This is a genomic window from Actinomadura sp. NPDC049382 (genome assembly GCF_040677125.1).
Taxonomy (GTDB): Bacteria; Actinomycetota; Actinomycetes; order Streptosporangiales; family Streptosporangiaceae; genus Spirillospora; species Spirillospora geliboluensis.
The window spans coordinates 1-46,592 of the sequence record NZ_JBFARO010000060.1 but is presented as its reverse complement, the minus strand read 5'-3'; the positions used below and the strand labels follow the sequence as shown (position 1 = coordinate 46,592).

Below are 46,592 nucleotides of genomic sequence, written 5' to 3'. Positions count from 1 at the left end.
GGCGGGCCCGCCGTCGGCGCCCGGGGCGGCCGCCGCGCCGCCGATGACGCTGCACGGCTCCGCCAACGACGTCACCGTGGCGGTGGAGGGCCGCGTCACGATCGACGACGCCGTGCTGGCGAAGATCGCCGAGCTGGCGGCGCAGGAGGTGGCCGGGGTCGCCGGCCTCGCCCCGGCGGGCGCGCGCGTCGCCGTGGGCGACGAGGAGGCCACCGTCGACGTCGCCATCGCGGTCGAGTACGGCACGGTGATCAAGGACGTCGCCGCGATGGTGCAGGGCAACGTGGCGCGGATCGCGGGCCTGATGCTCGGCTCACGGGTGGCGGCGGTCAACGTGTCCGTGACGGACGTCCGGATGCCGGCCGCGCCGTCACGGGGCCGCGGCGCGGCGGGTCAGACGCCCCGCGCGTAGCAGCTCTGCATGCCGCCGCCGACCGACACGGTCGTGACCTTCACGCGTTCGACGAGGCCCCCCGAGACGCCGGCGAAGTAGAAGGTGTGCGGCCGGCCCGCGCTCGCGGTCGCCTGCTGCGACTTCGGCGCCCGCCCCCGCAGCACGAGCTCGGCCCGGATCAGCCCGCTGGCGGAGACGGTGACGAGCACGTTCACCCCGGCGGACGTGACGCGGTAGAGGCCCGTCCCGTCGGGGCACCAGTCGAGGGTGTCGCCGGTGTTCTGCTCGGGGATCGTGGGGCCGCCGCCCTGCCCGCCGGTCCCGGCGGTCGGGTACGGCCGGCCGCCGCCGTTCTGCTGCGGCACCGGGTTGGTCGGCGTCGCCGACGCCCCCGGGGCGCCCGGGACACCGGCCTGCCCCGGGACGGCCGACGCGGACGGGCTCACCGGGCCCTGCGCGCCCGCGGCGCCCTTCTTCCCGTCGTCCATCAGCGGCTGGAGCAGCACGGCTACGGCGGCGGCGACGAGCGCCAGCGTGCCGCCGTAGCCCGCGATCCGGCCCCAGAGCCGGGGCGGCCGGCCCCGCCGCGCCGGTCTCCTGGACTTCATCTCCGCCGTCTCCCCGTCGTGGCAATTGATCGAAGAGGCTACCAACTCCGGACGGCCCGCACCCCGCCGTCACCGGAGCCGGAGCCGCCCGCCGCCGGAGCCGCCGCCACCGCACCGGGCCCGCGCCCGCGGCCCCGGTGCGGTGACGCCCGCGCTCAGATCTGGACGCGGGCCTCGACGGCCTTGACGATCTCGTCGACCGCCTCGTCGATCGGGACGCCGTTCTTCTGCTCGCCGCTGCGGTACCGGAACGACACGGCGTCCTTGGCCACGTCGTCGTCGCCCGCGAGCAGCATGTAGGGGATCTTCTGCTTCTGCGCGTTGCGAATCTTCTTCTGCATCCGGTCGGAGGAGGTGTCGACCTCGACGCGGACGCCCCGCTCGCGCAGCTTCGCCGCGACCCGCTCCAGGTGCGGGACGTGCGCGTCGCCGATCGGGATGCCGACGGCCTGCACCGGCGACAGCCACGGCGGCATCGCGCCCGCGTAGTGCTCGACGAGTACGCCGAGGAAGCGCTCCACCGACCCGAACAGCGCACGGTGGATCATCGCCGGGGTCTGCCGGGTGCCGTCCGCCGCCTGGTACTCCAGGCCGAACCGCTTCGGCTGGTTGAAGTCGAGCTGGATGGTGGACAGCTGCCAGGTCCGGCCGATGGCGTCCTTGGCCTGCACGGAGATCTTCGGGCCGTAGAACGCGGCGCCGCCCGGGTCGTCCACGAGCTCCAGCCCGGACTCCTCGGCCGCCTGGCGCAGCGCCGCGGTGGCCTCCGCCCAGTCGGCCTCCTCGCCGATGAACTTGTCGGAGTCGTCGCGGGTGGACAGCTCCAGGTAGAACTCGGAGAGGCCGAAGTCGCGCAGGACGCTGAGCACGAAGGTCAGCAGCGACTTGATCTCGTCGCCCATCTGCTCCTTGGTGGTGTAGATGTGCGAGTCGTCCTGGGTCATGCCGCGCACGCGGGTGAGCCCGTGCACCACGCCCGACTTCTCGTACCGGTACACCGACCCGAACTCGCAGAGCCGCAGCGGCAGCTCGCGGTAGGAGCGGCCCCGCGCCCGGAAGATCAGGTTGTGCATCGGGCAGTTCATCGGCTTGACGCGGTACTCGACGTCGTCGACCTCGAAGGGCGGGAACATGTCCTCGCCGTAGTACGGCAGGTGGCCGGAGGTCTCGAACAGCGACGACTTGGTGATGTGCGGGGTGTTGACGAACTCGTAGCCGGCCTCCTGCTGCCGGCGGCGCATGTAGTCCTCCATCTCCTTGCGGATGATGCCGCCCTTGGGGTGGAAGACCGGCAGGCCGCTGCCGAGCTCCGGCGGGAAGGAGAACAGGTCGAGTTCGGCGCCGAGCCGGCGGTGGTCGCGCTTCTCGGCCTCCTCGAGGAACCTCAGGTACTCGTCCTGCTTGTCGCGGGACTCCCACGCGGTGCCGTAGATCCGCTGGAGCTGCGGGTTCTTCTCGCTGCCGCGCCAGTAGGCGCCGCCGGAGCGCATCAGCTTGAACGCGGGGATGACGCGGGTGGACGGCAGGTGCGGGCCGCGGCACAGGTCCTTCCAGCGCAGCTCGCCGGACTTGGCGTCGAGGTTGTCGTAGATGGTCAGCTCGCCGCCGCCCACCTCGACGTCGGCGCCGTCCGCGGCGTCCCCGACCGGGCCGGAGCCCTTCAGGCCGATCAGCTCCAGCTTGTAGGGCTCGGCGGCCAGCTCGGCGCGCGCGTCGTCGTCGGAGACGGGGCGGCGGGCGAACCGCTGGCCCTGCTTGACGATCTCGCGCATCCGCTTCTCGATGCGCTTGAGGTCCTCGGGGGTGAACGGCTCGGCGACGTCGAAGTCGTAGTAGAAGCCGTTCTCGACCGGCGGGCCGATGCCGAGCCTCGCCTCGGGGAACAGCTCCTGGACGGCCTGCGCCATCACGTGCGCGGCGGAGTGCCGCATGATCGCGCGGCCGTCGGCGGAGCCGATCTCGACGGGCTCGACGGCGTCGCCGTCGGCCAGCCCGGCGGCGAGGTCGCGCAGCTCGCCGTTGACCCGGGCGGCGATCACGGTGCGGCCGTCGGCGTCCAGCGCCTCGCCCGCGGTGGTGCCCGCCGGTACCGCCCGCTCGCCGCCGTCGAGTCTGATGCGCAGTTCGGGCACGGTGGACACGGGTACTCCTCGCGATGGTGGTCTGGGATCAGCGGGTTCCGATGCTATCGACTCGGCGTCCGCGCCGGACTCATCCGGTTCCATCGGGTCTCCTCTCGTCGTGGAGGGCCCGCGGCGTCCCCGGAAAGCGGAAGGGCCCCGGGGATCGCTCCCGGGGCCCTTCCGCGTGCAAGGTCAGTGCATGCCGCGGTGCCGGGAGTGACCCGGCGTCGTCGTCTCGATGCTGACGTGCGGCATGCCACCACTGTAACCGAGGGGCGCGGTCATGCGCGCGCCCTCGGGGCGGCGAGCTTGTCCATGTCCTCCAGTTCGCGGCCCTTCGTCTCGGGGACGGCGCGGATCACGAACAGGATCGCGAGGACGGAGAACAGGGTGTAGAGGCCGTAGGCGAGGCCGAGCGAGAAGCCGGAGATGCCGGGGAACGTGGTGGTGACCACCCAGTTGGCGATCCACTGCGCGGCGGCGGCGACGGCGAGCGCGGACGCGCGGATGAAGTTGTTGAACATCTCGCCGAGCATCACCCACACGACCGGGCCCCAGGTCGCGGCGAACGAGGCGACGAAGACGTTGGCGGCGACGAGCGCGACGGGCCCGGCGACGTCGCCGAGGTTGGGCTGCCCGTCCACCACCGGGGCGGTGGCGAAGCAGACGGTGAGGGTGCCGAGGGACAGCGCCATGCCGGTGGCGCCGCCGAGCAGCAGCGGCCGCCGCCCGATGCGGTCGACCAGGGCGATCGCGACCAGCGTGAACCCGACGTTCACCAGAGAGTTGATCACCGAGGTGAGCATCGCGTCGTCCTCGGAGAACCCGACCGCCTGCCACAGCGACGACGAGTAGTAGAAGATCACGTTGATGCCGACGAACTGCTGGAAGACCGACAGCAGGATGCCGACCCACACGATCGGCAGCAGCCCGAGCCGGTGGCCGCGCAGGTCCCGCAGGTGGACGGGCCGGTCCTCGGCGATCGACCGGACGATCTCCCTGATCTTCAGGTCCACGTCGCCGTGCCCCATGACCCGCCGGAGCACCTCGCGGGCGCGCGCGGTCTGGTGCTTCTTGACCAGGTAGCGGGGCGACTCGGGGATGGTCGTGGCGATCACGCCGTACATGACGGCGGGCACGACGGCGCTGGCGAACATCCAGCGCCACGCGTCGCCGCCCCAGGGGAACGTTCCAGTGGCGCCGCCGTCCGACACCCGCGCGATGACGTAGTCGACGACGAGGGCCGCGAAGATGCCGAGGACGATCGCCATCTGCTGCAGCGAGCCGAGCCGGCCGCGCAGCTCGGCGGGCGCGATCTCGGCGATGTAGGCGGGCGCGATCACCGACGCGGCGCCGATGGCGAGGCCGCCGACCAGCCGCCAGGCGGTCAGGTCGACCGCGCTGAAGGCCAGCGCCGACCCGATCGAGCTGATGACGAACAGCACGGAGGCGAGCAGCATCACCCGGACGCGGCCGATCCGGTCGCCGATCGGCCCGGCGAACCAGGCGCCGACGGCGCAGCCGAGCAGCGCGGCGGACACGACGAACCCGACCGCGAAGCCGCTCAGCTCGAACCGGTCCTTGAGCGCGTCGACGGTCCCGTTGATCACCGAGGAGTCGTAGCCGAACAGGAAGCCGCCGAGGGCGGCGGCGCCGGCGAGCAGCACGGCGGTGGCCGTGGCGTGCGAGGGGCCGTCCCGCTCCGGGTCGTCCGAGGGTCGCGGTGCGCTGCCGGTCGTGGTCATGCGCCCTGATCTTCCCCGGGAGATCGACCTTATGCGGGGATCTGCCCGTTCCTCAGTCGCGCACGGCGACGCCGAGCACGTGCGGTGAGGCGGGGTTCCCGCGGCCTCCCTCGGGGAACTCGAAGTGCCGCTCGGTCCGGACGGTGAAGCCCGATCCGGCGATCCACTCGTCCGTCGGGCGGGACACGTGGCAGCCGGCGGCGAAGAACGGCCACAGGACGTCGGCGTACCGCTGGAACCGCGTCTTGCCCGGCGTCCTCCCCCGGACGTGCTCGTAGTAGCGCAGCTCGCCGCCCGGCCGCAGGACGCGCCTCAGCTCGGCCAGCGCGCGGACGGGGTCGCGCACCGAGCACAGCACGAGCGAGGCCACCGCGACGTCGAAGGAGGCGTCGTCCAGGTCGAGGTCCTCGGCGAGGCCGGGGCGCACCGTGACGGGCACGGGCGCCCGCGCGGCGGCGCGGTCGGCCTGGGCGCGCAGCCGCGGCTCCGGTTCGATCGCGACCACCTCGGTCACCTCGGGCGGGTAGTGCGCGAAGTTGGCCCCGTATCCGGCGCCGACCTCCAGCACGCGGCCGGACGCGCCGGCGAGCAGCTCGGCGCGGTGCGCGGTCCCGCCCGCCTTGGCGCAGCCCGCGTCCAGCCGCGGGTAGAGCCGGGCGAAGATCGGGTGGCTGAGATCGGTCATGCCCGCAGTCTCCGCCGCCGGGCCCGGTCACCGCAAGATCGCACGCGGACGACGGCGCAGTTCAGGCTGATACCGGAGGGGCGGATCGGATCTCCCTCCCGGGGGTCAGGCGGTCCGGTCGGCGCGGGTTCTAGGCTTCCGGTCAAATGAACGACTCAGACCGCGCCGCCTCCGCCGGCCGCACCCGGCTGGCCGCCGGGGTCCGCGCCGCCCTGCTGCCCGGCGGGGACGGCCCGCCCGTCACCCTGCTGCCCGCGCCCATGCCGCTGCGGGTGCCGATCCTGGCCCTGCTCGCCGCGCTGACGATCGGCTTCACCGCGGGCTCCATCGCGATCGCGATCTCGGGGTACCACGTCGACCCCGGGCTGGCGTGGCCGCTCGGGGTGCTGCAGGGGGCGCCGCTGATCTTCGCGGTGCGGTGGCCGCTCGCCGCCTGGCGGGTCGCGGCGGCCGGGCTGCTGCTGACGGTGTTCGTCCGGCACGGCGCGGGCTTCATGCCGTGGCCGGTCACCGCGATCCTCGCGCTCGTCGTCATCCTGTTCTTCACCGGCGTCGGCGCGGACCGGCAGACGACGGTCGGCGTCGGCGCGGTGACGGTCGCCGGCGTGCTGGTGCCCGCCGTGCTGTTCGGGATGCCCGGCTGGTTCGGCATGATCCTCGCGGGCATCGCGGTGCTGGCGCTGACGTTCGGGGACGCGGTCGGCGGGCGGCACTCCGCGGTGGAGGAGCTGCGCCGCCGCGAGGAGCAGCACCGGCAGGACCTGGCCCGGCAGGCGGTGCTGGAGGAGCGCGCCCGCATCGCCCGCGAGCTGCACGACGTCGTCGCGCACCACATGTCGGTGATCGCGATGCAGGCGGAGGCGGCCCCCTACAAGATCCCCGACCTGCCGGACGCGGCCCGGCAGACGTTCGGGGTGGTGCGGGACGCGGCGCGCGAGGCGCTCACCGAGACGCGCCGCGTCGTCGGGCTGCTGCGCGCCGACGACGAGGGCGCCGAGCGCGCCCCGCAGCCCGGCCTGGAGCGGCTGGACGACCTCGTCGCCGCCGCCCGCCGCGCCGGGCTGTCGGTCGCCACGGTCGTGGTCGGGATGCCGCGCCCGCTGAACGCGGGCGTCGACCTGTCGGCGTACCGGATCGTGCAGGAGTCGCTGAGCAACGCGTCCCGGTACGCGCCGGGCTCCCAGGTGCACGTCGAGGTGAAGTACGGCGCCGAGGCGCTGTCGGTGACGGTCACCGACGACGGGGCCCGCAGCACGCCGGAGGAGTCGCAGGGCGGCGGCCACGGCCTGGTCGGGATGCGCGAGCGCGTCACGATGCTGGGCGGCAGCCTGGACGCCGGCCCCCGCGCCGACGGCTGGTCCGTCACCGCCGAATTGCCGTACGGAGACGCGGACTGACCGGCGCCCGGAGCGGAGCGCCAGCGGAGCGGAGGGCGACGGTCAGTCCGCCCCTTCCGGGGGTCTGGGGGTCGTCCCCCAGAAAACAGGTGATCGCCGGCCGTAGGCTTGCGGCGTGACGATTCGGGTGCTGATCGCCGACGACCAGGTGATGATCCGCGACGGGCTCGCGGCGCTGCTGTCCTCCGATCCGGGGATCGAGGTGGTCGGGCAGGCGGGCAACGGCCGCGAGGCGGTGGAGCTCGGCCGCGCGCTCGATCCGGACGTCATCGTGATGGACATCCGGATGCCGGAGATGGACGGCCTCGCCGCCACCGCCGAGCTGGTCGGGCCGCCGGATCCGGCGGCCGACCCGGCGGACGCGCGGCCGAAGGTGCTGGTGCTGACCACGTTCGACCTGGACGAGTACGTCTACGAGGCGCTCGGCGCGGGCGCCAGCGGGTTCCTGCTGAAGGACGCCTCGGCCGCCGACCTGGTGAACGGGGTGCGGGTGGTGGCGGCGGGCGACGCGCTGCTCGCCCCGTCCATCACCCGGCGGCTGATCGGCGACTTCGCGCGCCGGCGCCGGCACCAGCGGCCGAGCCCGCAGGCGACCGCGGGGCTGACGCCGCGGGAGCTGGACGTGCTGCGGCTCATGGCGCGCGGGCTGTCCAACGCCGAGATCGCGGCCGAGCTGGTGCTGGCCGAGCAGACGATCAAGACGCATGTCGGGCACGTGCTGACGAAGCTGGCGCTGCGCGACCGCACCCAGGCCGTCGTGTACGCCTACGAGAACGGCCTGGTGGGGTAGCGGCGGCGGGTCAGCGCGAGGGGTCCAGGACGAGCTTGCCGGTGGTGCGGCGGGCCCGCAGGTCCTCGTGCGCCCGCCTGGCCTCGGTGAGCCCGTACTCGCCGCCGCCGACCACGCGGAGCCGGCCGTCGGCGACGAGGCCGAACAGCTCCTCCAGCGCGGTGCGCATCACGTCGCCGGGCAGCTGGAAGACGTGCGCGAGCCACATGCCGGAGATCGTGGTGGAGTGCGCCATGAGCGTGGCGGGGCGGACGGGCGAGGGCTCCTTGCGCGACGCCATCCCGTAGAAGGCGAGGCGGCCGAAGGGGGCGAGGGCGCGCAGGCTCTGGTCGGTGACCTCGCCGCCCGTCATCTCCAGGACGGTGTCGACGCGGCGGCCGCCGTTGGCGTCGATGAGCGCGGCCTTGAGGTCGGGCTCGTTGGCGTCGATGGCGACGTCGGCGCCGAGGTCGAGGGCGAGGGCGCGCTTGTCCGCCGAGGAGGCGGTGGCGATGACCCGGCCGGCGCCCCACGCCTTGGCGAGCTGGACGGCGAGCGTGCCGACGCCGCCGGCGGCGGCATGCACGACGACGGACTCGCCCGGCGCGAGGTGGACGCTGCGGCGCAGCAGCACCCACGCGGACGCGCCCTGGACGATCATGCCGAGGGCGGTGACGTCGTCGATGCCGTCGGGGACCTCCCAGGCCAGCGCCTCGGACGCGACGGCCTTCTCGGCGTAGCCGCCGGTGCCGACGAGCGCGACGACGCGGCGGCCGTCCGGGGTGGTGCCGACGACCTCGCCGCCGGGCACCATCGGCAGCGTGGACGCCGACAGGTAGCTGTTCTCCGCCTGGTGGGTGTCGGCGTAGTTGACGCCGGCCCGGGCGACGTCGACGAGCAGGTGCCCGGGGCCGGCGGTCGGCTCGGGCAGCTCGGTGACGGTGAGGACCTCGGGCCCGCCGAACTCGGTGATCTGGATCGCGCGCATGTCTCTCCTGTCGGTGTCGGGCGGGCGGCTCAGCGGGGGCCTGGGACGCCGCGGAACGTGAACGGCTCGGACGGGCGGCCCGGCACCACGTACCAGGCTTCGCCCGCGCCGTCGGCCTCCATGATCCGCATGAACGCCTCGACGACGTCGGCGACGTCCAGGATCGGGAACCCGGTCTCCTGGAGATGCCCCTTCAGCGGCACGAGGATGTCGGTGTCGGCGAACGAGGGGCACAGGGCGTTCACCCGGATGCCCTCCGCGGCGAACGTGGGGCCGAGGGCGCGGACGAGCCCGACGACGGCGGCCTTGTTGGCGCCGTACACCGGGTCGAACGGGGTCGCGGTGAGCGCCGCCATGCTGGCGGTGGCGATGATGTCGCCGCCGCCGCGGGCGCGCAGGGCGGGCAGGGCGGCGTGCGCGCCGAACACGACGCCGTCGAGGTTGATGCCCATGGCGCGCCGGTAGGCGGCGAGGTCGAAGTCGTCGCCCACTCCCCCGCCGCCGGCGACGCCGGCGTTGAGGAACGCCACGTCGAGGCCGCCGAACCGCTCGACGGCGACGGCGACCGCGGCCTCGCTGTCGGCGGGCTCGCGGACGTCGCAGCGGACGAACGCGCCGTCCAGCTCCTTCGCGAGTTCGGTCCCGGCGTCGGCGTCGACGTCCGCGACGACGACGCGGGCGCCGGCGCCGGCGAGCCGGCGCGCCACCGCGGCCCCGATGCCGTTGGATCCGCCCGTGATCAGCGCGACCTTGCCGGTGCCGTCGAAGGCTGCCATGGGGACTCCCTCCCGAAGTAACTGACTCGTCAGTTACTCTAGCGGAATGGACTTCGGTTTGAGCGAGCGGGCCCAGGAGTACCTCGGCCGCCTCCAGGACTTCATGGACAGCCACGTCTACCCGGCCGAGCCGGTCTACGCCGCGCAGCGGGCGGAGCTCCGCGCGGCCGGGCAGGAGCACACCGTCCCACCGGTCGTCGAGGACCTCAAGGTCGAGGCGCGCAAGCGCGGCCTGTGGAACCTGTTCCTGCCCGACAGCGAGGACCCGGCGCACGGCCTGAGCGTCACCGACTACGCGTCCCTCGCCGAGGTGACGGGCCGCTCCCCCAGCCTCGCGCCCGAGGCCACCAACTGCGCCGCGCCCGACACCGGCAACATGGAGGTCCTGCACCTGTTCGGCACGCCCGAGCAGAAGGAGACCTGGCTGCGGCCGCTGCTGGACGGCGAGATCCGCAGCGCGTTCGCGATGACCGAGCCGGACGTCGCGAGCTCCGACGCCACCAACATCTCCACCCGCATCGAGCGCGACGGCGACCACTACGTCATCAACGGCCGCAAGTGGTGGATCAGCGGCTCCGCCGACCCGCGCTGCAAGATCATGATCGTGATGGGCAAGACCGACCCGGACGGCCACCCGTACCGGCAGCAGTCGATGGTGCTGGTGCCGCTCGACGCGCCGGGGGTGGAGGTCGTCCGGCCGCTGCCCGTGTTCGGCTACTCCGACCAGCACGGCCACTGCGAGATCACCTTCACCGACGTCCGGGTGCCGGTGGAGAACCTCGTCGGCGAGGAGGGCGGCGGCTTCGCGATCGCGCAGGCGCGGCTCGGCCCCGGCCGCATCCACCACTGCATGCGCGCGATCGGGATGGCCGAGCGGGCGCTGGAGCTGATGTGCGAGCGCGCGGCGTCGCGGGTGGCGTTCGGCGGCCCGCTGGCCAAGCAGGGCGTCGTCCGCCAGCAGATCGCCGAGTCGCGGATGGCGATCGAGCAGGCCCGGCTGCTCACCCTGAAGACCGCCTGGCTGATCGACAAGCACGGCGTGCAGGCGGCCCGGTCGGAGGTCGCGGCCATCAAGGTGATCGCGCCGCGGGTCGCGCTGGACGTCGTGGACAGGGCGATCCAGGTGCACGGCGGCGCCGGGGTCAGCGACGACACGCCGCTCGCCGCGATGTGGGCGGGGCTGCGCACGCTGCGCCTCGCCGACGGCCCGGACGAGGTGCACGTGCGGTCAGTGGCCCGCGCGGAGCTGGGCAGGTATCTCGGTAAATGACCAGTGGCACGGGGGAGACGGCGGGCGTGCGGCGGCGGATGCCGTACGCCCGGCGGCGCGAGCAGCTGCTGCAGGTGGCGCTCGCGGAGTTCGGCCGGCGCGGCTACCACCTGACCCAGATGGAGCACGTGGCCGGGGCGGCGCAGGTGTCCAAGGCGCTGCTGTACCAGCACTTCACGTCCAAGGAGGAGCTGTTCGCCGAGGTGACGGAGGCGATCGTCGGCGAGCTCACCGGCCGGCTGAACGAGGCCGTGCTCGCCGCGCACGGCTCCGCGGACGGCATCCGGGCGATGATCCGGGTGCTGTTCGACTACGCCACCGCCGAGCCGGACGCGTGGGCGGTGGTCGTCCGGCACCTCGACAAGCCGGAGGTCGGGCTGGAGCTGCGGGAGCTGCGCGACCGGCTCGGCACCGCGTTCGCCGACCTGCTGCTGCGCCGCCGCCGCGCCGACCCGGCGCTGTCCCCGGCCGCGCTGGAGGTCAACGAGCGGCGGGCGCGGCTGCTCGTCCCGCTGATGTACGGGTCGATGCTGTCGATGGTGTCGTGGTGGCTGGAGCATCCCGACACGCCGCGCGAGCGCGCCGAGCAGATGGCGGTGGAGTTCATCTGGCTCGGCCTCGACCGGCTCCGCAGCGGCGAACGCCTGCCCAAGGAGTAGCCCTGTACAGGCTCAGCCGGGCACGGGTCCAGCCAGGCACGGGTCCAGCCAGCCAAGGGGCTAACCGAACACGGCGTCGCGGACGACGTCGAGGGCGGTCAGCACCGCGCCGCGCAGCACGGCGTCGCCCTCGACGCGGCTCGCCCGCACGTCGGTGGGGGCCGGGCCGAGGGCGCCGAGCCGGTCGGCGACGAGCCCGGCGAGCCGGTCGCCGCCCGAGCGGCCGAGTTCGCCGCCGAGCACGACGAGCCCGGGGTCGAGGACGGCGACGAGCGCGAACGCGGCCTCGGCGATCCAGGCGGCCACCTGCTCGTCGGCGAGGCCGGCGACGGCGGCCCGGTCCAGCAGGTGGCAGAAGTCGGTGCCGCCGAACTTCAGCAGCCCGACCTCGCCGGCGCCGCCGGACGCGCCGCGCCGCAGCCGGCCGTCCAGGACGACCGCGCCGCCGATGCCGTCGTCCAGCCACAGCAGCGCGAAGTCGGCGCGGCCCGCGGCGGCGCCCTCCCGGTGCTCGGCGATCGCGCCGAGGTTGACCTCGTTCTCCAGCCGCACCGGCGCGCCGAGGCGGTCCCGGAGCGCCGCGCCGAGGTCGGGGCGGCCGCCGGGGACGCCGCTGTCGGTCACCAGGCCGGTGCGCGGGTCGACGGGGCCGGGGGTGCCGAGCACGACGGTGTGCAGGGCGCGGCCGTCCGCCGCCTCCACGACCGCCGCGGCGACGAGGGCGGCCAGGTCGGGGGCGGCCGGCAGGGGGCGGGTCGCGGTGCCGGTCTCGTTCCCGGCGATGTCGGCGACGGCGACGTGGACGGCGTCGCGGCGCAGGTCGACCCCGGCGATGTGGGCGCGGTCGGCGACGAGTCCGTAGAGGCGGGCGTTCGGGCCCCGCCGCTCGGCGCCGGTCTCCCCCGCGACCTCGACGAGCCCGGCCGCCCGGAGCCGCTCGATCAGGTCGGACACGGTCGGCCGGGACAGCCCGGTCAGCGTCCGCAGCTGCGGGGCGGTGAGCGGGCCGCGTTCGAGCAGCAGGTCGAGGGCCAGCCGGTCGTTGATCGCGCGGGCCATGGTCGGGTCGGCGGTCTTCACCGCCCACATAGTAGTCAGGGTTCCTGCCTAATACACTTTTCATCAGGAAGCCTTCCTGTTAGTTTTTCCGTCCATGACCTCTCCCCACCGGGCCATCGGCGCGGTCTTCGCCGTCCACGGGGCCGTGGCGGGCACCCTCGCCACGCGCCTGCCCTGGATCCAGGACCGCCTCGACCTCTCCCCCACCGTGCTCGGGCTGGCCCTGCTGTGCCCGTCCCTCGGCGCGTTCACCGCGATGCCCACCGCGAGCCGCGTGGCGCACCGGATCGGCGAGCGCCGCACCGTCCGGCTGCTGATCGCGGCCTGGTGCGCGGCGCTCGCCCTCCCCGCGCTCGCGCCCGCGCCCGCCTGGCTGTTCGCGGCGATGCTGCTGTACGGCGCGACCGCCGGCATGTCGGACGTCGTCATGAACGCGCACGGCGTCGCGGTGGAGCGGGCCGTGGGCCGCCCGGTCATGTCGGGGCTGCACGGCCTGTGGTGCGTCGGCAGCCTCGCCGCGGGCGGTGCCGGCATCGCCGCCGCGCACGCCCGGATCGACGCGCGGCTGCACCTCGGGCTGGTCGCGCTCGTCCTGCTGGCGGCGGGCCTGCTCGCCGGGCGGGGGCTGCTCGCGGACCGGCCCGCCGAGGGCGTCCCGGCGCCGCGCCGGTTCGCGCTGCCGACCAAGGCCGTCGCCGCGATCGGCGCGGTCGGGTTCTGCGGGACGTTCGCCGAGGGCGCGAGCGCCGACTGGTCCGCCGTCTACCTCACCGAGGTGACGCACGCGGGCCCCGGCCTCGCCGCCGCCGCGTTCACGGTCTTCATGTCCTGCATGGCGGTCACCCGGCTGGCCGGCGACCGGCTCGTGCGGCGGTTCGGCCCGGCGGCGGTCATCCGGTGCGGCGGCTCGGTCGCCGTGGCCGGCGGGATCATGGTGGTGGCCGCCCGCGCGCCGTGGGCCGCGGTCGCCGGGTTCGCGCTGGTCGGCATCGGGATCGCCACCGTCGTCCCGCTGGTGTTCGCGGCGGCGGCCGGCATCGGCGCGACGCCCGGCGAGGGCGTGGCCGGCGTCGCGACGATCACCTACCTGTCCGGGCTGACCGCGCCGGCGGTGACCGGCTGGACGGCGGGCGCGCTGTCCTACCGGGCGGCGTTCGCGATGATCACGTGCGTGGTCGCGGTGATGACGCTGTCGGCCGGCGCGCTGCGCCCGCGCGAGCCGGGCACCGCGGCGCCCGCGACCGACGCGTCGGCGAAGGCGCTGCACTAGCGCCCGCCGGCCTTGCCGCGGGCATGCGAAAGGCCGGGGACGGCGAGCGTCCCCGGCCTTTCGTCGGGTCTACATCGAGAAGGGCGAAGCCTTAGAGCGGGTAGACGCCCTCGGCCTGCGGGCCCTTCTGGCCCTGCGTGATCTCGAAACCGACGCGCTGGTTCTCGTCCAGGCTGCGGTACCCGCTGGTGGTGATCGCCGAGTAGTGGACGAACACGTCGGGGCCGCCGCCGTCAGGCGCGATGAACCCGAAGCCCTTTTCGGCGTTGAACCACTTCACGGTGCCTTCGGCCATGCTGTCTTTTCCTTCTGGGTAACCTCACCGGCCCGCCGGACGGCGGACCGGGCTGCAAGCGGACTCATCCCACGTCCGCCGGTCGCCCGGAAAAACGCTTTCGAGACTGCTCGACGTCGGACTGGCCGACGCCATCGTGCAACGCGTCCGAACCTACCCGATACCGGCGCGACTTATGCACCGACACACCTAAACAAGATCCGACAATGCCTCGGCGGCGCGGTGGCAGTCGTGGAACGTGCAGTACAGCGGGACGGGAGCGAGCCGGACGACATCGGGTTCGCGGGCGTCGGCGACCACGCCGTGCGCCGCGGCGAGCCGCCGGACGAGCCCGCCGGCGTCCGGGACGCGCAGCGACAGCTGGGCGCCCCGCGCCGCCGGGTCGGCCGGGGTGATGACCTCCACGCCGCCGAGCGGGGCGAGCCGGCCGGCCAGGTACCCGGTGAGGCGCTCGCTCTTGGCGCGCAGCGCGGCCATCCCGGTCCGGTCGAAGATCTCCAGGGAGGCCAGCACGGGCGCGAGCGCGAGGATCGGCGGGTTGGACACCTGCCAGGCGTCGGCGGACGCGGGCGGCGCGATCTCGGGGTCCATCCGGAACCGGACGGCCGGGTCGGTCCCCCACCAGCCGGACAGCTTCGGCACGGAGGCGTCCCGGACGTGGCGCTCGTGCACGAAGCAGCCCGCGACCGCGCCCGGACCGGAGTTCAGGTACTTGTAGGTGCACCAGGCGGCGAAGTCGACGTCCCAGTCGTGCAGGCGCAGCGGGACGTTCCCGGCGGCGTGCGCGAGGTCCCAGCCGACCACGGCGCCGGCGGCGCGGCCCGCCTTGGTGATCGCGGGGATGTCCATGAGCTGGCCGGTCAGGTAGTTGACGCCGCCGAGCAGGACGAGCGCGACCGTGCCGCCCTCGCGTTCGAGGAAGGCGAGGACGTCCTCGGTGCGCAGGTTGTCCTCGCCGGGGCGCGGCTTCAGCCGCACGACCGCCGCGGCCGGGTCGAGCCCGTGGTGGACGGCCTGGCCCGCGACCGCGTAGGAGTCGGACGGGAACGCCGAGTCCTCGATGAGGATGCGGGTGCGCGTCCCGGCGGGCCGGTAGAAGCTCGCCATCAGCAGGTGCAGGTTGACCGTGAGCGAGTTCATCGCGACGACCTCGTGCGGCAGCGCACCGACGAGCCGGGCGGCGGGTTCGCGGAGCAGCTCGTGGTAGTCCACCCACGGGCGGCGCCCCTGAGTGTGCGCCTCGACGGCGAGGCGCGCCCAGTCGTCCAGCTCCTCGCGGAGCCGTCCCGCGACGCTCCGCGGCTGCAGGCCGAGGGAGTTGCCGGCGAAGTACGCGGCCTCCTCGTACCGGCCGCCGGGCGCGGGCGGGACGAGGAACTCGCCGCGCAGCGTGGGCAGCGGGTCGGTCTCGTCGAGCCGCCGCGCCTCGTCTTCCAGGGTCACTGCGTCATTCCTTCGGTGGTCACGAGTGCGGGCGCGGGCGCGGGCTCGGGCGCCTCGGCGAGGGCGAAGAACTCCGCGGCGTTGCCGCCGAGCAGGCGGGCGCGGTCGGCGTCGTCCAGCCCGGGGCAGGCGCGGATCGTCGCGCCCGGCTCCAGTTCGCCGAGCGGGAACGGGTAGTCGGTGCCGAGCATGACGTGGCCGGGGCCCATCACGTCCACGAGCAGCCGGAGCGCGCGCGGGTCGAACACGGCGGAGTCGACGTGGAACCGGTCGAGGTACTCCGACGGCGGGCGCGGCGAGTCGGCGCGGACGATGTCGCGCCGGTGCCAGGCGTTGTCGGCCCGGCCGAGCAGGAACGCGAAGCTGCCGCCGCCGTGGCAGAAGCACATCCGCAGCGACGCGGGGATCCGCTCGAACGCGCCGGACAGCATCAGCCCGAGGATGCTCAGCTGCGTCTCGGCGGGCATCCCCGACAGCCACGGCAGCATGTGGCCGCGCATCCGGTCGGCGCCGAGCATGTCCCACGGGTGCGCCAGCACGGGCAGGCCGAGTTCCGCGCAGTGCGCGAGGAACGCGGTGATGCCGTCGTCGTCGAGGTTGCGGTCGCCGACGTGGTTGCCGATGTGCACGCCGCGGTGCCCGGCCGCCTTCGCGCGCGTCGCGACCCGGCAGGCGAGCTCGGGGTCCTGGAGGGGGACCTGGCAGAGCGGCAGCAGCCGGTCCGGTGCGTGCGCGCAGAACGCGAGGATGCGGTCGTTGACGAGGTCGCACCAGTCGGCGGCGCGGGACGGCTCGGCCGCGTACCCGAACATCAGCGGGGTGGACGAGACGGCCTGGACGTCCACGCCCGCGGCGTCCATGTCGGCGACGCGGCGCGCGGGGTCCCACAGGGCCGCGCCGACCGGCCGGTACTCCTCGTCCCCGGACATCATCATGCCGGCGCCGCCGCCGTCGAGGCGCAGCCACGGCTGCCCCTCGTCGGCGAGCACGCGGCCCTCGTCGCGGGTGAGCTCCGGGAAGACGTGGGCGTGGACGTCGATGACCGTCACGGCGCCCCCGTCAGGCCCGGGGCGCGGTGGTCGGGGTCATGGCCCGCGGCCATGTCCTGCCCGGGTGGACGGCTCCGCAGTTGGGGCACGTGCGGTCGCCGCCGTAGAAGCCCTCGAACACGGGCGGCAGGTCGTCCACGATGGAGCGGACCTGCAGTTCGACGCGGTGGACGAGGTGGTGGCACTCGGTGCAGTACCACTCGAACGCCTCCGTCAGCCCCTCCGGCCGGGGGATCTCCACGACCAGGCCGATCGAGCCGGGCTCGGGGCGCTGCGGCGAGTGCCGGACGTGCGGCGGCAGCAGGAAGACGTCGCCCTCGTTGATCTGCACGTCGGTCGGCGGGCGGCCCTCCTCCTCCATGACGCGCAGCACCATGTTGCCGCGGAGCTGGTAGAAGAACTCCTCGGTCGGGTCGTCGTGGAAGTCGGTGCGCTGGTTCGGGCCGCCGACGACCATGATGATCAGCCCGGCCTCGTCGAACACCTGGACGTTGCCGACGGGCGGCTTGAGCAGGTCGCGGTGCTCGTCGATCCATGCCTGGAAGTTGAACGGTTGTCCGTGCGACAGCTGCGGCAGGGTCATGCCCCGGCCTCCTTGCCTCTCTGCGACGTGTCTGTCTGCGGGATGTGCGCGACGCACGAGATCTCGACGAGCAGGTGCGGGTGCGGGAGCTGGTGGACGGCCACGGTGGTGCGGGCCGGGCCGCTCTCGTCGAAGTACTCGCCGTAGACCTCGTTGTAGCCGCCGAAGTCGTTCATGCTCACCAGGTACGCGGTGACGTTGACGACGTCGCGGAGGTCTCCCCCGGCGGCGGCGAGCAGGTCGCGGATGTTCTCGATGACGGCGCGGGTCTGCGCCCGGATGTCGAGGTCGGTGACGCCCATCGGGTCGGCGCTCGCCCCGACGAACGTCCCGTCCGGGCGGCGGGAGCTCGTCCCGGACACGAACACGAAGTCGCCGGCCCGCTTGAGGTGCGGGAACCGCCCCCGCGGCTTGGCCTTGCCGTCGACGAGGAACGCGTCGCCCATCATGTGGTCACCTCGACCGCGCCGAGGCCGGCCCCGGTGACGCGGACGTGCGCGTCCTTCGGCAGCGGGACGGCCGCCGTGGCGGCGCCCGCGAGGACGATCCAGCCGGGTTCGAGGGTGATCCCGGCGCCGAGCGCGAGCCGCGCCGCCGCGCGCAGCGACCGCGCCGGGTCGCCGAGGATCGCGGCGGACGACCCGGCCTGCACCGGGCGCCCGTCGATCTCCAGCAGGAGCCCGGCGTTCGACAGGTCGCGCGGCGGGTGCCAGGCCCCGTACCCGAACCGCGCCGCCGAGGCGTTGTCGGCGATGACGTCCGGGAGGGTGAACTCGAAGTCCCGGTAGCGGGAGTCGAGGATCTCGAACCCGACCGCGACGCCGGCCACGGCCGACTCGGCCTCGGCGACCGAGCGGACCTCCCGTCCGATCAGGTAGGCGATCTCCGGCTCGACGCGCGGGTGGATGAGGCGCGACACGTCCACCGAGGGCCCGGCGAGCATCCGGTCGGTGAGCAGGCCCCAGATGACGTCGTCGACGCCCATCTGCACCATCTTGGCGCGGCTGGTGAAGCCCATCTTGATCCCGGCGGGACGCTCGCCCCGGCGGCGGCGCAGCTCCATCCCAGCACGCTGCACCGCGTAGGCGGCGGGGACGTCGAACGGCGTCGTGTCGGTCAGCTTCGGGACCGCGCGGACGTCGCGGGCGGCGTCGTCGAGGGTCCGCGCGAGCGCGGTCACGTCCACCATCAGGCACTCTCCTTGCCGAAGGCGACGCGGACGTCGCCGAGCCCGTCGATGCGGGCCTCGAACACCTCGCCGGGCGCGGCGGGGACGACCGGGCCGAGCGCGCCGGTCAGCACCGTGTCGCCGGCGCGCAGCGGGCGGCCGACGCGCACCAGCGTGTCGGCGAGCCACAGCGCCGCGTTCAGCGGGTGGCCGAGGCAGGCGGCGCCGTTGCCGGTGGAGACCTGCTCGCCGCGCCGCTCCATCACCATCCCGCACAGGCGCAGGTCGACGTCCTTGAGGAGGACGGGCCGGTTGCCGAGCGCGTACATGCCGGACGAGGCGTTGTCGGCGACGGTGTCGGCGAGCGTGATGTCCCAGTCGCGGACGCGGCTGCCGACGACCTCGATCGCGGGCAGCGCGAACGCGGTCGCGCGGATGACGTCGGCGACGGTGTGCCGCTCGTGGGTGAGGTCGTGCTCCAGCACGAGCGCGACCTCCGCCTCGGCGCGCGGCTGCAGGACGGCGCCGGCGGGGATCTCCTCGCCGTCCGGGACGGCCATGTCGGCGAACAGCATCCCGAAGTCGGGGCTGTCCACGCCGATCTGCCGCTGGACGGCCTTGGAGGTCAGCCCGATCTTGCGTCCGGCGAGGCGGCGGCCCTCGGCCAGCCACCGCTCGGTGAGCCGGTCCTGGACGGCGTAGGCGTCGTCGGCCGTGGTGATCAGGTCGCGGACGGGCGCGCACGGCGTGCCGGCGGCGTAGGCGCCGAGCAGCCGGTCGGCGGCTTGGTCGATGGTGGTCGTCACGGGGCTCGCTCTCAGATCTGGATGCAGACGTTGACGGGTTCGGAGAAGAAGTCCAGGGAGTACTCTCCCCCTTCCCTCCCGATTCCGGACGCCTTGACACCGCCGAACGGGGTGCGCAGGTCGCGCAGGTTCCAGCAGTTCACCCAGACGATCCCGGTCTCGACGCGCGGCGCCACCCGGTGCGCCCGCGACAGGTCGGTGGTCCAGACGGTGGAGGCGAGGCCGTAGGGGCTGTCGTTGGCGAGCGCGAGCGCCTCGTCCTCGGTGTCGAACGGCGCGACGTGGCACACCGGCCCGAAGATCTCCTCCCGGACGGTGCGGGCGGTCTCGGGGAGGCCGGTGAGGACGGTCGGCTCGACGTAGAAGCCGCCGTCGCGCTCGTCGCCGAACCGCGGCGCGCCGCCGCCCGCGACGACCGTGGCGCCTTCCTCGCGGGCGAGCCGGTAGTACGACAGGACCTTGTCGCGGTGCTCGGCCGAGATCATCGGCCCGTAGCCGCCGAGTTCGCGCGCGCGGGCGCCGAGCCGCTCCACGAACTCCTCGAAGACGGGCCGCTCGACGTAGACGCGCTCGGTGCACAGGCAGATCTGCCCGGAGTGGGTGAAGGACGAGCGGACCGTCCCGTCCACGGCGGCATCGAGGTCGGCGTCGGCGAAGACCAGCGCGGGGTTCTTGCCGCCCAGCTCGAACGACACGGGCGTCACGTGCTCGGCGGCGTTGCGCATGATCGCGGCGCCGGTCGCCGACTCGCCGGTGAACGCGATCGCGTCCACGCCCGCGTGCCCGGTCAGGAACTCGCCGGCCGCGCCGGCGCCGTGCCCGTGCACCAGGTTGAACGCGCCGTCCGGCACCCCGGCCTCGTCGATGACGCGGGCGAGCAGCGTCGCGGTGGACGGCGTCTCCTCCGACGGCTTGACTACGACGGCGTTGCCGCACGCAAGCGCCGGGGCGATCTTCCAGGTGGACAGCAGCAGCGGGAGGTTCCACGGCGAGATGATCGCGACGACGCCGAGCGGCCGCCGCACGGTGTAGTTGAGCGCCTCGCCCGTGCCCGCGCTCCACCCGGGGATCTGCGTCACGTAGGCCCGCTCGGGACGGCCGTACAGCAGGTCGGCGTACGCGCGGAAGTTCCCGGCGGCGCGCGGAACGTCGACGGTCTCGGCGAACGAGCGGGGCCTGCCGGTGTCGGCGACCTCCGCCTCGACGAACTCCTCGAACCGGGCGTCGATGCCGTCGGCGACGCGCCGCAGCGCGGCGGCCCGCTCCTCGGCGCCGGCCGCGCCCCACCCGCCCTTCAGCGCGGCCCGCGCCGCCGTGACGGCGTCGTCTACGACCTCGCGGGTGGCCTCGGGGACGGTGCCGAGTTCGGCGCCGGTCACGGGATCGACGAGCGGGAAGCCGGGTCCGTCCGAGCGGAAGACGCCGCCGACGTAGTGCTCAGCCTTCATCCGTGTCCTCCCGCATGGCTCGACAGGTCCGATCCTCTGCCCCGCGAGCTATGCCTGGCAAATACCAAATCCCCCAAGCGCTATCACTCATCGGATATAGATTCGCCGGCCGGCCGCGTGGCCGGATGCGGCCAAGATCGCGGGCTTGCCGGGGCCCGCCGCCCATGTCACTTTGATCATGTACCGCCGGTGATCTTCGGGAGGCCCCGAGCATGACCCACGGCACCGGAGCATGACCCACGGCACCGGCCCCCTCGACCCGCCGTCCTTCCTCCGCCTCGACCCGCCCGAACTCGACGGCGGCGACCTCGTCGTCCGCGCCCGGCCGACCGAATCCCGCGCCCGGACCCGAACCAGCCCCTCCGCCCCGCTCGCCTACCTCTACGAGGCCCCGGACGAGCACGAACCCGAGCACACCACCCGACTCGCGGCCGGCCACTACGACACGACCACCCTCACCTGGTCGTTCTCCGGCGACATCCCGGGGATCATCGGGCTCACCGAGCCCACATCCCCGTAGCGGCCCCGCGCACGAGTGTCCGGCACACCCCGTCCCGAAAGGCACAGCCATGCCCGGAACCCTGACCAGGCCCGCCCTGCGCACGACCCGCGCGTTCATCTCACCCGACCACGCCGGCTTCGACCCGGCGGCGATCCCGACCCCGGACGGCGACGAGCGGCCGTTCGGCTACGCCTACTCCACCCCGTGGGGGACGCCCGACGAGGGCGCCCCGGCCGCCGACCCGCAGGCGGGGCACTACGACCCCGCCACCCAGACCTGGGTCGGCCCCAACGGTGAGGACATCACCGCCGGGTACAGCTCGTACACCGTCACCGGCTCGGGCCAACCGCCGTGGGGCGACAAGATCCTCGACGATGTGTGCGCCTGACACGTGAACGACGATCGGCCAGAGGTCCTGATCCTCACCCAGGACTTCGACCCGACGGTCGACCCGGTCGTCCGAAGCCTCACGGCCAAGGGCGCCCGGGTCTTCCGGGTCGACACCAGCTACTTCCCCCGCCGGCTCAGCTTCGCCACGTCCGACTTCGACGGCGCGGACCGGGCCGTCATGCGCCACCACGACGGCGAGATCGACCGCGAGGTCGACCTCAACGCCCTGTCCGGCGTCTGGTACCGGCGGCCCACCGCGTTCGAGTTCGGCGACGACATGGGCGAGGCCGAGCGCGAGTTCGCCCGCTACGAGGCGCAGCACGGCGTCGGCGGCATCTTCCGCTCGACCGACTGCCTCTGGATGAACCGACCCGACCTGGACGCGGTCGCCGACCTGAAGCCCTACCAGCTGAAGCTCGCCAAGAAGGCCGGTCTGCGGGTCCCGCGGACACTGCTGACCAACGACCCGGACGAGGTCGCGCGGCTGGCGAAGCAGGAGGGCGAGGGCAAGCTCGTCTACAAGTCGCTCAGCGGCGGGGTGATCCACTACCCGGGCGCGTTCCCGTCCGGCCTGTTCACCGCCGTGCTGGGCGAGGAGATCGACGAGCACCTCCCCCGCGTCCGGCACACCATCTGCCAGTTCCAGGAGTACATCGAGAAGGCGTACGAGGTCCGGCTCACCGTCATCGGCGACAGCTACTTCCCCGTCGTGATCGACTCGCAGGGCGCGGAGCGGACCAAGGTCGACTGGCGGGCCGACATCCAGATGAACTACGGCGACTACCGGCCGCTGCCGGAGGACGTCGTCCGCCGCACCCGGGCACTGCTCGACGAGCTCGGGCTCGTGTACGCCGCCGTCGACTTCATCGTCACCCCGGACGGCGAGCACGTGTTCCTGGAGTCCAACCCCAACGGCCAGTTCATGTGGATGCAGAACGACCTCGGGCTGCCGATGAGCGACCGCATCGCCGACCTGCTGATGAAGGGCCATGCGGGCCGGACCGGTGAAGTGGAGCAAATCGGCTACTGATGGACGATCCACCGCCCGTCACCGCGGCCGAGTGGTCGCAGCCGCCGCAGGTCGGCCTGCGGCGGCTGCCCCGGCTCGTCTGGGGCGCCGTCCGCCTCGCGGCGTCGGCGGCGCCCCGGGAGTACGCCCTCATCACGGCGCTCCAGGCCGTCGCCGGCCTCGGCCTCGTGCTGCCGCTCCTCGGCGGGCGGCACCTCCTCGACCAGGCGCTCGGCGGCGCCGATATCGCCGACGTCCTGGTGCAGGGCGCAGTCGTCCTCGCAATGACGGGGCTGATCGCCGTCGCGGTCTCGGTCGCGTCGTCGCGGGACGACGTGCTGAGCGAGTTGCTCAACCGGTACGCGATGGGCCGGATCCTGGACGTCGCGTGCACGGTCGACCTCGCGGAATTCGAGCGTCCCGCCTTCCACAACCGGCTGGAGCGCGCCTCGATGAGCGCTCGGATCCGGCCGCATCAGGTCGTCCAGGGGCTGGGGGCGCTGACCAGCGCGCTGATGGCCACCGCCGGGGTCGCGCTGGCGCTCGCGGCGATCGAGCCGTGGCTCGTCCCCGCGACGCTGGCCGCAGGGGCGCCGCTGTGGCTGGCCGGGCTGAAGAGCGGGCAGGTGCTGTACGGCGCACTGTTCCGGCTCACGCCCGCCGAGCGGGAACGCAGCTATCTGCAGGACGTGCTGACCAGCCGCCGCTCGGCTGCTGAGGTCCGGGCGTTCGGCTTGGCCCCGCACCTGCGCGGACGCTGGGAGGCGCGGACCGAGGAGCGTCTTGAAGAGATCCGCCGCACGGTTCGGACCCGCCTGCGCATTACGTTGGCGGCGCGGTGCGTGAGCGGCATCGCGCTCGGTGCGGTGCTCGGGCTGCTGCTGGCGTACACGGCGACCGGCGGCATGCCGGTGGCCGACGCGGGCGCCGCCGCCACCGCCGTCATGCTGCTGGCCGCACGTCTTCGGATGTCCGCCGCCGGTACCGACCAGCTCTTCGACGCGGCGCCCTTCGTCCAGGACCTCACCTCGTTCCTGACCCCGCCGGAGCGCGGGCCCTCCGGCTTGCCGCCTCCGCCGTTCGGCGTGCTGACGGCTGAGAATCTCTCGTTCACGTATCCGTCGGCCGCGCGTCCTGCCGTGGACGGCGTTGATCTGCGGATCGAGGCGGGGCAGGTCGTCGCGCTAGTGGGCGAGAACGGGTCGGGCAAGACGACTCTGGCGAAGCTGCTGTCGCACCTGTACCGGCCGGAGTCGGGGCGGATTCTGTATGACGGCGTGGACGTCTCGGGCGCTTCTGCTGACGGCCTGCGCGAGTCGATCGCCGTGCTGTTTCAGGATTTCGAGCGCTACGTGCTCCCGGCGTTCGACAACATCGCGCTGGGCCGCCCTGAGGTACCAGCCGACGCCGAGGCCATCGCGCGGGCCGCCCGCGCGGCCGGGGCGGACGGGTTCCTGCGCGGCCTGCCGGACGGCTATTCGACCTTGCTCGGCCCCCAGTTCGCGGGTGGCACGGACCTTTCGGGCGGCCAGTGGCAGCGGGTGGCGCTGGCCCGCGCGTTCTTCCGGGACGCCCCGTTCGTCATCCTGGACGAGCCGACCGCGACACTGGACGCCCGTGCGGAACACGAGCTGTTCGACCGCCTGCGGACGTTGCTCGCCGGACGGACCGTCCTGCTGATCTCGCACCGGTTCTCGACCGTCCGGATGGCAGACCACATCTACGTGCTGGCGGACGGCCAGGTCGCCGAACACGGCACCCACGACTCGCTCATGGCCGCAGGCGGGCGCTATGCCGAGCTGTTCACGCTTCAGGCCGAGGCGTACCTGGACCCGTCAGACATACCCAGCGCTTGAGGTTGACGGATCCCGCTATCACCGTCCTGTGATACCAAGTCGGCATGCGCGCGATCGACCTCCTCAACGGACGGCTGAAGCTCCGGCACCTGGTGCTCGTCGTCGCCATCGCCGATCAGGGCAGCGTCCTGCGGGCCGCCGAGCACCTGCATCTGGCACAGCCCGCCGTCACCCGCAGCCTGCGCGAAGTCGAGGGCATCCTCGGCGTCGACCTGTTCACCCGAGGCCCGCGAGGCGTGACACCGACGCTGTTCGGGGAGGCGTTCATCGAGCACGCGCGCGCCGTCCTGGCCGAACTCCGCCGCGCCGGCGACCGCATCACCGGCCTGGCGGACGGCGAAGTCGGCACGGTCACGATCGGCACTCTCCTGGCGGGCTCGAACGTCCTGCTCCCCCGGGCGATCGCCGCGCTCAAGAAGGACCGGCCGGGCATCACCGTCATCGTCCAGGAGGCGACGTTCGACGCCCAGGTGCCGCGCCTCCTGGACGGCGAGATCGACCTGATCCTCGGCCGCCTCAACCCGATCGACGACCTGCGCGGCCTCCGCCAGCTCACCCTCTACGGCGAACCAGTTCTCCTGGTGGCCCGCCAAGACCACCCGGCTCGCGCCGTACCCGACCTCACGTTGGCCGACCTCCTCGCCTACCCGTGGGTGCTGCCCCTGGAGCAGACGGCCTTGCGCACCGAACTGGAACAGGTCTTCCGCGCTTCCGGCCTGACACTTCCCGGCAACCTGGTCGAGTGCACGTCCGTCCTGACCGTCCGAACCCTCGTCCGCGACACCGACATGATCGCCGCGCTACCGGAACTGGTGGCCCGCACCGACGCCGACATAGCGCCGCTGCCCGTCCCGCTGGAGACGGTCCGCCGCCAGGTCGGCGTGACGCTCCCCGCGGGCCGCACCCCGACGCCGTCGGCCCGCCTGATGCTCGACCACCTCGAGCGCGAGGCCGCGGCGCTCACCGCCTGATCAGGCGCATCAGCTCCGTGCTCACCAGCGACTCCGGATCGGCGAGATCGAGCACGACGTCGAAGTGGTCGCGGCCGGGCACGATCATCAGCTCACCGGCACCCCACTGCGGCTGGAACAGCCTCGACTGCTCCAAGAACCCATCCCCGTCGTCCTCCGCGACCGCGAAGACCGCAGGACACCGATAGTCGGCGTCCAGCAGAGCAGGGCTCAGCGCGGCAGCGCGCTCCAGATCAAGCTTCACGTACTCGTTGACATACACCCGAGTGATCGGCCGGATGTCGAACAGCCCGCTGAATGGCATCGCGGCCTTGACCACGTCCCGCGGAAGCCCGAAGGCGTCTTGCCAGCCGCCGACCATCGTCATCCCGGTCAGATGCCCGCCCGCCGAACTACCGCCCACCACGATCCGCTCGGGATCGAGGCCGAACTCCCGTCCATGCCGATAGACCCACGCCACGGCCGCCCGCACCTGCCGGACGATCTCGTCCAGCGTTGCCTTCGGCGCCAGCGTGTAGTCAGGCACCACGGTCGCGACGCCCTGCTCGTACAAGGCCCGCGCCATGAAGGACGACACGTCCCGCGAGAGCGCCATCCAATAGCCACCGTGCAGGAAAACGAACACGGGCCGCAGGCCGTCGTCCCCGGTCCCCCACACATCGAGCCGCTCGCCGCTCGCCTCGTCGTAGACGATCCCTGGATGGCCGGGCAGCCCGTCCACGGCCTGCTCCGAAAGCTCCCGGTACCGCGCCATATGCCGCTCGAAGAGCTCCGGCCCGGCCTTCCGCCGCACGTTGTAGGCGACGTCCAGTTCCTCGTCGCTGAGCCCGCTCCCCGGCCAGTCATCTAGATCGTCCACGCTCCCACCCTCCTCCCACCCCGCACGACCGGGCCAATACCGATTCACCCGGCGGCTATCACCACTCTGCTATCCGCTCGCCACCTCGAACCACACGGATACCCCGTCCTTGCCATCGACGATCCCCCACCGGTCGGCGAGCCCGTCCACGATCATGAGCCCCCGCCCGGACTCGCTCAGCCCGCCCCGCTGAGCCGGCACGATCGGCCGCCCCCGCGCCCCGCCCTCATCCTGAACCTCGACCCGCAGCCGGGTAGCCGAGACGAGCACGGACACCCGCACCCCACCCCCGGGCAACCCACTGTCCGTGTGACGGACGGCGTTAGTGGCGATCTCGCACACCATCAGGTCGACGTCGTCCAGGTCGAACGAATGCTCAACCCCTTCCAGCGCCCGCCTCACGTAAGTACGAATGTCCCGCACGCCCAGCCCCTCGCTGGACGACAGCCGAACGTCCCTCCGCTCCCAGACGATCACGACGACACCCCCGCGATCCGCCGAGCGGCCAGCCGCACCGACTCGGCCGGGACCTTGCAGGCCGCGTCCCACAGGTAGGCCCAGCGCCCGTCCCGCTCCTGGACGCCGAGCACCGCCAGCGACCGCCGCCGCGCGACCAGCGGAACCGAGAGCACGGGCTCCGCCGTGGCGTCGAGGTAAAGCACGGACCCCTGGCCGACCTCCCGCAACGCCCACATGAGCCGAACCAGCACCCGGAACCGCTCCAGCGTCACCCCGTCCCGCCCCAGCCCGCCAGGCACCTCACGCTCCGGGGGCTTCGGTAGATTGCACACAGTCCGACTCCTTTCCAGTCGGGCGAGGCCCTGGGACGCGGTGAGCCACCACCGGCCCAGGGCCGTTCGGGTTTCGGCTGCACACACTCCGCAACCGATGGAACACTGTCCACGCACGAACAGAGCATCCGCAACATACAGATGCAAGATACTAATCACAAGGGGTATCGACTTGACTGCGCGGAGTGCACCCACCGTGAAGCGTCGCCGTCTGGCCGCTGAGCTGCGCCAACAGCGGGAGCGGCTCGGTCTCACCATCGAGGAGGTGGCTGAGAGGCTCGAATGGTCTACCGCCAAGGTCAGTCGGATCGAGAACGCCCGGGTCGGCGTCCTACCGCGCGACGTCAAGTACCTGCTCAACGTCTACGGCGTGGAGGGAGAGGCAAGAGACGTCCTCATGGCCCTGGCGCGCGAGGCACGCCAAAAGGGCTGGTGGCACAGCTACGGCGAAGCCATCCCGACATGGTTCGAGGTCTACGTAGGGCTTGAGTCCGACGCGGTGTCCATGGAGCGGTACGACGCCGAGCACGTCCCCGGCCTACTCCAGACCGCCGAGTACGCACATAGCGTCTTTACAGCGTTCCCAATCGAGGACGAGACCGAGATAGAGAAGCGCGTCGCGCTCCGTATGGCGCGCTCTGAGTACCTCACGGCAGACGGCGGCCCCAAGTTCTGGGCAGTCCTCAACGAGGCGGTCATCCGCCGACAGGTCGGCGGTGCCCAGACCATGCAGGACCAACTTCATCACTTGGGCGAGATGGCGAAGCTCCCCAACGTCACGCTTCAGGTCCTTCCGTTTGATGCTGGCGCACACCCGGCGATGAGCGGTTCGTTCACGCTACTGAGGTTCCCGGAGCCATCCGACCCGAAGGTGGTGTTCATGGAGACTCAAACGGGCAGCCTCTACTTGGAGAAGGCACACGAAATCAACCGATATACGCTGGCATTTGACCATCTGCGCGCGGCGGCCCTGCGTCCAAGCGACTCACTGGCGCTCATCGCTCGCGCGGCCGACACCATGACGTGAGCCCCACAACTACAGAAGCAAGGAGGGCGGAACCATGCAGACCTCCCGCGCCACTTGGCGCAAGAGCACCCGCAGCAACGGCGCCGGCGGCGACTGCGTAGAGGTAGCCGGACTCGCAGCAGAGATCGGAGTGCGGGACAGCAAGGCCCCCGACGCCGGACACCTCTTGTTCAACAAGCAGAACTGGACCGCGTTCGTAACCGATGTCCAAAGCGGCCGGTACGACCTCCCATGAACCCGGCCATCCCAACGCCCTCGAGCCACCAACAGAGACGCGGCAAGGACACCCCGAACTCGCCCCGTGCCGCATGGCGCAAAAGCTCCCGGAGTGGCCAGAACGGCAACTGCGCCGAGGTTGCCGTGCTCGCCGCGAAGGTCAGAGTACGGGACAGCAAGGCCCCGGACGCCGGGCACCTCTCGTTCAACCCGCAGACCTGGACCGTGTTCGTGTCCGACGTACGAAACGGCCGATACGACCTTCCATAAGCCTGGCCGCTTCCAAGCCGACCAGCCCACCCACGTCCGGAGACACGGCATGGACGCCACCGACCCCTCGCAGACGAGATGGCGAAAGAGCACCCGCAGCGGCCAGAACGGCGCCTGCGTCGAGATAACCCACATCGCCGGTGCGGTCGCCGTCCGCGACAGCAAGGCCCCAGACGCCGGACACATCACGCTGAGCCACCGAGCATGGGCCACCTTCATCAAGGGCGCACGAGCCGGACGCTACGACCACTAGGCAACCACCGAAGGCACATCAGGCACGCCAGCGACTTCCCACACACCACCTGGCGGAAGAGCCGACGCAGCAACGGCGCCGGCGGCAACTGCGTAGAGGTAGCCGGACTAGCCGCAGAGATCGGAGTACGAGACAGCAAGGGCCCCCGACGCCGGACACCTCTCCCGCAGCCCCCGGAACTGGACCGCATTCGTCTCCAACGTTCGAGACGGCCGGTACGACCTTCCGTAAACCCGTCCGCCTCCACGCCGACGGCGCCCCGCCCTCCGGAGACTACGTTGAGGTGGCCAACCTGGCAGCGGGGGTAACGGTATGCGACACCCCACCGTAACGCCCCGCTAACTAAGGCCGGACGCTTGCGCTTGGCCCGCTGCGTGGTCGATGACTGCTGGCCGCTGCGGCGGGCCGCCGAACGGTTCCAGCTCGGCCGGTACCGCCCGGCGATGGGCCACGCGGTACCGGGAGCTGGGCGAGGCCGAGATCGCCGACACGATGCCGCGGCTGATGACTTCGTCGGCCAGCTCCGGGCAGCTCCACCGCGACAGCGGCACCCCGGTCTCGGCCGGCAGCTGACAGGCCAGCGCCTTGACCTCGGCGATCTGCAGGGGCTGAGGCAGGGCGGTCGCCCGGACCGGGGCCGGTCGGCCAGTCCCGCCAAACCGTGGTCGCCATAGCGGCCGCGCCAGCACCGGACAGTGTCCACGCTGATGCCCAGGCGGCGGGAGATCGCGTTGTTGGACAGGCCGCATTCGGCTGCCAGCACGATCCGGGCACGGATCACCTGCTGGTGCGGGGCGGTGCGGGAGGACGCCAGCTTGGTGAGTCGACGCCGGTCGCCGGCGGTCACACTGATCTGACGGGCACACAGAACGGGCACGGGGACACTTTCCTGACAGGATCACGGCGAAAGTGTTGATCTTGCCGTGCTCGTCTGCGGCAGGCGCGCCGGACGCGCCGCAAGGGCAAGATGGTCGCCATGCCGCCCGCGATCCCCGCCTCGACCAAGACCTCCCTGACACAACGGCTGCGCCAGCACGCCCGCGAGCACTGGCCCCAGCTCAGCGACCTGCACATCCGCTACCACGGCCAGTTCGCCTATGTCGAAGGCGAACTCGGAGGCGGGGACCGGCTACCGCTCATCCGGCTCCGCTACGGCGGATCGGCCTCAATCTGGGGATTCGGCCTCTACCTGGCCAGCAGCGGCAAGTACGAGAACCAAATCCTGCCCACCGGCATGACCGCCGGCAGCCCTCAAGAAGCCCTCGACTGCGCCTGCGGCCTCTACCTCGGTTGCTGACCACACACCCCCGAGGAACTTACGGCGCAGACCACTTAGCGCCAGCGACATGGCCATCTGAGGCCTGGAACAGTTGCTCGTACCGCCGCAAGTTCCCTATCACCCAGCCACAGCAGCAGCTTTTGCGATCCCTTCACTCAATCGCATCAAGTTGTCCCGAAAGAATCCTACTCGAATATAGAAGTCCTCCTCTCGGCGGAATTGAATAAGCGTGGAAAGTAGCGCAGAATGGATGATGTGCAGCTCTTGAGAAGAAAGAGCCACAGGCGTTTCGGCGTCACCCTTCCCAACTTTTTCTCCAATCTCGCATAGATCCGACTTAGAGGCCCCCACTTGAACCTTTAGCGAGATAGCAGGTTGTACAATACTGGCCATGAGTTCGAGGCTCGACGTTATCGCGTCTCGTTGCTCATCACTTAGCAACAGCCCATAGTTGCCTCCACTTCGAAAGACAACACGAATCGATGACCTCACGACAGGACATACCTCCCGCTCGCCTCGAAGGTGTCTTCGTTGTAAACGTATCCGTGGATACGATACGCAGTTTGGACAATAAGTACCCCACGCTCGGAATCATATGCAACCCGTGCACCGGTCGTCGTATCAACGTGCGTCATATCTCGCGAAAGCCAATCCGCAAAGTATTCACCAAGCGCATCCGGATCGTGCCCAATCCTGGGGATATCGTGATCAACTGCAGTCGCAGAACCATCATGCATCCGCTGAACATTATGATCCACCCCTTCGGCAACTTTAGGGCCGTAGGCATTCTCGATTCGAGAGTACGCTTCATCATTCAGAGCCCCCCTCGCCATCTCTGGGCAGTTGTGCACGAGGACACGGGTGTCGCCAGCTTCCACATAGTACGTGTGGTCGATGGCAACGGTGAGGTTGTGGACGCGCTGGTGCTGGGTCCAGGTCTTGGTTGCGGTGAGTTGGACGTGGGTGCCGGCGCTGGTGCGGAGCCACGTGCCGGGCTTGAGTTTGCCTGCGTCGATCCACTTGCCTGCTGCGGGGACCCAGAAGGGGTGGTTGTCGGTGGCGACCAGTGTGCCGGTCTTGTCGCCGTGGTCACCGTCGGTGTCGACGGTGAGCCGAACAAGGTGCTTAGCTCCGGTGCGGCTGATGGTGGCGAGGACGGGTTGGGGTGCGGTCTTGCCGGTGGTCGGATCGGTGGCCAGGACCTTGTCGCCGACCTTGATCTTGTCGATCGGTTTCGTTGATCCGTCGGCCATCAGGACGGCGGTGCCGGGCATGAAACTGCTTGGTCGGAGGCACCCACCTCCGCTGCCTGAGGCAGGTGCGTCGTCTGCGGCTTTTGCCGGGTTCTTGGCGGCCGCCGGTGCTTTCTTTGCTGCGCTGCCGCCGCGACCTGGTGAGCCGCCCTTGGCTCTACCTGCGAGCTTTTGGATGATCTTGGGAGCTACTCTCTTGAGTAGCGGAGCCGCGACCTTGGCAACTTTCGCACCAGTTACAGTTAGGCCGACCTCTATTACTGCGCCGGTAAGGCTGGCCTTGAAGCCACCCAAAAGAGTTTGTTGGTCAGCGGGTGTGTTCTGGTGGTAGCTGACTGCTCCGTAGACCCATCCGGCGACGGCGGCGCAGCCTACGGTTCCGGTGCCACTGGTTGCAGCTAGGCATATGCCGCCAGCTGCGAGTCCGGCGATGGTGGCCTGGTGTTTCTTCAGGAAGCCGCCGACCTTGCCGACCTTGCAGCTCCAGCCGCAGTGTTTCTTGACCGGTACCGACTTTGCTCCCACGCTGCCGTTGCAGCCGACCCAGCAACCACCGCCCGAGGGGATGGACGGCACGACGTAGATCGTCCCGCCTCCCCCATACCTGAAGTTGTTGCGGTGCTGGTTGTTGATGTCTTCGCGTTCGGTCCTATTGGAGTTGGGCAGGGTGCCGTGTGCCCCGCCGTCGAGGAGCATGCCGGTGGGGTCGGAGTGGTCGATGGGGTTGTTGCCAGCGTAGGAGTAGCCGTTGGCGGTGAGAGGGTCACCGCCGCCGGTGATCGGGTCGGCGCTGAGGAAACGGCCGGTGCCGGGGTCGTATTCTCGGGCGCCGAGGTGGGTCAGGCCGGTGGCGTTGTCTTTGGTGCCGCCGACGTAGCCCTTGTCCATGAGGGCGGGCCAGGTGCCCATGGGACTGCCGCGTTCGGCGCCGAAGGGCGCGAACCGGCGGACGCTCCAGGTGTTCTGGTCGACGGCGTTGACGGTGGTGTCGGCGCTGCCCTGATAGTCGGGGATGAGGAACTGGATGGTGGAGCTGGAGGTGCCGGTGCGGTAGGCGATGGTCTGGCCGGCGTGGCTGTAGTAGCGGGTCGCGGTGACGGTTCCGCTGGTGGAGACCTTTACCTCTTGGCTGGCCAGGTACAGGGTCGAACCGTTGGTGTCTTTGCGGATGAGACGGTTACCAGCGGCGTCATAGATGAAGCTGGCCAGTTCCTTGCCGGAGTCGTCGGTGACCTTGGACAGGTTGCCTTCGGCATCCCAGACGAGTTTCTGGCCGGGGCGGGTGAGGGTGTTGCCGACCTGGTCGTAGGTGTACAGATCGGTGGTGCTGGTGGTGCCGTCGGTTTCGGTGAGCGACTTCAGCGCGTGTGGGCTGGTGAAGCCGCTGTCGCCGAGAGGGGCGGGATAGGTGTATGTGCGGGTCTTGTCGGCGGTGGGGCCGCCGGCGAAGGAGTGCTGGATCTCCTTGGTGCGGTTGCCGACCTTGTCGCCGTGGTTGCCGTTGGGGTCGTACTCGTAGCTGGTCCAGTAGGGAGCGGGGCCGCCGATGGTGGTGGCGGTCGGGACGGCGGTGCAGTCGGTGTTGGTGGTGGACCAGGCTTCGGTCAACCGCTGGGCGTAGTCGTAGGTGAAGCACTGCCGATCAGCGGATTTGCCTGCGGCGTTGGTCAGGATCGACCTGATGGAACCGGCGTCCGTGTAGTCGTACTTCGTTTCCAGATCGAAGGTGGCAGTCGAGGCCTGGCGTTTGACGGTGGAACGGGTCAGGCGGTTGGTGGCCGGGTCCCGATCAAAGGTCTGCCAGAGGAATTTGTCATCTTCCGCCGCCATCGCCAGTTGAGTGATGTCGCCGTGCCCGTTGTAGACGGTGCCGCCGACGTAGGCGGCCAGGCCGTGCGTCCATTCGGGCAGGCCGTCGTCGTTGTATTCGGTGGTGACGTTCTCAGCGGGGAGTCCCGTGCTCCCGCCGACCGCCGGGTAGGAGGTGGTAAGCGGGGAGCCGTTGAAGTTGTAGGACTGTGTGGTGGTGTAGGTCCCGGCCAGCGCTCCCTGGGAGGCGGGGATCGTGACGGTTGTTCCCTTGGCGTTGTAGAGCCCGTCGTAGCCGGTGATGGCGGTGGTGTACTTGTCGGTGCCGATGTGGCGGGTGGAGGTGGCGGGCAGGCCCTTTGCGTACGGGACGGTGTCGTAGGTCATGGAGGTCAGCGGCGTGGTGCCGTTCTTGACCTCCAGGGGGCGGCCGAGCTTGTCGTAGCTGTAGCTCAGGGTGGTGGCGCGGGCGTCGGTACTGGTGGCGACCTGGTCGAAGTGGTCGTAGGTGACGGTCGAGGTGCCCTTGTCGGGGGTGGTGCTGGTGACCGGGCGGCCCTGGACGTCGTAGGTGGTCTTCCAGAGGTTGCCGGCGGCGTCGCGGGCTTCGGCCGGGCGTCCGGCGCCGTCGTAGGCGACGGTGGTTGCCAGATAGGCGCCGGACAGGTTGGTGGTCTTGTACTGGCGGGTTTCGACCGTGCGGCCGAGGGCGTCGGTCACGGTCGCCGAAGGCATCGCTCCCGAGGGGGGGATGACCGTGGTTCGCTCACCGTCGTACTGGTTGGTAGTGGTCCACTTCTGGGTGGAGTAGCTGTAGAGCGTGGTGGTGAGGATCCGCTCGGCGCCGTCGTAGGTGCTGAGGGTCTGGCTGGGGATCTGGTTGTCGTCGGCGGTCGTCAGCACACCGGACGGGTCACCGGTGAGCACGTAGGCGGCGTTGGTCTTGAAGACCAGACCGCGGCTGTCGTACTTGGTGTCCGTGACGATCCGGCCGCCGCCGACCGCCTCGTTCTGTGACTGGCGGGCCCGTAGCAGGCCGTCGAGCAGGTCGACGGAGGTCTCGTAGGTGACCGGGCTGGTGTTGGTGAGGGTCTTGGTGGTGACCGAGACCGGGTTGCCGTCGGTGGGGAAGGTGTAGGTGTAGATGGTGGAGGGCCGGTCAGGGTTCTTCGCGCGGGTGTTGTTGGGCAGCCACGCGCGCACCAGGCGGCCTAGCCCGTCGTACTCACCTTCTCCGGCGCGGCCGTTGGTGTCGGTGACTTTGGTGGGGGTGCCGCGGGCGGGGTTGTACTCGGTGGTGGTGGTGAATCCGGCCGGTGCGGCGCCGCCGACGCTGACCGGCGGGGTGGTGAGGGTGCTGGATTTCAGCCAGCCCTCGGGGGCGTTGGTGTAGGTGGATTTGGTGGTGCGGTCGTCGTCGGGGGTGGCGGGGTCGCCGACGTCGGTGGTCTCCAGGACGCGGCCGTAACCGTCATAGGTGGTGGTGACGGCTGTGGTCATGGTGGAGCGGCCGCCCGAGACGCCGGTGGCCTTCTCGGTGCGGGTGGCATTGCCGACGGTCGGGTAGGCGCCGTATGCCGTGCCGTCATACATGATCTTCGTGTCGGAGATCATGTCGGCGGGGACCAAGTTCGGTTCGTGACTGGCGTCGTTGTCGCAATCGACCGCTACCGAAAGGTTGCGGATCGGCTGGGACCGGATCGCGCCGGCGGGCGCCGTGCCGCTGGGAAAGACGGTACGGGTGCAGGTGTCGTCGGCGGCGGTGGTGACGTCGCCTTCGTTGTCGACGGCGACGGTGCGGCCCAGCGAGTCGTAGTCGAAAGTGGTCTCGGTGTTGAAGTCGGTGCCGTCGGCCTTGCGCGATCGGCCCTTGGTCCACTGCGGTTGGACGCGTCCGCCGTCAACGGTGATGTCGTCGTCGGAGTTGGTGTCGTGGAAGGTACGGCTAATGGTCTTGGTCCACTTGGGCCGCGACACGCTCGCGGAGACTTCGGCGGCGTCGGTGAAAGCGCCGTTGAAGCTACGGGTCTCCAGGACAGCACCAGCGAGCGGATCGAGGTCGCTGATCCCGCCGAGCAGGTTCTTGGAGTCGGTGACGGTCACGCTCTGGCGCGGGTTGCCTTTGCCCTGGTAGTTGCCGTCCATGCCGCGGGCATAGGTGGTCTCGGTGCGCGACTGCTGTTCACCGTTCTGACCGTCGCCGGTAACGGTGCGGACTTTGGCATAGCCGCGCCACTGGGACCAGGTGCGCCATTTGTCCTTGGTCATCCCGTCGTCCTCGGCGTACCGCCATGCGGCGTCGCCGAGGTAGGTGTAGCGCGTGATTTGAGACCTGGACTGGCCGGTGTTGTCGGCCTCGATGATGTAGCTGGCGACGTACTTGTGGTACCAGTCGTTGACCAGCGTGCCGTCGGGCTGTTCCCACTTCACCGGGAAGCAGCGTTTGGTGTTGCTCTTTGGATCGGGCATGCCGCCGGCCGAATAAACGCACTCTCCGACCGGTGTGGGGCTGGCGTAGGGATCGGAGTAGCCGACGCTTGTGGTTCCACCAGTGCCGTTGTCGATCCCGACCAGGCGGGGCCGGTCGTACCCGGGCAGAGCGTCCACTCCGGTGCCGGACCGTCCAGTGATCACCCGGTTGGTCATGAGCTGGCCGAACAGGGTGATGCGCGGAGCCTGGGTGTCGATGCCGTCGTGGCCGGTCTGGTCGATGGTGTGCAGCCAGAGCGCGCCGTTCTGGTAGGTCTGGCCAAGGTCCCAGCTGTCGACGATCTTGTAACCGGGGTCCTCGGTGGCGACCGTCCCGTCTTTGCGAAGCTTGGTGGTGATCTTGGTCAGGCGCTTGCGGTTGAAGAACGTCGGCGAGGTCTTGCCGTAGCCGCAGGTTTCACCGCTGTCGCAGATCCGGTCGTCGGGCAGGTCCGTACGTGACGCAACGGAGAAGCGGACGCGGGCGGTGGCCGGAGTGGCGTAGGTGGAGCCCTTGCGCTGGCCGTAGTCGATGCGGCTCAGGTAGCCGCCGGAGTCGTAACGGGTCCCACCGGTGGTTTGCTGATAGCGGGTGTAGTAATTGGTCTCTTTCTCGTAGAAATAGGTGATGGTGCTGTTGTGCGGATCGACGACGTGGTCGAGATTCCACCGCCACGCCTGCTGGCACCAGGCGTCCTTGAATGTGCTGTCGTAACAGGGTTCACCACTGCTGTCGCCGAAGACCGGGACCGTCCAGGTCGAGTCGGTCTCCTTCTCCCCGCTCTCCCAGTCGTCGGGACGGTTGATGCCGAAGTAGTACTCGACGCCGTCCAGGTCAGTCAGCTTCCAGTACTCACCGTTGTCGTCGCCGTTTGTGGCACCTGTCAGCCGTTCGATGGTGGAGCCGTCGTCGTTGCGTGGACGCCAGGTCTGGGCAGCGCTGTCATACAAAAGCTCGGTGGAGCGTCCGTTCAGTGACAGCACCGCGTTGTGACGGCCCCAGCACAGGTCGCCGGAGGCGTGGCCTGCATCTATGCACGGCTTGTACTTGCGTTCGATGAAGCCAGGCCAGTAGTCGAAGCCATCGCCGATCCAGGAGGCCTGGGAGTTGTCGGCGGCGGTCTTGCCGTCCACCGCCCCGGAGCTGTAGGCGACGGTGACCTCGGGCATCAGCTCGCCGGGAACCGGCGGCAGCCGCATCGGATAGCTCCAGGAGAACTCTCCGGTGTTGCTGCCCGCGTTCCAGTTGGACGCCGGGGACAGACTGGTGGCGCCCCAGTCACCGGTCGGGCCGGACGGGCCCGCCTCGGCGGCCAACACCGTCGCCTGCTCGGCCGCGGCGGTGCCGGTCTGCGCGGAGCCGTCGGTCACGGTGACCTCGGCAGACAGTGTCGCGGTCTTGGTGTCGTTGACCGTGGGCAGGACGGTGCGCTGGCGGCAGTGCGCCTGTTCGGGGGTACTCAACGCGCACGCCGGTAGTTTCACCAGGCGCAGCCGGGACGCCCAGTCACCACCGTGGGCGTTCTTGAACTGCGCGTAGGAGAGCCCGACTCTGACAGTTCCCGCCTGCGGGGCGGATACCGCCATGACTGCCTCAGTACGTGTGGCCTTGGCGGTCTTGCGATCGGCCATCCTCACCTGCACGCGCGGCGGCACCGCCGAGGAGGCCGTTCGCTCGCCCTTGCGAGCGGTGGGTGCGCCCGCCCAGACCGGCAGCTTGCCGGCCCGCGCCCATCCGCCAGATGCCTGACCGTCCTTGCTCTTGCCAGTGCCCAGCGTCGACAGATCCGCAGTCCCCTGTCCCGGCTCAGGCCAGACCGGGGCGGCGGGCTTGGACGTGATCGGCGTGCCAGCCGTGCCAGGAAGCTTGCTCGCCCGGGCTTTGACGGCCTTGCCCTTGATACGAGGAGTCTTCTGGGTGGCCGGACGGCGGGCGGCGCCGTCCTCGGAAAGGCTGGGCCGCACCGCTGCAGCCGCCTCGCCCGCCACTCCGGCCACCAAAGCGAGGGCGAGTACGACCGCCACGGCGGCGATCAGCCCATGCGCCCGGCCCAGCGCACGCAACACACCTTTCACGGACGCCTCATTCCTATCGAAGGCACCTCGGCTGCCACGGCGCTTACCTGCCGGGCGGTTGAACGGTCTCTAGTCGTTCAGCGGACGTCGACGTAGTCGGTGGCCTGTGCGGGGAAGTCGGTCTTGCTCGTGTCGGGCGAGGCGTACGGGCTGAGGTAGTAGGCCATCCAGGTGGCGTCGGCGGGGGTCTTGCACTTCATCCGGAACCAGCCGGCCGAGTCGGTCGCGGCGCCGCCGTTGGTGCAGGACGGCGTCCGCCAGGTCTTCTGCCCCTTGAGCCGGTACTTCGCGCCGACCCATTTGCCCTTGATCGGCTGCCAGCCGCTGGAGGACGACCACCGCATCAACCGGCCCTTGAGCGTCAGATACTGGCCCTTGCGCGCCGGCTCGGGGGAAGCGTTGAAACCGGCGAACCCGGTCTTGTGGTACACCCGGAACGGGTAACCCGAGTCGACCTTGGTGTAGGTGGCGTCCCCGGCGAAACCGGTACGCAGCCACCCGGTCGTCCACGCGGTCGCCGTGATCTTCACCCGCCCCCTGGTATCGGTGACACCCGAACCGACCTGCTTCCATCCCGTCTTCGGATAGCCGGACGTCCCCTTGGGCGCCCACCACAGCGTCACCTTCCGCCCAGGTAGCGCCTCGCCGCGCACCGCCTTCAGCGTCCGGCGGACCTCGAAGGTCTTGCCGCGCAGCGGATAGACCGGGTTGGTCTCCCGGTCGCCCAGCGCGTGGTCGATGTACAGCCGGCTGATCCAGCCGAGGACCCGAGCCGAGGTGTCGGCGACCTGGCCGTAGCCGGCCACCCGGGCGATGATGTTGCCCGGTCCCGGATAGAACGTCGCACGAAACCGGCCCCCGGCCTGCACCGGCGCCGTCGCCTGGAGTTCTCCGTCCGGACTGTCGAAATGCACCACCAGACCGGCTGGCGCCGCGACCCAACCGGCGCCACGGTCTTGCTGCACCTGACCGGTCACTGTGACATCGGCATCCCAGTTCTGCACCGCCACCGGATCGACCACGATCCGCTGCGGAATCGTCGCCTCCGCCGCCTGCACCGGAGAGGCGACCAGTGTCACCGCCAGCATCCCGCCGACAACCGCGGCCGGCACTGAAGTCCTCATCTTCGAACTCAATTCCTTCACTTTCACCGGGCAGTCAGCTTTTCGGCACTTTCTTGGGGCGCACTGACAGCAGGCGATCTCTGACTGCAGGAGCGTGGTCGCTCTGACCTCGTCACGAGAAATCCAACTTCCATATTTGACGCGCGGGAATCGGCTCCACCGGATTGGCCTGTACCACCCGCGCGTCCGCTGCCGCGCCTTCGTCACGAGCCTCGGCGACAAGGCCACTATGCTTAGCGATAAGCCGGTAACCAAGGCTGCCGTCATCTGCGACACCAACGACCTTCCACATTTGATGCTCCGCACCCGGCTGACAGGTGCCCTGCTGGACTGCGGCATCGACCTGGTCTTGCGCGTCGGCCACCTCAAGGCACCGGACCGTCGACGCATCACCGCTCATCGTATTGACGTTGGTCAGCATGTAGTAGCCATCACCATAATCGGAGAAGTGCCATTTCTGCCAAGGCTCATTATTACACTCCCACGGCATCACCGCGGCCCCATCAGCAGTGGAGCCCCCTGCGACCTCCATGCACTTCTGCTGGTTTGTTTGCTCATTCTTGACCAGCAGCGGATAGGTTATTCCGTCGAGCTGATGTCGCTTCAACGCAGTGATGTTCCACAACTGCTCATCGGCTATCGGGTCCGTGCATGACCACTGCGAAACGTTCGCCCCCGGGGCCGGAGAGGCTCCGTCAACGGCCAGGCACTTGTCGCTTCGCCGAGACTTCAACCAGTACCCGCCAGCTTTCTTCTCCGGTTTCCACTGCTGGCCCGTGCTGCCGTTGCACTCGTACTGCCAGACGTTGCGCCCGTCGGCGGTGCCGGAACCGTCCGTGCCGTCCGCATCCAGGCACTGGCCGCTACGGGGCCTGGTCAGCGTGTAGTAGCCGTCCCCGACATCGGTGAACTGCCAGTCCTGCGCGGGCTGCGCATTGCAGTTCCACTGCTGCACATTCGTGCCGTTCTCCATTCCGGCGCCCGCGACGTCCAAGCAGTGGCCGGAGTTGACGTTCACGAGGCGCAGCGTCTTCCCAGCGAACTCGTGGTTCTGGACCGACTCTGCGTAGATCACATTCAAGACCGTCTCATCTGGATGCGCCAGCGGCCACAGTTGGGAGTCGTCGACCCAGCCGTTCCAGAATGCGCTCTTGCCGGCTGCGTTCGGCGTCGCACCGACCAGCAGGGCGCCTGAGCCGGGCACCGGCGTCCAGGTAGTGGAGGTGGTCTTCACCTCCGGGGCCATCACCCGTGCGGTCGAGCAGTTCCACGGTTCATCGGGGTCGCACACCTCCTTCTCTCCCTCCGCCTGAGTACGCATCCACAGTTCTTGCTTGACCGGGTCATAGCCGCCCATCAGCGAAACCCAGTGAGCGCTCCACGGCTGCCCGTCCCCCGCCTGGGTCATGTCTCGCGTGACAGCCGTCAGGACGGTGCCGTCGGCCGCACGATGCCGGAACGTCCATTTGCCGCCAAGCCATCCGAGTTCGAAGACCGTCCCGTCAGCAGCGGCCTGGCTGACAGCGACCTGGTCGCCCTGGACAGACGCGAGTTTCAGCCATGTCGAGAACATGAACCGCTGGCTGGTATCCACCAGCGTGACCGGGTTGCCTTCCAGATCGGTCCATGGCTTCACTTCACCGAACTGCGTCGTGCCGTTAAGGCGCACAGCACGGTCAGTGGGCGAACCGGCACCGAGGTTCCCCGCCTCCCCGAAGACCGGGCTGCCGCTGAAGACCAGATCGGCGTTCGGGTTGACCGCTCCGCTCGGCCCGACGGCATGGGCAGTGTCACCGCTGGGCTCATCCATCGACCAGGCCGCGTCCCGCGGCGGCTGCGTTACGCCGAACTCGTACTTCTTCGTCGGGCTGTAGTTTCCGGCCCGGTCGTAGGCCGTCACTTCAACCCATTGCGGCCCGAACCGCTTCGGTATCCACGAAATGTTCGCCGATTCGCCCGCAGCAACCGTTTTCGTCCCCGCGGTCCCGTCGGTGAATTTGTAGTCGAACTTCACTACATCGCCGGAACCGCCGGGCGCGAAGGTGAAGTTGCCGGGGACATACTTGCGTGCGGCCGCGTCATAGCCCGATGTCGCACCGGCCGGGTATTCGGGTGATGACACTTCGGGTGCATTTGGTCTGCGAGCGTCCACCGTGTACTCACACCATGCCGACCAAGGCCCGTACAAGTTCGTGTCATCCATCCCGCGCACGCGCCACATCCAGCTCGTGCCGCCGTCAGCGGTCGCCGGGAAGTCATCACCCTTGACGGTGGTCAGCGACGTGTGCAGGTAGCCGTCGGCGCCCGCGTGCTGGAACGCACCGCCCGAAGGCACGTACCGCTTCCAACTCTCTGCGGGCTTCCCTAGGGGCGCCAACTCGTACTCGGCCGCCAGCAGTTGTCCCTGGGCGCCACCCTCGTTGTCACCGTCATAGTCAGTGATCATCGCGTTGGCGGTCCGGTCTCTGGAGACGCCCATCCACGGGCGGCCGCTACCGCGCACGCACGCATACTTGGCCGTCCCACCATTCCTCATGTGGACGTCCTTGGCCGGCATCGGGTACCGGGAAAACTTCACAACCATCCTGGGATCGACATCCATCACCTTCCAGGTATGGGTGTCGTTGTAATCCGCGTCCGGAAACAGCCCGAGCGTGAAAATATCCCACTTGTGGTCAGTCGCCCACTGGAGAAGACGAGGCAGGTTACCCCCGCTGAACTTTACGTCGTTGGACGTTCCTGCGTCACCGCAGTCCGGGCGTCCCACCTTTACTGCTGCGGCTTGAAGGAAGCTGCTACTCCAGCCCGATCCCTCAGGGATGAAGGCCCCCGGACGCTCGTCCCACGTCATACCTGAACTGATGTGCGTGGTGTTGTACAGCCGCACATCGCGAGAGACACAGGACCATGCATGGAGGGTGTCAAAGGTGATGTCAACCGAGTTAACCTTCACCTGGACGTTTCCAGACCACTGGTGCAGCGCCGATGCGTCCATCCGGATGTAGGACCGCTTGTCGGTGCCGTCCTCGATCTCGCGGCCAGTCGGCAAGCGGTCCGGCTTCCAGTAGGCCGAGTTCGGCCACGTGCGATCGACATACGCCCAGCCCGCCTCCTGACTGCCGTATCCATCACCGTTGTCTTCACGGCCCGCGTTCCACGTCTGCCAAGACGGGTCGAGAACGATGGGGAACTTGGTCTCTGGGCCGGTCAGCAGTCCGGGATCAGGGGTCAAGGTGAGAACACCACCCCCCACCTCAACCGACATCGGAGCCGTACTGGCCTTAGGGGCCGGCCCGGCCGCAATCTCCTCCGTGCTCGTGGGCGCCGCGGGGGCCTCGGCCGGAGCTGTCTGCCCCTCCCACATCAGCGGTTCCGGCGCACTGAAGAGCTCGTTGCCGGCTTCGTCCACAGCCGCCAGGCGACTACCGGAAAGCTCCTTCAGTTGCAGCCCAGAAGTACGCACTCCGAACTCGATCTTCGCCAATGCGGGATCAGCCGCCGCCTCCGGCGTCTTCACCACCACGTAGTGGGACCACCCGGTCGGTGTCGACCGCACCACCAGGTCCACGCCAACACCGCCACCGTCAACGAAAGTGGCGCTCGGGCCATCCAACTGAGGAACTGGCAGCACAGCCCCTGGCCAAGTCAGTGTCAGGCTCTTGCCGTCCTTGGTCATCGTGGCCAGCACATCATCGCCGCCGGCGCCGAAGGTCACACCGTTGACCGACATCCGTGACGCGTACTTGCCATCAGCCGTCCGCTCCAGCGTCAGGTCAGCCTCATGGAACACACCATCCCGCTCCACCCGGACTGGGACCGGCGCCGTCTCCAGCGAGAACTGACCGTCGGGCAACGCGGTCAACTTCTTGGTTTCCGACGTCCGGCCCGCGACTTCGACCGGACTTCCCGTCTCCTTGGCCTTCGCCACCGCAGCGTCCAGGGTCGTCGACTCGGACGGACTCGTCTCAGCCGCATTCACCGAGGTCACGGGCGTTGACAGCAATGATGCGACCAGCACCAATGGCATCAATCCGGCAAGCCATCGGGTGCGTCGACACATTCTGTCAACAACTGATGACCGGAAGAACGAACCCCGAGCAGCACGGACATGCACGATGACCTCGCAGGATAAAGCCCGAGTAAAGCCCGCTAAACATAAGCTGAAGATCAGCAGACTTGGAAGAAGATCGACTGAGGCAAGTTTGTGACCTATGTCACACTCGCGCTTGTCAACCAATTCTCTACTTCAAGCGTCAAGCGGCCGATGTCATCAGCCTTTGACATTCGGAAGGGCTACCGCCGGTAAGACGACTGCATCAGCGCATTGCCAGGCACAGTTCACTGCTAACCTGACGACCCGTTCTTCCATGACCTCACAAGGTGACAACATGACCAATCGGACCGATCGCCGAACTGCCGGCTACCGAATGCTCCGCGACTGGATCGCAGCCTTCGCAGCTGCCTTCCTAGCCGCGTTGGCGGCTCGTATCGTGTTGGGCGGAGAGACAGGCTCGATCGGTAACGTAATGGTTTTCTCAGCGCTGCTCGCTACTGTCCTGGTCGGCGTCCGTATCTTCCAGCACCGATATAGGCACTGAGGACTGACCGTACGCCGAACTTGCGAGAATTTTGTCCGCACAGGTCAACGACGGATCGTCAGAGGCAGCAGTTGGGGCGGCGAGAATGAGACGCTTCGATAGGTCCTCTGCCAGGAGCACGCACAAGGCGTCATCGCAAACGACTTGTCCTCTGATACCAGTACGCGATGAGGTTTCCGAGCAATCGTACGGTCCAGCAGGTCAACCATGATCCGGGCCTTGTTGCGACATTGGCCAGGGAAGTCTTCCGACTGCGACTCCGACTTGTTCTTGCCCTCGTAAGGGGTGATGACGGCCGAAGCCGCGGCTCCTAACTTAGCAACGATGGCCTACAGAGCCCACGAGGTGATGTTGTGGTGGCCGGGTCTGCGCCAGAGCCTTATCGCCGACCCGATCTTCGACGGTTTGATCACGAAGGACTGATGGCCTCCTTCGGTTTTGCGTGTGGCGATCATGCTGGTCGTGGGTGGCGTCGCTTTTGCCGGGGGCCGCTTATGCAGGCGGGGAGTATGGAGGGCCGGTGTGGACCAGGGCGAGGAGGCGGTCGAGAAGGCAAGGGTCTGCGGAGCTTTGCTCGCTGGCCCAGGCGATGGCGTTGGCGAGCTTGAGCAGATCGGCGATGTCGAGTTCCGCGGGTGCGTTGCCCTCGTGCTGGGCGCGGGTGAGGAGCATGCCCCCGGTGGTCAGGATCGCTTCGCGTGTCCGGCAGGTGGGGAGTGCTGCCGAGCACGGGTTGACCGGTGTGTGGGCGGCGCAGGCCTTCGGCTGGGACGCCCTGACCGCCCTGACCCTGGCCGGCACCGCAGCGCCCGGGATCGAGTTGGGGACGGCGGTGGTGCCCGCCGCGCAACGCCACCCCCTTGTCCTTGCCGGTCAAGCCCTGAGCGTCCAGGCGGCGACCGGCAACCGGCTCACCCTGGGCCTCGGGGCGGGCATCTCGATGATGGTCACTGGCATGTACGGTCTTCCGGCCGATCGTCCTGCCGCGAGGATGCGTGAGTACCTGTCGGTCCTGCGCCCCCTCCTGCGCGGGGAGGCGGTCTCTCATCAGAGTGAGACGCTCACGTCCGTGGGTCAGGTGAGCGTTCCGGGGACGACGCCGCCGCCGATATTGCTGGCCGCCCTGGCCCCGCGATGCTGCGCTTGGCCGGCGAACTCGCCGACGGCACCGTGACCTGGATGACCGGCCCTCGAACCCTGGCCGACCACATCGTTCCCTCGATAACCAGGGCCGCCCAGGCCGCGGGGGCCCCGCTCCGCGGGTGGTCGCCGGGCTGCTGGTCAGCGTGACCTCCGACGCAGCCGGCGTCCGTGACCGGGTCGCCGAACAGTTCGGCCTGGCCGGGCACGTCCCCGAATATCGGGCAGTGCTGGACCGCGAGCAGGGCGCGTCCAGGTCCGCCCACAACATCTGATCGATCACCGGCTTGAACGGAAGCACCGTCCAACGATGCACCCCGTACTTGCGCCGCACCTCACGGGTCGGTGGGGCCACGGCTCGTTCTTGGAATCAGGCTGTTCCAGGTGCGGGTGGAGTGTTAGTGGGCGAGGTTGACCTGTGTTCTGTGGTGGTCGCCTTTGTCGATCAGGTCGACGAAACCTAGGGCGTAGTCGGCGGCGGAGATCGCGCCGCCGTCATCGGGCTGGACCGCGACGTCGTCGCCGAGGCGGTAGCGGCCGAGTGGTTCGGCGGGCATGTGCGCGCCGAACCTGAGCGCCGGGCTCACGAAGACCCAGTCGAGCGTCGCGGGCGTGGCCGGGAGGTCCTCGATGACGAGCGCCGCACCCGCGCGGATCTCGTCGTGGAGCTCTTCGGGAACGCGGCTGAGGTCGGTGACGAATCGATCCGCCCCAGGCGCGGGACGCAGTGACGAGTAGCCCCCGACGACGAACAGGCGCGCGCCTGCGGCCTCGGCCAGGCGCGCGACGGCGCGGTAGACGTCACGGAAGGTGTCGGTCAGCGGGCCGCGTGGGGCGAGTGCGGCCACTACGACATCCGAGCCCTCGATGGCTGCGGCGAGCGTTGCTTCGTCGGAGGCGTCGCCTTGGACATAGGTCACGTCAGGGATCGGCGCGGCGGGGCCTGAGCGGCTCAGTGCGGTGACCTGGTGGCCGCGAGCGGCGGCCTCCGCGGCGATGGCCGAGCCGGCATAGCCGGTGCCTCCGATGACGGTAATGCGAGACATGAGGTGCCTTTCTCCAGGAGGACGGGTGGCGCCGAACGGGCGCAGTGGTTACCGTACGAGCCCAACTCTCCATCGGGAAGAAGGCACTTTGTGGTAACCACCCCGGACGAGCCGGTGCTCCGCGGCAGCCCCTACCGCGCGGACTGCCCGACCCGCCGCATCCTGGATCGCATCGGCGACCGCTGGACCGTGCTCATCGTGGGCGCCCTCTGGGACGGCACCGCCCGCTTCTCGGAGCTGCGCCGACGCATCGAGGGCATCTCCCAGAAGATGCTCACCCAGACCCTCCGCGGGCTCGAACGGGACGGGCTCGTGCACCGCACCGTCCACCCCGAAGTACCGGTCCGCGTTGAGTACTCCCTCACCGAGGCGGGCCGCACCCTGCGCGAGCCGCTGCGCGCGCTGGAGGAATGGGCGATCGCTTACCTTGACGACTGGTCGGCGGCGCAGGAAGCGTACGACCGCGCGAATCGGCCTTCTTCCGACTCCGGGGATCGCGACAAGTAACGCCCCGATATCGGAGCTGCTTACCGCTGACGGGCGTAACTCAGTCGTGTCGTCGCGGCGAGACGGTGGCTACTTCATGTGGTTGGGCGCCATCGGAACCAGTAGTTCACGGACTCGGCCTCGTCAGGGTCTCTGGCGACGAAACGCATTTCGCGCTTCATCCGGCGCGCATTGTCAGGTGCTTGCCGGTGTGGTGCGAGTAGGGCGTCCAGCTCGTCGTAGCGGGCGTTGCCTCCATGGCCGGGGTGGGTCTCGGGCCCTACCTCCCCTGCCCGGTAGCGCTCGCTCCACTTGACGAAAATCTCGGACTGCTCGCGCTCCCACTCCAGCGCTTCAGTGCTCGCAGGCCAGACCTCGTACTCGTCGTCTTCGTGGTAACGCTCGTAGTGGTGGCCCTTGAAGTAGTGGGGCCGGCCGTCGATATCGGCGACGCCGACGCGCGGGCCGTCGTACCAGTCCAGCTCGACGTGCGCGCGCTCGAATCCGTCCGCGATCAGCTGCGCTTCGTCCCAGATCTCAGCCACACTCGTACGCTATCGACAAGTTGGCCCCATTCGTGATCACATTTTCGGCTGGAGCAGCCTATGCGGCGTGATGACGTCTTTCGCCGTT

Annotated in this window: 45 protein-coding genes and 2 pseudogenes; 21 read left to right on the top strand and 26 right to left on the bottom strand. The window is 69.9% G+C overall.

The features are described from left to right. A partial coding sequence (locus AB0K34_RS28680; protein WP_364552021.1) for an Asp23/Gls24 family envelope stress response protein occupies positions 1 to 412 on the top strand: 412 nt, incomplete at its 5' end. Here the strand turns inward: AB0K34_RS28680 and AB0K34_RS28675 are convergent. From AB0K34_RS28675 to AB0K34_RS28660, 4 genes are all read right to left on the bottom strand, one after another. Next, positions 394 to 1,002 (bottom strand): hypothetical protein, encoded by a 609-nt coding sequence (locus tag AB0K34_RS28675; RefSeq protein WP_301176539.1) that lies wholly within the window; start codon positions 1,000 to 1,002, stop codon positions 394 to 396. The genes AB0K34_RS28680 and AB0K34_RS28675 overlap by 19 nt on opposite strands. A gap of 155 nt (positions 1,003 to 1,157) precedes the next feature. Continuing rightward, entirely contained in the window at positions 1,158 to 3,143 is a 1,986-nt protein-coding gene (thrS, locus tag AB0K34_RS28670) for a threonine--tRNA ligase (protein ID WP_138635816.1), read from the bottom strand. Between the two features lie 263 nt (positions 3,144 to 3,406). Continuing rightward, on the bottom strand, positions 3,407 to 4,870 hold the full coding sequence (locus AB0K34_RS28665; RefSeq protein ID WP_138635815.1) for a sugar porter family MFS transporter: 1,464 nt from the start codon (positions 4,868 to 4,870) through the stop codon (positions 3,407 to 3,409). Between the two features lie 52 nt (positions 4,871 to 4,922). Then, a complete protein-coding gene (locus AB0K34_RS28660; protein ID WP_138635814.1) occupies positions 4,923 to 5,555 on the bottom strand; it encodes a class I SAM-dependent methyltransferase in 633 nt (210 codons plus the stop codon). Positions 5,556 to 5,701: 146 nt separating this feature from the next. Between AB0K34_RS28660 and AB0K34_RS28655 the strand changes: the two genes are divergently transcribed. Together AB0K34_RS28655 and AB0K34_RS28650 are read left to right on the top strand one after the other, a co-directional pair. After that, positions 5,702 to 6,952, top strand: coding sequence for a sensor histidine kinase (locus AB0K34_RS28655; RefSeq protein ID WP_138635813.1), 1,251 nt, complete (start codon positions 5,702 to 5,704; stop codon positions 6,950 to 6,952). Positions 6,953 to 7,067: 115 nt separating this feature from the next. Further along, a complete protein-coding gene (locus tag AB0K34_RS28650; protein ID WP_138635812.1) occupies positions 7,068 to 7,742 on the top strand; it encodes a response regulator transcription factor in 675 nt (224 codons plus the stop codon). 10 nt (positions 7,743 to 7,752) lie between these two features. Here AB0K34_RS28650 and AB0K34_RS28645 read toward each other — a convergent pair whose 3' ends face one another. Continuing rightward, a complete protein-coding gene (locus AB0K34_RS28645; RefSeq protein ID WP_138635811.1) occupies positions 7,753 to 8,709 on the bottom strand; it encodes an NADPH:quinone oxidoreductase family protein in 957 nt (318 codons plus the stop codon). Positions 8,710 to 8,738: 29 nt separating this feature from the next. Beyond that, complete coding sequence (locus AB0K34_RS28640; protein WP_138635810.1) at positions 8,739 to 9,485, bottom strand: SDR family NAD(P)-dependent oxidoreductase; 747 nt, start codon at positions 9,483 to 9,485, stop codon at positions 8,739 to 8,741. Between the two features lie 46 nt (positions 9,486 to 9,531). Between AB0K34_RS28640 and AB0K34_RS28635 the strand changes: the two genes are divergently transcribed. Next, on the top strand, positions 9,532 to 10,755 hold the full coding sequence (locus AB0K34_RS28635) for an acyl-CoA dehydrogenase family protein (RefSeq protein ID WP_138635809.1): 1,224 nt from the start codon (positions 9,532 to 9,534) through the stop codon (positions 10,753 to 10,755). Then, a complete protein-coding gene (locus AB0K34_RS28630; RefSeq protein WP_138635808.1) occupies positions 10,752 to 11,414 on the top strand; it encodes a TetR/AcrR family transcriptional regulator in 663 nt (220 codons plus the stop codon). The genes AB0K34_RS28635 and AB0K34_RS28630 overlap by 4 nt, the downstream gene beginning before the upstream one ends. Before the next feature lie 60 nt (positions 11,415 to 11,474). Here the strand turns inward: AB0K34_RS28630 and AB0K34_RS28625 are convergent, their stop codons facing one another. Next, positions 11,475 to 12,494, bottom strand: coding sequence for an ROK family transcriptional regulator (locus AB0K34_RS28625; RefSeq protein WP_301176540.1), 1,020 nt, complete (start codon positions 12,492 to 12,494; stop codon positions 11,475 to 11,477). 73 nt (positions 12,495 to 12,567) lie between these two features. On the opposite strand from AB0K34_RS28625, the gene AB0K34_RS28620 reads away from it, so the two are divergent. Further along, positions 12,568 to 13,743 carry an MFS transporter gene (locus AB0K34_RS28620; RefSeq protein ID WP_138639606.1) on the top strand — a complete coding sequence of 392 codons (1,176 nt, stop codon included), beginning with the start codon at positions 12,568 to 12,570 and terminating at the stop codon, positions 13,741 to 13,743. Between the two features lie 91 nt (positions 13,744 to 13,834). On the opposite strand, the gene AB0K34_RS28615 is transcribed toward AB0K34_RS28620, so the two are convergent. From AB0K34_RS28615 to AB0K34_RS28580, 8 genes are all read right to left on the bottom strand, one after another. Beyond that, a complete protein-coding gene (locus tag AB0K34_RS28615) occupies positions 13,835 to 14,038 on the bottom strand; it encodes a cold-shock protein (protein WP_067468803.1) in 204 nt (67 codons plus the stop codon). Between the two features lie 189 nt (positions 14,039 to 14,227). Then, entirely contained in the window at positions 14,228 to 15,481 is a 1,254-nt protein-coding gene (gene kynU, locus AB0K34_RS28610; RefSeq protein WP_171069277.1) for a kynureninase, read from the bottom strand. After that, complete coding sequence (locus tag AB0K34_RS28605; protein ID WP_138639605.1) at positions 15,478 to 16,530, bottom strand: amidohydrolase family protein; 1,053 nt, start codon at positions 16,528 to 16,530, stop codon at positions 15,478 to 15,480. Before AB0K34_RS28605 ends, kynU begins: the two co-directional genes overlap by 4 nt. A gap of 10 nt (positions 16,531 to 16,540) precedes the next feature. Continuing rightward, positions 16,541 to 17,113, bottom strand: a complete 573-nt coding sequence (locus tag AB0K34_RS28600) for a 3-hydroxyanthranilate 3,4-dioxygenase (RefSeq protein WP_138639604.1) — start codon at positions 17,111 to 17,113, stop codon at positions 16,541 to 16,543. Beyond that, on the bottom strand, positions 17,110 to 17,562 hold the full coding sequence (locus tag AB0K34_RS28595; protein ID WP_205719498.1) for a RidA family protein: 453 nt from the start codon (positions 17,560 to 17,562) through the stop codon (positions 17,110 to 17,112). Before AB0K34_RS28595 ends, AB0K34_RS28600 begins: the two co-directional genes overlap by 4 nt. After that, entirely contained in the window at positions 17,559 to 18,302 is a 744-nt protein-coding gene (locus AB0K34_RS28590; RefSeq protein WP_138639603.1) for a fumarylacetoacetate hydrolase family protein, read from the bottom strand. Before AB0K34_RS28590 ends, AB0K34_RS28595 begins: the two co-directional genes overlap by 4 nt. Next, positions 18,302 to 19,087 carry a fumarylacetoacetate hydrolase family protein gene (locus AB0K34_RS28585; protein WP_274704649.1) on the bottom strand — a complete coding sequence of 262 codons (786 nt, stop codon included), beginning with the start codon at positions 19,085 to 19,087 and terminating at the stop codon, positions 18,302 to 18,304. The genes AB0K34_RS28590 and AB0K34_RS28585 overlap by 1 nt, the downstream gene beginning before the upstream one ends. An 11-nt stretch (positions 19,088 to 19,098) precedes the next feature. Continuing rightward, the gene (locus AB0K34_RS28580; protein ID WP_301176541.1) at positions 19,099 to 20,535 is read right to left on the bottom strand and encodes a 2-hydroxymuconic semialdehyde dehydrogenase; all 1,437 of its coding nucleotides are present in this window, start codon (positions 20,533 to 20,535) and stop codon (positions 19,099 to 19,101) included. 232 nt (positions 20,536 to 20,767) lie between these two features. Between AB0K34_RS28580 and AB0K34_RS28575 the strand changes: the two genes are divergently transcribed. From AB0K34_RS28575 to AB0K34_RS28555, 5 genes are read left to right on the top strand one after another with little or no spacing between them, the layout of a single operon-like run. Then, positions 20,768 to 21,055, top strand: a complete 288-nt coding sequence (locus AB0K34_RS28575) for a hypothetical protein (protein ID WP_301176542.1) — start codon at positions 20,768 to 20,770, stop codon at positions 21,053 to 21,055. Positions 21,056 to 21,104: 49 nt separating this feature from the next. Further along, positions 21,105 to 21,425 (top strand): hypothetical protein, encoded by a 321-nt coding sequence (locus tag AB0K34_RS28570; RefSeq protein WP_089327252.1) that lies wholly within the window; start codon positions 21,105 to 21,107, stop codon positions 21,423 to 21,425. Between the two features lie 3 nt (positions 21,426 to 21,428). After that, positions 21,429 to 22,457: an MvdC/MvdD family ATP grasp protein gene (locus tag AB0K34_RS28565; protein WP_089327253.1), complete on the top strand. Its 1,029-nt coding sequence runs from the start codon at positions 21,429 to 21,431 to the stop codon at positions 22,455 to 22,457. Further along, entirely contained in the window at positions 22,457 to 24,292 is a 1,836-nt protein-coding gene (locus AB0K34_RS28560; RefSeq protein WP_364552006.1) for an ABC transporter ATP-binding protein, read from the top strand. Before AB0K34_RS28565 ends, AB0K34_RS28560 begins: the two co-directional genes overlap by 1 nt. A gap of 44 nt (positions 24,293 to 24,336) precedes the next feature. Beyond that, positions 24,337 to 25,263, top strand: coding sequence for a LysR substrate-binding domain-containing protein (locus AB0K34_RS28555; RefSeq protein ID WP_138639598.1), 927 nt, complete (start codon positions 24,337 to 24,339; stop codon positions 25,261 to 25,263). Here AB0K34_RS28555 and AB0K34_RS28550 read toward each other — a convergent pair. The 3 genes from AB0K34_RS28550 to AB0K34_RS28540 form a co-directional block, all read right to left on the bottom strand. Next, positions 25,253 to 26,122: an alpha/beta hydrolase gene (locus AB0K34_RS28550; RefSeq protein WP_240808298.1), complete on the bottom strand. Its 870-nt coding sequence runs from the start codon at positions 26,120 to 26,122 to the stop codon at positions 25,253 to 25,255. The genes AB0K34_RS28555 and AB0K34_RS28550 overlap by 11 nt on opposite strands. A 69-nt stretch (positions 26,123 to 26,191) precedes the next feature. Further along, positions 26,192 to 26,599, bottom strand: a complete 408-nt coding sequence (locus AB0K34_RS28545) for an ATP-binding protein (protein ID WP_301176543.1) — start codon at positions 26,597 to 26,599, stop codon at positions 26,192 to 26,194. After that, positions 26,596 to 26,880 carry a hypothetical protein gene (locus tag AB0K34_RS28540; protein WP_301176544.1) on the bottom strand — a complete coding sequence of 95 codons (285 nt, stop codon included), beginning with the start codon at positions 26,878 to 26,880 and terminating at the stop codon, positions 26,596 to 26,598. The genes AB0K34_RS28545 and AB0K34_RS28540 overlap by 4 nt, the downstream gene beginning before the upstream one ends. Positions 26,881 to 27,109: 229 nt before the next feature. Here AB0K34_RS28540 and AB0K34_RS28535 point away from each other — a divergent pair, with 229 nt between their 5' ends. The 6 genes and pseudogenes from AB0K34_RS28535 to AB0K34_RS28510 all read left to right on the top strand — a co-directional run. Continuing rightward, positions 27,110 to 27,940, top strand: a complete 831-nt coding sequence (locus tag AB0K34_RS28535; RefSeq protein ID WP_240808008.1) for a helix-turn-helix transcriptional regulator — start codon at positions 27,110 to 27,112, stop codon at positions 27,938 to 27,940. A gap of 34 nt (positions 27,941 to 27,974) precedes the next feature. After that, positions 27,975 to 28,175 (top strand): DUF397 domain-containing protein, encoded by a 201-nt coding sequence (locus AB0K34_RS28530; RefSeq protein WP_138638376.1) that lies wholly within the window; start codon positions 27,975 to 27,977, stop codon positions 28,173 to 28,175. Further along, positions 28,172 to 28,426 carry a DUF397 domain-containing protein gene (locus tag AB0K34_RS28525; protein ID WP_138638375.1) on the top strand — a complete coding sequence of 85 codons (255 nt, stop codon included), beginning with the start codon at positions 28,172 to 28,174 and terminating at the stop codon, positions 28,424 to 28,426. Before AB0K34_RS28530 ends, AB0K34_RS28525 begins: the two co-directional genes overlap by 4 nt. 49 nt (positions 28,427 to 28,475) lie before the next feature. Then, the gene (locus AB0K34_RS28520; RefSeq protein WP_138638374.1) at positions 28,476 to 28,679 is read left to right on the top strand and encodes a DUF397 domain-containing protein; all 204 of its coding nucleotides are present in this window, start codon (positions 28,476 to 28,478) and stop codon (positions 28,677 to 28,679) included. Beyond that, positions 28,631 to 28,987: a DUF397 domain-containing protein gene (locus AB0K34_RS28515; RefSeq protein WP_138638373.1), complete on the top strand. Its 357-nt coding sequence runs from the start codon at positions 28,631 to 28,633 to the stop codon at positions 28,985 to 28,987. Before AB0K34_RS28520 ends, AB0K34_RS28515 begins: the two co-directional genes overlap by 49 nt. A gap of 48 nt (positions 28,988 to 29,035) precedes the next feature. Further along, a pseudogene (locus tag AB0K34_RS28510) lies at positions 29,036 to 29,168 on the top strand (helix-turn-helix domain-containing protein); the annotation flags it as partial. Positions 29,169 to 29,307: 139 nt separating this feature from the next. On the opposite strand, the pseudogene AB0K34_RS28505 reads toward AB0K34_RS28510, so the two are convergent. Continuing rightward, positions 29,308 to 29,460: pseudogene (locus tag AB0K34_RS28505) on the bottom strand (helix-turn-helix domain-containing protein); the annotation flags it as partial. Positions 29,461 to 29,655: 195 nt separating this feature from the next. On the opposite strand from AB0K34_RS28505, the gene AB0K34_RS28500 reads away from it, so the two are divergent. Next, entirely contained in the window at positions 29,656 to 29,976 is a 321-nt protein-coding gene (locus tag AB0K34_RS28500) for a hypothetical protein (RefSeq protein WP_138638372.1), read from the top strand. A gap of 99 nt (positions 29,977 to 30,075) precedes the next feature. Here the strand turns inward: AB0K34_RS28500 and AB0K34_RS28495 are convergent, their stop codons facing one another. The 5 genes from AB0K34_RS28495 to AB0K34_RS28475 form a co-directional block, all read right to left on the bottom strand. Further along, positions 30,076 to 30,351: a hypothetical protein gene (locus AB0K34_RS28495; RefSeq protein ID WP_138638371.1), complete on the bottom strand. Its 276-nt coding sequence runs from the start codon at positions 30,349 to 30,351 to the stop codon at positions 30,076 to 30,078. Between the two features lie 95 nt (positions 30,352 to 30,446). Next, entirely contained in the window at positions 30,447 to 37,565 is a 7,119-nt protein-coding gene (locus AB0K34_RS28490; protein ID WP_138638370.1) for a polymorphic toxin-type HINT domain-containing protein, read from the bottom strand. 77 nt (positions 37,566 to 37,642) lie between these two features. Continuing rightward, on the bottom strand, positions 37,643 to 38,716 hold the full coding sequence (locus tag AB0K34_RS28485; protein WP_301178296.1) for a hypothetical protein: 1,074 nt from the start codon (positions 38,714 to 38,716) through the stop codon (positions 37,643 to 37,645). Positions 38,717 to 38,801: 85 nt separating this feature from the next. Next, the gene (locus tag AB0K34_RS28480) at positions 38,802 to 42,716 is read right to left on the bottom strand and encodes an RICIN domain-containing protein (RefSeq protein ID WP_171069169.1); all 3,915 of its coding nucleotides are present in this window, start codon (positions 42,714 to 42,716) and stop codon (positions 38,802 to 38,804) included. A 1,063-nt stretch (positions 42,717 to 43,779) separates the two neighbouring features. Next, positions 43,780 to 43,959: a hypothetical protein gene (locus tag AB0K34_RS28475; protein ID WP_356948804.1), complete on the bottom strand. Its 180-nt coding sequence runs from the start codon at positions 43,957 to 43,959 to the stop codon at positions 43,780 to 43,782. A gap of 7 nt (positions 43,960 to 43,966) precedes the next feature. On the opposite strand from AB0K34_RS28475, the gene AB0K34_RS28470 reads away from it, so the two are divergent. Together AB0K34_RS28470 and AB0K34_RS28465 are read left to right on the top strand one after the other, a co-directional pair. Continuing rightward, a complete protein-coding gene (locus tag AB0K34_RS28470) occupies positions 43,967 to 44,461 on the top strand; it encodes an LLM class flavin-dependent oxidoreductase (RefSeq protein ID WP_301178254.1) in 495 nt (164 codons plus the stop codon). A 112-nt stretch (positions 44,462 to 44,573) separates the two neighbouring features. After that, positions 44,574 to 44,702 carry a hypothetical protein gene (locus AB0K34_RS28465; RefSeq protein WP_274704634.1) on the top strand — a complete coding sequence of 43 codons (129 nt, stop codon included), beginning with the start codon at positions 44,574 to 44,576 and terminating at the stop codon, positions 44,700 to 44,702. A gap of 123 nt (positions 44,703 to 44,825) precedes the next feature. Here the strand turns inward: AB0K34_RS28465 and AB0K34_RS28460 are convergent, their stop codons facing one another. Continuing rightward, positions 44,826 to 45,473 (bottom strand): NAD(P)H-binding protein, encoded by a 648-nt coding sequence (locus AB0K34_RS28460; protein WP_364551994.1) that lies wholly within the window; start codon positions 45,471 to 45,473, stop codon positions 44,826 to 44,828. A 90-nt stretch (positions 45,474 to 45,563) separates the two neighbouring features. On the opposite strand from AB0K34_RS28460, the gene AB0K34_RS28455 reads away from it, so the two are divergent. Further along, on the top strand, positions 45,564 to 45,980 hold the full coding sequence (locus AB0K34_RS28455) for a helix-turn-helix domain-containing protein (RefSeq protein ID WP_089327262.1): 417 nt from the start codon (positions 45,564 to 45,566) through the stop codon (positions 45,978 to 45,980). Positions 45,981 to 46,054: 74 nt separating this feature from the next. On the opposite strand, the gene AB0K34_RS28450 is transcribed toward AB0K34_RS28455, so the two are convergent. Further along, positions 46,055 to 46,504, bottom strand: a complete 450-nt coding sequence (locus AB0K34_RS28450) for a hypothetical protein (protein ID WP_089327263.1) — start codon at positions 46,502 to 46,504, stop codon at positions 46,055 to 46,057. Positions 46,505 to 46,592: the final 88 nt, after the last annotated feature.

What these genes read in the sequence shown, in the direction of transcription:
- AB0K34_RS28675 (WP_301176539.1), bottom strand. Translation starts at nt 1,002, where the DNA reads ATGAAGTCCAGGAGACCGGCGCGGCGGGGCCGGCCGCCCCGGCTCTGG.
- AB0K34_RS28665 (WP_138635815.1), bottom strand. Translation starts at nt 4,870, where the DNA reads ATGACCACGACCGGCAGCGCACCGCGACCCTCGGACGACCCGGAGCGG.
- AB0K34_RS28660 (WP_138635814.1), bottom strand. Translation starts at nt 5,555, where the DNA reads ATGACCGATCTCAGCCACCCGATCTTCGCCCGGCTCTACCCGCGGCTG.
- AB0K34_RS28655 (WP_138635813.1), top strand. Translation starts at nt 5,702, where the DNA reads ATGAACGACTCAGACCGCGCCGCCTCCGCCGGCCGCACCCGGCTGGCC.
- AB0K34_RS28645 (WP_138635811.1), bottom strand. Translation starts at nt 8,709, where the DNA reads ATGCGCGCGATCCAGATCACCGAGTTCGGCGGGCCCGAGGTCCTCACC.
- AB0K34_RS28640 (WP_138635810.1), bottom strand. Translation starts at nt 9,485, where the DNA reads ATGGCAGCCTTCGACGGCACCGGCAAGGTCGCGCTGATCACGGGCGGA.
- AB0K34_RS28635 (WP_138635809.1), top strand. Translation starts at nt 9,532, where the DNA reads ATGGACTTCGGTTTGAGCGAGCGGGCCCAGGAGTACCTCGGCCGCCTC.
- AB0K34_RS28630 (WP_138635808.1), top strand. Translation starts at nt 10,752, where the DNA reads ATGACCAGTGGCACGGGGGAGACGGCGGGCGTGCGGCGGCGGATGCCG.
- AB0K34_RS28620 (WP_138639606.1), top strand. Translation starts at nt 12,568, where the DNA reads ATGACCTCTCCCCACCGGGCCATCGGCGCGGTCTTCGCCGTCCACGGG.
- AB0K34_RS28615 (WP_067468803.1), bottom strand. Translation starts at nt 14,038, where the DNA reads ATGGCCGAAGGCACCGTGAAGTGGTTCAACGCCGAAAAGGGCTTCGGG.
- AB0K34_RS28600 (WP_138639604.1), bottom strand. Translation starts at nt 17,113, where the DNA reads ATGACCCTGCCGCAGCTGTCGCACGGACAACCGTTCAACTTCCAGGCA.
- AB0K34_RS28595 (WP_205719498.1), bottom strand. Translation starts at nt 17,562, where the DNA reads ATGATGGGCGACGCGTTCCTCGTCGACGGCAAGGCCAAGCCGCGGGGG.
- AB0K34_RS28590 (WP_138639603.1), bottom strand. Translation starts at nt 18,302, where the DNA reads ATGGTGGACGTGACCGCGCTCGCGCGGACCCTCGACGACGCCGCCCGC.
- AB0K34_RS28580 (WP_301176541.1), bottom strand. Translation starts at nt 20,535, where the DNA reads ATGAAGGCTGAGCACTACGTCGGCGGCGTCTTCCGCTCGGACGGACCC.
- AB0K34_RS28575 (WP_301176542.1), top strand. Translation starts at nt 20,768, where the DNA reads ATGACCCACGGCACCGGCCCCCTCGACCCGCCGTCCTTCCTCCGCCTC.
- AB0K34_RS28570 (WP_089327252.1), top strand. Translation starts at nt 21,105, where the DNA reads ATGCCCGGAACCCTGACCAGGCCCGCCCTGCGCACGACCCGCGCGTTC.
- AB0K34_RS28560 (WP_364552006.1), top strand. Translation starts at nt 22,457, where the DNA reads ATGGACGATCCACCGCCCGTCACCGCGGCCGAGTGGTCGCAGCCGCCG.
- AB0K34_RS28555 (WP_138639598.1), top strand. Translation starts at nt 24,337, where the DNA reads ATGCGCGCGATCGACCTCCTCAACGGACGGCTGAAGCTCCGGCACCTG.
- AB0K34_RS28530 (WP_138638376.1), top strand. Translation starts at nt 27,975, where the DNA reads ATGCAGACCTCCCGCGCCACTTGGCGCAAGAGCACCCGCAGCAACGGC.
- AB0K34_RS28525 (WP_138638375.1), top strand. Translation starts at nt 28,172, where the DNA reads ATGAACCCGGCCATCCCAACGCCCTCGAGCCACCAACAGAGACGCGGC.
- AB0K34_RS28520 (WP_138638374.1), top strand. Translation starts at nt 28,476, where the DNA reads ATGGACGCCACCGACCCCTCGCAGACGAGATGGCGAAAGAGCACCCGC.
- AB0K34_RS28515 (WP_138638373.1), top strand. Translation starts at nt 28,631, where the DNA reads ATGGGCCACCTTCATCAAGGGCGCACGAGCCGGACGCTACGACCACTA.
- AB0K34_RS28500 (WP_138638372.1), top strand. Translation starts at nt 29,656, where the DNA reads ATGCCGCCCGCGATCCCCGCCTCGACCAAGACCTCCCTGACACAACGG.
- AB0K34_RS28495 (WP_138638371.1), bottom strand. Translation starts at nt 30,351, where the DNA reads ATGGCCAGTATTGTACAACCTGCTATCTCGCTAAAGGTTCAAGTGGGG.
- AB0K34_RS28480 (WP_171069169.1), bottom strand. Translation starts at nt 42,716, where the DNA reads ATGCCATTGGTGCTGGTCGCATCATTGCTGTCAACGCCCGTGACCTCG.
- AB0K34_RS28475 (WP_356948804.1), bottom strand. Translation starts at nt 43,959, where the DNA reads ATGCTCCTCACCCGCGCCCAGCACGAGGGCAACGCACCCGCGGAACTC.
- AB0K34_RS28460 (WP_364551994.1), bottom strand. Translation starts at nt 45,473, where the DNA reads ATGTCTCGCATTACCGTCATCGGAGGCACCGGCTATGCCGGCTCGGCC.